Source organism: Rhizobium sp. O111 (assembly GCF_055616315.1).
This window is the reverse complement of record NZ_JBSHXL010000001.1, coordinates 56,253-110,230: the sequence shown is the minus strand read 5'-3', so window position 1 is coordinate 110,230 and position 53,978 is coordinate 56,253. Positions and strand designations below refer to the sequence as shown.

Below are 53,978 nucleotides of genomic sequence, written 5' to 3'. Positions count from 1 at the left end.
GTGCGCACCCTTTTTATGAATAGTTTCAGACATAACTTGATTTGCACCCGGTAAAGCGAATAGTTTCCGCGACCCTCTCGCCCTGCAAAGGAGCCTCCCATGAATGCCATCGTCGACCAACTGAAAAGCACAGCGGCTGCCACCAAGGCCACCGATATCCGTGCTGCCTTCGCGGCCGATCCGAAACGCTTTTCGCGCTTCACCGCCTCGCTCGACGACCTCCTGATGGATTTCTCGAAGACCGCCGTGAACGACGAAGTGCTGGCCCTTCTGGTCAAGCTCGCCGAAACCGGCGGTGTCGAGGCCAAGCGCGACGAGATGTTCTCGGGCAAGGCGATCAACTTTACCGAAAACCGCGCCGTGCTGCACACGGCCCTTCGCAACCGTTCCAACACCCCTGTAATCGTCGACGGCAAGGACGTGATGCCTGACGTCAACGGCGTGCTCGCCGCCATGGGCAAGTTTGCCGACGGCATCCGTTCTGGCGCGCTGAAGGGCGCGACCGGCAAGAAGATCACCGACGTCATCAACATCGGCATCGGTGGCTCCGACCTCGGCCCCGTCATGGCGACGCTGGCGCTGGCACCTTTCCATGACGGCCCGCGCGCGCACTTCGTCTCCAACATCGACGGCGCGCATATCGCCGACATCCTGAAGCTGGTGCAGCCGGAAACGACGCTGTTCATCGTCGCTTCCAAGACCTTCACCACCATCGAGACGATGACGAACGCCCAGACGGCGCGCAAGTTCGTCGCCGATGCGCTCGGCGAGGCAGCCGTCCAGCATCACTTCGCAGCCGTATCGACCGCGCTCGACAAGGTTGCTGCCTTCGGTATCGAGAGCGAGCGCGTGTTCGGCTTCTGGGATTGGGTCGGCGGTCGCTACTCGATCTGGTCGGCCATCGGCCTGCCGCTGATGATTGCCGTTGGGCCTGAGAACTTCGGCAAGTTCCTCGACGGCGCGCATTCGATCGACAACCACTTCCGCACGGCGCCGATTGCCAAGAACCTGCCGATCCTGCTCGGCCTGATCGGTTTCTACAATCGCAACGTTCTCGGCTACGCCACCCGCGCGATCCTGCCCTACGACCAGCGCCTGTCGCGCTTCCCCGCCTATCTGCAGCAGCTCGACATGGAATCGAACGGCAAGGGCGTCACGATCGACGGCACGCCGGTCGAAGGCAATTCCGGTCCTGTCGTCTGGGGCGAGCCCGGCACCAACGGCCAGCACGCCTTCTACCAGCTGATCCACCAGGGCACGAGCGTGATCCCGGCCGAGTTCATGATCGCCGCCAACGGCTTCGAGCCGGAGCTGCGCCACCAGCATCAGCTCTTGATGGCAAACTGCATCGCGCAGTCGGAAGCGCTGATGAAGGGCCGCACCTTCGAGGAAGCCAAGAAGCAGCTGACCGACAAGGGCATGGAGGACAAGCAGGCCGATTTCATCGCGCCGCACCGCGTCTTCACCGGCAACCGTCCGTCGATCACCTTCGTCTATGACAAGCTGACGCCGTTCGCCTTCGGCCGCCTCGTTGCGCTTTACGAACACCGCGTCTTCGTCGAAGGCGTGCTGTTCCGCATCAACTCCTTCGACCAGTGGGGCGTCGAGCTCGGCAAGGAACTGGCGACCGGCCTGCTGCCCGTCATCGAAGGCAAGGAAAGCGCTGCCGGCCACGATTCGTCGACGCAGGGCCTTGTCGCCGAGCTGGCGAAGCTCGCGAAGTAACGAGCGCAACGTTCAAACGACGCTCCCGTGGTGACCGCCGCGGGAGCGTTTTTTATTTGGCTGAGATGACTGCCCTCAGGACCACCCCCTGGTGGCGGTCAGGGCCTGGCGCCCTTGCCTGATGGTACGGTGCTCGCGGCCTGCTTGACCTGCGAGCCCGGCTGCGAGGCGACTGCCGGAGCGGACTTGTCTTTCTTCGGCTTGCGCGCTTCACGCGTGCCGCGGAGTTGACCCTTTGCCATTTCAAGCTCCCTGGTTGGCGTCACATCGAGCGATGTGACGCCAATCAGCAGGCGCGCTTACACGGCAAAATGCAAACGCAATCTCGCCTGCCAGTGCCTACCGAGCGAACTTCTTGGCGCCGGCGACGCAGCCGACGATGGCGATGGTGACGACCAGCATGATGGGGCTCACCTGCTCATGCAGCAGCGTTGCCGCCAGGAGCAAGCCGAAGAAGGGCTGCAATAGCTGCAACTGGCCGACACCGGCGATGCCGCCCTGCGCAAGGCCGCGATACCAGAAAAAGAAGCCGATCAGCATACTGAACAGCGAGACATAGACGAGGCCCGCCCAGGCCGGCGTTTCGATCGCCGCAAAGGACGGCGGCAGATTGAAGAGCGCAAGCGCCAGCATGACGGGCAGCGAGAGAACCAGCGCCCAGGAGATGACCTGCCAGCCGCCGAGCCTGCGCGACAGCTTGGCGCCCTCGGCATAACCCAACCCACAGGCGATGATGGCGGCCAGCATCAGGAGATCGCCGAGCGGGGCCGCGGTCACACCCTGCGACAGGGCGAAACCGGCGACCAGCGCGCTCCCCACGCAGGAGAAGATCCAAAAGGCCGGGTGCGGACGTTCCCCGCCCCTGATGACGCCAAAGATCGCGGTCGAGAGCGGCAGCAGGCCGATGAAGACGATGGAGTGCGCCGAGGTGATGTGGGTGAGCGCCAGCGCCGTCAGCAACGGGAAGCCGATGACGACACCGAAGGCGACGATAACAAGCGACAGAAGATCGCTCGCCGCCGGCCGCTTTTCGCGAAACAGAACGAGCAGTGCCAGCGCAATCAGCCCGGCGATCGCCGCACGGGCGACGGTTAGGAAGACGGGATCGAACCCCATCACCGCCATGCGCGTCGCGGGCAGCGAGCCGCTGAAGATCAGAACACCGACAAAACCATTCAACCAACCGGCCGCCGTGCGGTCCATGGCACACTCCTTCGCGATCAATAGCCATCTTATGATCCCACGCGGCGTGGCCATGCCAGCTACGGTATGGTACGGTTTTTCCAAACTGTTATGCATCGGAGAGCAGTACGGATGGCCGATAACGTGATCGTCGGGACGACCCGCGTGGCGATGGTGATGAACACGATCAAGCAGCGCATCGCCGGTCGCAGCCTGACGGCGGGGGCGAAGCTGCCTTCGGTGCGGGCGCTTGCAGGGTCGCTGAAGATTTCGACCTCGACCGTTGTCGAGGCCTATGAGCGGCTGGTTGCCGAGGGCGCGATCCTGTCGCGGCCGGGCTCCGGCTTTTACGTCGCCAACCAGGCCGCCCCCTTCGCGCTGTCGGAAGTCGGGCCACGGCTCGATCGCGAGATCGATCCCTTCTGGGTGTCGCGGCAATCTCTGGAGGCCGGCGATATCGGGCTGAAGCCGGGCTGCGGCTGGCTGCCGCCGGCATGGCTTCCGGAGGATGGCGTTCGGCGCGCCGTGCGGGCGCTGGCGCGCGCCGATGGGCCGGTGCTGCTTGCCTATGGATCGCCGCTGGGACTACCGCCGCTCAGGCAGCTGATCGCGCGGCGAATGGCCGACAAGGGGATCGGCGCGTCGCCCGACCAGATCATCCTCACAGAATCAGGCATCCAGGCGATCGATCTTCTCTGCCGTTTCCTGATCGAGCCGGGCGATACGGTGATGGTCGACGATCCCTGCTACTTCAATTTCCACGCCCTGCTTCGCGCCCACCGCGCCAAGATCGTCAGCGTGCCCTATACGCCCTCCGGCCCCGATATCGACGCCTTCGCCCGCACGGTCGCCGAGCATCGACCGAAGCTCTACGTCACCAATTCGGCGCTGCATAACCCGACGGGCGCGATCCTTTCGCCGGTGACGGCGCATCGGGTGCTGAAGATCGCCGAACAATTCGACCTGACGATCATCGAGGACGATATCTTCGCCGACTTCGAGCACGTCACGGCGCCGCGCCTTGCCGCCTTCGACGGGCTCGATCGCGTCATCCATATTGGCAGCTTCTCGAAGACGCTGTCCGCCTCGGCTCGCTGCGGCTTCATCGCCGCCAAGCCGGAGTGGATCGGCGGGCTGACGGATCTCAAGATCGCCACCTCGTTCGGCGGCGGGCGGCATGCGGCGCAGCTGGTCTTGAGCGTGCTCAGCGACGGCAGCTACCGCAAGCATATCGAGACGCTGCGCAGCCGACTGTCGAAGACGATGTTCGATGTCTCGGCTAAGCTCAGGAACCTCGGCATCGTGCCCTGGATCGAGCCGCAGGCGGGGATGTTCCTCTGGTGCCGGCTGCCTGACGGGATCGACGCCGCCGATGTGGCGCGTGCTGCGCTGGAGCGCGACGTTGTGCTGGCACCGGGCAACGCCTTCAGCCTGTCGCAGACGGCGACGGATTTCATGCGGTTCAATGTTTCGCAGACGGAAGACCCTAAGGTCTTCGAAGTACTTCGCGAGGCCATGTGGGCGGCGCGAGGGAAAGCTTAGGTCGGGCGGCGCGGTGATTGTTTCGCGGGACGTATCGAGATGAGGCTGCGTCATTCGTCTAGAGAGAATGAAGGATTGGGAGGACTGACATGACAGACGACGAGCTGGAGCGATTTGCAGCGCAGGGCGCGGAGGCCTTGCCTGACGGTGACGACGGCGTGGTCACGCATGATGGCGCCGATATTTGGTACAGCGCCTATGGCTCCGGGCCAACAGTGATCCTGCTGCATGGCGGGCTCGGGAATAGCGGCAACTGGGGCTATCAGGTGCCGGCGCTGCTGCGCTCCGGCCGGCGCGTGGTGGTGATCGACAGCCGGGGGCATGGCCGCAGCACGCGGGACGGCAAGCCCTATACATACGAGCTGATGGCATCGGATGTGCTTGCGGTGATGGATCATCTGGAGATCGAGAAGGCGGCGCTTATCGGCTGGAGCGATGGGGCGTGCACGGCGCTCATTCTCGCCGATAAGCACCCTGAGCGTGTCAACGGCGTGTTCTTCTTTGCCTGCAGCATGGATCCCTCGGGCGTAAAGCCCTTCGTGCCGACGCCTGTCATCGATCGCTGCTTTAGCCGGCACCGGATGGATTACGAGGCGCTGTCACAGACGCCCGATCAGTTCGACCGCTTTGTCGAGGATGTCAGCCTGATGATGTCGACGGAGCCGAATTATTCGGCGGCCGATCTGAACCGCATCCGTGTGCCGGTGGCGGTGGCGCTCGGTGACCGGGACGAGTTCATCAAGCCGGAGCATGCCGCCCATCTGGTGCGCAGCATTCCCGGCGCGACCTTCGTTCCACTGGAGGGCGTGAGCCACTTCGCGCCGCTGCAGCGGCCCGATGACTTCAATCGGACCGTGCTTGGCTTTCTGGATCAGTTGCCGTGATGCTTAGAGACCGATTTCCTTGGCCCATGGCGGGTTGGCGCCGGCGCGGGAGACCGTGACGGCGGCGGCCTTGGCGCCGAGCGAGAGCGCGTTCTGCAGCGCCTTCTCATCGAGCGAGGCGACCTGCGCCTTGGTGAGCAGGCCATCCATCTTCAGCGAAGCGAGAACGCCGGCATCGAAGGTATCGCCGGCGCCGACGGTATCGACCACGGTGACGCGCTGGCTGGGAACGGTGACCTTGCGCTGGCTCGTGTAGCCCGTAGCGCCCTCGGCGCCCTTGGTGATGACGACGAGCTTGGCGCCGTGCTGCAGCCAGTGGGCGGCGAGATCGTCATGGCTGCCGTCCATGCCAAACCATTCCAGATCCTCGTCGGAGAATTTCAGGATGTCGGACTTGGCGGCCATACGCTTGATACGCGCCATGTGCGCCTGCTTGTCCTTGATGAAGCCGGGGCGGATGTTCGGGTCGAGCGAGATGACGCGCTTGGCCGCCTCGCGGTCGAGCAGCGCCTCGTAGGTTTCGCCGCAGGGGCTGGGGATCAGGCTTATGGCGCCGAAGTGCAGCGCCTCGCAATCGTCGCCGAGAACGGGCAGGTCGTCGGTGGTGATCATACGGCCGGCGGTGCCTTCGTCATAGAAGGCGTAGGTCGCCTGGCCGTTGACCAGCTTGACGAAGGCGAGCGTCGAGGGGCGCTGCGCGATGGCGCAGAGGCTGAAGTCGACATTGCTCGCCTTCAGCGTATCGCAGAGGATTTCGCCCAACATGTCGTCGGCGAGACCCGTGAAGAAAGAAGTCTGAATGCCCAGGCGCCCGAGCGCGATCGCCGTGTTGAAGATGGCGCCGCCAGCATAGGGCGCAAAGCCCTTTTCGCCGAGCGTCGTCTCCCGCGGCAGCATGTCGATCAACGCTTCTCCACAGCACAAAATCATGTCCGTCTCCCAAGGGCATTACGATCTGTCGATGCCCAACTGGATTAGATAACTTCGTGGCAAAAGCAAAGCGCCGTGAGCAATTATTCACTCAAAGTGATGAAATACCGCCGTTGCGGCCGGACCATGCGAGCGGCGCGTCGAGGAAGGATTCCACCTCGTTCAAGGTGTTCTGATCGAACAGCTGCTGCTCCTTGGCGACGGCCAGAACATCGCGCCATGTGGCGATATAGTGCAGCTTGACCTTGCCATCGGCAAAGCGCAGCGCGCCTTCATCGAAGATGCCGTAATAGAAGAGCGCGATGCCGTGATCGACGACACCGCCGGCGTCGCGAACCGCATCGATGAACTTGAACATGCTGCCGCCCGCCGTCGTCAGGTCCTCGATGACGAGTACGCGCGAACCCTCGGGCATGTTGCCTTCGATCTGGGCGTTGCGGCCGTGGCCCTTCGGCTGCTTGCGGACATAGATCATCGGCAGGCTGAGGCGATCGGCGAGAAGTGCGGCGAAGGGAATGCCCGCGGTTTCGCCGCCGGCGATGCAATCGAACTTCTCGAAGCCCGCCTCGCGCAGCACGACGCTGGCGGCGAAATCCATCACCGTCGAGCGGATGCGCGGGAAGGAGAGAAGCTTGCGGCAGTCGATATAGACGGGGCTCGCCATGCCGGAAGCGAACTTGTAGGGCTGGGTGGCATTGAAGTGAACGGCCTTGATCTCCCAGAGCATCTTGGCCACCAGTTCGGCCATGACTTTGCGGTCGGTGAATGTTGCCTGGATCATCGTTCTCTCCTTCGCCTCTATCGGGTGCTCAAACTTATGGGCCAATAGCAGCAAGTGGGGCAAGTTTCCAGAACGCGAGCGGGTCAAACGCAAGAATTGCAATTTCACGCGCTTACGTTGCCGTTGCGGCCGCTTCTCGCTCTGTTAATATCGCTGTGTCATCACGCGATGATTCACCAAAAGCGCGAGACGCGCCGGGTCGCAAAAACCCTTGCTGGTATTTCTTTTGCGGACAACTTAAATTTCCACAACCCATTCATAATTTTAGACATTCGTCATACGTATTGTTCGGCAGGCACTTGCACGGAGCGCCATGCTTGATGAGGCCCAGAACGCTCAAATTTGAATGATTTCATTAACAACGGGGTGAAACTTCCCGCGCCATTTTCCCAGCGCCCAAAGACACCATGAAGGAGTCCAGAATGCGCCTCACGAGGTTCACACCGTTCCAGCAGTTCAACCAATCGCTGACCCTCAAGATCTTCTCCATTTGCTTTGTCTCGACGCACGTGCCGCTTTTGGCGCTCGTCGTCTATCTCGTGACCGGCTTTCGGAGCGAGGCGATGCCTGTACTTATCCTGGTGCTGGGAGCGACGCTGATCGGGACTGCCTTTTGCCTGGCCTGTGTCTGGGCGTTCATCCGGCCGCTGCACCAGATCGCCGGCGTGGTCGAGACCTACCGCTCCACCGGCGTCGTGAAGTCGGTGCGCAGCAAGCGCAAGGACGAGGTCGGGATCGTTACCAACGGGATCTCGATCCTGATCAAGGAACTCGACGCGACGCTGGCGCAGTTGCGCCGGCAGGCGACGACAGACGTGCTGACCGGGCTCGGCAACCGCCGCTGGCTGAAGGATATCGGGGCGCTGGAGATTGCCCGCGCCGCCCGCGAGCGCACGCCGATCTCCGTCGTGGTCTTCGATCTCGATCACTTCAAGTCGATCAACGACCAGTTCGGCCACGATGTCGGCGACCAGGTGCTGGTCATGGCCGGCGCCACGATCCAGCACAATCTGCGGCCCTATGATATCGCGGCGCGCATCGGCGGCGAGGAGTTCTGCCTGGTATTGCCACGCACGGATATCGACGTCGCGGTCAACATCGCCAACAGGCTGCGCATGCAGTTCGAAAGCAAGGCCGTCGGCCCGTTGCCGGCCAAGCGCGTGACGGCAAGCTTCGGCGTCTATCGCGGCGACCCCGCAAGCGAAACGCTCAAGTCCATGCTGACGGCGGCGGACCGGGAGCTCTACGCCGCCAAGAACGGTGGCCGCAACATGGTTCGCTCGGCGGTCTCCTTGTCGATCAGGGACGCGAAGATCCGTGCCTGATCACTCCGCTACCAATTCGCCGATATCGGCGGGCAGCATCTTCTTGTAGAGCGCGATTGCTGCCCGTCCCTCATCCTCGCTCAACGCGGCGGCATATCTGACCGCCGCTGCCAGAAGCTGCATGACGAGCCTCGCAAGCGCGAGTAAGGACGGCTTCGGGCGATCCGGATAGACCTGCTCCAGCACCGAGAGCAACGCCTGGGCGTGAAACTCCATATCGTCAGCATCGATTTCCTGCAGCAGCCGATCCGCTTGGGTGGCGAACCATATATCCCGCATGACGGGCTCGCTGCGGAAGAAGGCATGGTACTCGTCAGCGATCCGGCACAGCGCCGCACGCAGCGTGGCTGCATCCGTCGCTTCCGCAAGCGCCGCGACCACACAGGCGCGCCCCTCTTCGTTGAAGCGCTCGGCCAGCGTTGCGAAGATCGAGCTCCTATCCGGGAAATACTGATAGAGCGCGCCGAAGGAGAGATCGGCCTTTTCGACGATTTCGCTCATCTTGAGCGCATCGCTTCCCTTCGCCTCGATCAGTTGCGTGGCAACAGCGAGAATCTTTTCGAAGCGCTCGCGGCCTCTCTGCTGGCGGGGAATGCGCCGGGGCTGCCTGATAGCGCCCGTCCTTACTCGCGATCCCGCCGCCGCCTCGTTCGCCATCCGATACTCCATTCCGGTTGACAGAAGAAATAAGAGAGTTTATCTCATTTTGCAAATGAGAGAGTTTCTCTGTTATTGACTTTTGGCGCCGCCAAAATGGGAGATCATCGGCATGGCAATCATTCTCGTATTGGCGCTTGTCGCCGCCGCGATCGGCAGCGGGCTCGTCGCCGGCACATTCTTCGCGTTCTCGACCTTCGTGATGCCGGCGTTTTCACGCATCCCGACAGAACAGGGGATCGCGGCGATGAACTCGATCAACGTCACGATCCTGCGCTCGCCCTTCATGATGCTGTTTGTGCCGACGGCCATTCTCTGCCTGTTGATCGGCGTGCTCGCGGTAATGAGCTGGCGGGAGGGGGCGAGCCTCTGGATGCTCGCCGGCGCCGTCATCTACATCGTCGCCTCCTTCGCCTCGACAATCATCTTCAACGTGCCGATGAACGATGCGCTGGCGCAGGTTTCTGGCGGCGGCCCGGAGGCATCGGCGCTGTGGCAGAGCTACCTCCGCGACTGGACGTGGTGGAACCATGTGAGGACCATCGCCTCGCTGCTGGCATCGGCCGCGTTCGTCCGGGCACTGATGCTGATCTGATCGCGAAATCGGCGGCTGTATCGCTAATGCGCCAATGGTTTCAGATGTTTGAGCTTGCTTAGCGGCGCAGCGGCGATATCGTGCAGGACATGGAACATATCGAAGTCTTCCGCCGTCTTGGCGTGGCGCTTGCCATCGGTCTGCTCGTCGGCGTCGAGCGGGGCTGGACGGAGCGCGACGTGCGCGTCGGCGGGCGCACCGCCGGGCTGCGGACGTTTGGCTTGACCGGCTTTCTCGGCGGCATTGTCGGCACGTTGCAGCCGCTGACCGGCCCGTTCTTCCCGGCCACGATCGCGGTGCTTCTCGGGGTCGTCTATATCGCCGGCAAGTGGCAGGAGGCGATCGAGGACAAGGACTACGGCATTACCTCGATCATCGCCGCCCTTTGCGTCTTCGCGCTCGGCATGCTCGCGACCCTTGGCGATCTCATCACGGCGGGAGCTGGCGCGGTTGTGGTGACCGTCGTGCTCGCGGCCCGCACCAGTCTGCACGGCTTTTTGCAGGGACTGACCTGGGTGGAGCTTAGGTCGGCGCTGATGCTGCTTGCCATGACCGTGATCGCGCTGCCGCTGCTGCCCGACAAGCCGCTCGATCCCTGGGGCGCGCTCAATCCCTATGCGCTCTGGCTTCTGACGATCACCATCGCTGCGCTCTCCTTTGCCGGCTATGTGGCGATACGACTGATGGGATCGAGCCGCGGGATATTGCTTGCAGGCGCTGCCGGCGGCCTCGTGTCGTCCACCGCGCTGACGCTGTCCTTCGCGCGCTACTCGATGGAGGCCCCGCAAGGGGCGCGGCATCTGGCGGCGGGTGCGGCGATTGCCGGCGCGCTTTCCTTCGCACGCGTTCTCGTCATCGCGAGCGCCCTATCGCTGAGCATGCTGGCACCACTCTCCTCGGCGCTCGTGCCCGCCATCATCGGCTTCCTGGCGACCAGCCTTTTCCTGGCCTGGCGTTCCGGATCGAGCACGCAGGCGCCGGAGATCGGACTGACAAATCCGTTCGAGTTGAAAACAGTGATTTCCTTTGCCCTTCTGCTCGGCCTGATCAGCCTCGTCTCGAAGATGGCGACCGAATATGTCGGCGCCTCGGCGCTCTATGTCGTCGCTGCCATCTCGGGTCTTGTCGATGTCGATGCGATCACGCTCTCGACCGTGCGTCTCGTCGGCTCGGCGATCAGCGCCACGACGGCTGCCGATGTCACGCTGATTGCCGTGTTCGTCAACATGGTCACCAAGGTCGCGCTCGCTTTTACCGCGGGGCGCCGCGAATATGGCGTGACGCTGGGCCTCGCCTCGGCGGTCGCCATCCTTTTCGGCGCCGTCGGATATCTGTCTACGCGCGGGATTTGGGCTGTCTGAGGCGGCAGGCTTGCCCAGCACACCGCCACAGACCTTCCCGCCTTATCCGTCGTTGCGCTCGCAGAAGGTCAGGCGATTGTTGAAGGGATCGATGACCTCCATCTCCAATCCCCATGGCGCTTCCTCAAGTCCCGGCTTCATGTAGCGGTAATGCTTGGCCGTGAGCTCCGCCTGATAGGCGCGAACGCCTTTCACCGGGACGAAGGCTCTGGCGCCAGGGCTGGCGTCTCCCGAGTGCTCACTGAGGTGCAGGATCATGCCGCTTCGCGAGACCTGGCAATAGAGCGGGAAATGTTCGCCGAAGCGGTGCTCCCAATCGAGCGCGAAGCCCAGAAAGCCGCAGTAGAACTCCTTGGCCTTGTCGACGTCGAAGATACGAAAGATCGGGATCGGGGGCTCTATGCCGACCGCAGGCGGCGATGCCGTTGTCTGCTCAAGTTTCGCAGCCAGGATGTTCCATTGTTCAAAGCCGAACTGGCGGGCGACGATCTCCAGCGTCTCGCTGTGAGAGAGATCGACATCGCGGTCGGCAAGTGCCTGGCGCAACGCCTTGGCCATCAGTTTCGCATCGCGAAAATCGCGCATGTTGCATTCCCTTCGTTGGCGGCGAACAGGACGATCAGTGCCCGCGTCTGCTGACCCGTTCGCCATCAATCGCCAAACGGCAAGGGATGTGAAGGATATGCGTGGATGCATTCACCATCGTGCTTTCGCACCGCGGGGCGGCTGGCTGCATCCGGCCAACCCGACCATACGAAGGGAACCGCCGACGATCAAGAGGCGGTGCGGGCGGTGTCCGTGGGGACGGCCTGCAGGTGGCTCGCAAGCTCGACGCGGTTGCGGCCGGCGCGCTTGGCCGCGTAGAGCGCCTTGTCGGCGGCAGTCAGCATGGCGTCGAATGGAAGCGGCTTGGTGCGGCCGGAAGCAACGCCGACGCTGACGGTGCATTTGCAGATCTCGCCGTCGATATCGAGCTCGCGTCCCTCGAAGGCCTTGCGGATGCGCTCGGCGACGACCTCGGCGCGGCCTGGCATGACCTCGTGCAGGACCATCGCAAACTCTTCACCGCCGAGGCGCGCAACCGTGTCGCTCAGCCGGCAGCTCGCGGTCAATTCGGCCGCGAAGACCTTCAGCACGCGGTCACCGACATCGTGACCGAAGTTGTCGTTGATCGATTTGAAGTGGTCGATGTCGAAGACCAGCACGGCCGTGGTCGGGCCCATGACGCCGGCGCCGTGGCGATCGAAAAGGGCTCGGCGGTTGAGCAGGCCGGTCAGCGGATCGGTTGCGGCATCGATGCGGTGGCGGGCGGCCATGCGCCATTGGTGCAGGGCCAGAGACAGCGCGCCGATGCCGGTCATGCTGGCGATGCAGACGGCGAGGCTCAGGTCCTCCGACCAGTTGTCGGGGGCAGCACCCAGCACGAGCTTGCCCTGATAGATCAGGACGGCGGCGCAAAGCACGAAGGAGAAGGCGGTCAGGCAGTAGAGGCTGGTGATCCCCGTCAGCGGGACGATCGCTTCGGCGCGTGCCCGCCAGTATTGATAGGCCGTGGCGAACAGGAAGGAGGCGATGGCGATATTGTCGATGATGAAGGACAGGCCGTCATAGCCGAGCAATATCGGCACCGAGGTCGCCACCACCGCGATGGCGCCAAAGGCCGCGATACGCGCGTGCGGCAATGCCCCTGTCCGGAACTGAAAGCCGGCGCCCCAGACCGTCGCGAAGCCGGGAAAGAGAAGTGCAAAACAGATAGTGCCGACGATCGCATTAGGCGTGTCGACATAGATGCCATAGGCAACAATGCCGCTGACGATCAGGATCAGGCCGACGCCGCAGGCCAGCAGAAATGTTTCGGTCCGCCGGGCAATCCAGCTCGCCAATAAAGTAATGGCGAGACATGTCGCCGAGACCGCCAACGCGGTCAGCAATGAATTATAGTCAAGCGTCATGCTTTGAACTTCGTGGCTTCTGCCGCGCTTTCGTTTTCAGAAAATGGAATTCGCCCGACAGCGAATGTGTTATCAATTTCGTTAAAAAAACATGTATTTAAAGCTTAGATGTTAGCGCAATAACATATCCCCGCGGATATGCATTCTCCTTCCAGTAAAAAATGATGGGTTTACGAGCGCCGTTAGCGCTCGATATCCCAATGAAGCGGGAACATGGGGTCGAATACCGTGACCGGACCGGCGCCGGTCTCGATCTTCGCAGGAAACGACACGGGTTCGGCGCGCTTCACCAGCGTTATTACTTCTTCGTTTATCGGAAGGCCGTACCAGGCCGGACCGTTCAGCGAGGAGAAGGCTTCCAGTCTGTCGAGGGCGTTGTCCTGCTCGAAGACATGCGCAAGGCAGCTCATCGTGTTGATCGAAGTGTAGATGCCGGCGCAGCCGCAGCCGCATTCCTTCAGCGGGTCGACATGCGGCGCGGAATCGGTGCCGAGGAAGAAGCGGGCGTCACCGCTGGTGGCGGCTTGGCGCAGCGCGACACGATGGTGTTCGCGCTTGGCGACCGGCAGGCAGTAATAGTGCGGGCGAATGCCGCCGACGAGGATGGCGTTGCGGTTGATGATCAGATGGTGGGTCGTGATCGAGCCGGCGAGGTTGCGCTCGGCCGACTTGATGTAGTCGATGCCGTCCTTGGTCGTGACGTGTTCCATCGTCACCTTCAGTTCCGGCAGGCGCTTGCGCAACGGATCGAGCACGGTTTCGATGAAGACGGCCTCGCGGTCGAAGATATCGACATCCGATGTCGTGACTTCGCCATGGACGCAAAGCGGAAGGCCGATCTTGGCCATGCGCTCGAGCACCGGCATGGCCTTGTCGATATCGCGTACGCCGCCATGCGAATTGGTGGTGGCGCCGGCGGGGTAGAGCTTGACGGCGGTGATCAGACCGCTGGCCTTGCCCTTCTCCACATCATCCGGATCGGTATGCTCCGTGAGATAAAGCGTCATCAGCGGCTCGAAGCGGTCGCCCTTCGGCAGTGCGGCCATGATGCGGCCGCGATAGGCCTCGGCATCCGCTGTCGTAACGACCGGCGGCACGAGGTTCGGCATGATGATGGCGCGGGCGAAGTCGCGGCTTGAATCGGCGATCACGCCTTCCAGCATGGCGCCATCACGCAGGTGAAGATGCCAATCATCGGGGCGGCGGATGGTGATCGATTGCATGACTGTAACTCCGGCAAGGCTGCGCTTTAGGGCTCAGCCTTGGGAATTACATCCAAGCATGGGGGATGGCAAATGGTTTGCCCGCCGCAGCCAGGCAAATGCGAGATCAGGCGATCTCAAGGGTGACGTCGGCGCGGCGGCGGTTGCCGAGAATGAGGCGGCCGTTCGGAAGATCGTTCTCATAAACCTTGCGCGCCGATTCCTCCTCGCTCAGCTTGTAGCCGCGCCAGCGCGCCCACAGCCGCTCCTCCAGCACCTCGATCGGCGGGGCAAGCATGATCGAGTAATCGAACACGCCTTCGAGCTCCGCCCATTTGCCGAGGCTGAAAAGCAGGTAGTTGCCCTCGACGATGATGAAGCGATGCTCCGGGCCGATGGGCCGTGCCGAGGCGATGGCGAGCTCACGCGAGCGATCGAACACCGGCACCAGCACTTCCTGATCGGCCAAGCGAACGGCGCGGATGATATCGAGGAAGCCGCGCACGTCGAAGGTCTCGGGGATACCCTTGCGGGCAAGCTGGCCGCGCTCGATCAGGATGGCATTGTCCATGTGGAAGCCATCCATCGGCAAGACCGCGGCCGTTTCGCCGCCGGCGCGCAAGGCGTCGGCGATGTGGTCTGCCATGGTAGATTTGCCGGCGCCGGGCGGGCCGGCGATGGCGATAAGAAAGCGCTTCGCGTCGCCGGCGCGGGCAAGGACCTCGCCGGCGATATCCTCGATCGTCATCGTCATGCGGCAACAGGCTCCGTAGGAACAGACTTGGCGCCGGTCATGAAGGCGACGGCATCCGACATTGTGTATTCCTTCGGATTGATCACCGTCAAGCGACGCCCGAGGCGGTGAATATGGATGCGATCCGCCACCTCGAAGACATGCGGCATGTTGTGCGAGATGAGCACGATCGGGATGCCGCGCGAGCGGACGTCGAGGATGAGTTCGAGTACGCGCCGGCTCTCCTTGACGCCCAAGGCCGCCGTGGGCTCGTCGAGGATGATCACCTTGGAGCCGAAGGCCGCCGCGCGGGCAACCGCCACACCCTGGCGCTGGCCGCCGGAAAGCGTCTCGACCGCCTGGTTGATGTTCTGGATGGTCATCAGGCCAAGCTCGGTGAGCTTCTGCCGCGCCATCTTTTCCATTGCCGAATGATCGAGCTTGCGCATGACCTTGCCCATGAAGCCCGGTTTGCGGATTTCGCGGCCGAGGAACATGTTGTCGGCGATCGAGAGCGCCGGCGACAGGGCAAGGTTCTGGTAGACGGTCTCGATGCCGGCCTTTCTGGCTTCCATCGGCGAATGGAAGTTGATCGGCTGGCCCTCGAGGCGGATCTCGCCTTCATCGGGCCGGATGGCGCCGGAGATCGCCTTGATGAGCGAGGACTTGCCGGCGCCGTTATCGCCGATCACGGCCAGGATTTCGCCCGGATAGAGATCGAAGTCGGCATGGTCGAGGGCGGTGACGCGGCCGTAGCGCTTGACGAGACCACGCGCCATGAGAAGGGGTTCGGTAGCCATCAGCCTGCTGCCTTTCTGATCCACTGGTCGATTGCGACGGCGACGATGATGAGCACGCCGATCAAGAGGTAGGTCCATTGCACGTCCGTGCCGAGCAGGCGCAGACCGAGCGAGAAGACGCCGACGATCAGCGCGCCGAACATCATGCCGAGAACGGAGCCGCGGCCGCCGAAGAGCGAGATGCCGCCGATCACCACCGCGGTGATGCTTTCGATGTTGGCGAACTGGCCGGCGGTGGGCGACACCGAGCCGATGCGGCCGATGAGGGCCCAGCCGGCAAGCGCGCAGATGATGCCGGAGAGCACATAGACCGAGATCAGCATGCGCTTGACGTTGACACCCGACAGTTCGGCCGCCTCAGGATCGTCACCCACGGCATAGAGATGGCGGCCCCAGGGCGTGTGGTTGAGCACGTACCAGAGGAAGGCCACGAGCAGCACCATGGCGATGACGCCGTAGGTGAAGACCGCGCCGCCGATGCGGAAGGTATCACCGAAGAGCTGCAGCAGCGGCGCCGTGGTTTCGATTTCCTGGGCGCGGATCGTCTCGTTGGCGGAATAGAGGAAGTTCGTCGCCAGAACAATCTGCCACATGCCGAGCGTGACGATGAAGGGCGGCAGCTTCATGCGGGCGACGAGCCAGCCATTGATGAAGCCGCAGAGCGCGCCGACGGCAAAGCCGCAGAGGATGGCTAGCTCGACCGGAAGGCCGTAGCGGAAGACGAACTGGCCCATGACGACCGAGGACAGCACCATGATGGCGCCGACCGAGAGATCGATGCCCGCCGTCATGATGACCAGCGTCTGCGCGGCGCCGACGATGCCGGTGATCGCCACCTGCTGAAGGATGAGCGTCAGCGAGAAGGCGGAGAAGAACTTGGTGCCCAACAGGGCGCCGAAGATGACCAGCGACAGCACGAGCACGATCAGCGATACCGCCGATGGGCTCGAATGCAGGAAATGCCGGAACTTCTGAAGGAAACTCTTGTCGTCCGTGTCGAACGAGGCGACGTCGGTCGAACTGTCCTTGAGGACTTTTTCGTAATCGTGATGCGGCGATGCCGCGGTTGGCTCACTCATGGATGTTCCTCCCGGAATCCTGTCCGCCGTGCGTGCGCGGGACGATTGCATGTGAGTGGTGGTCTTTCCCCAGGCCTGCCCTTGGGCCGCCTGGGGTCACAGTCGATGCATCGGGAAAGTCCCCCTCTGGCCTGCCGGCCATCCCCCCCACAAGGGGGGAGAAGACTTGCGGCGCCCACCTGCCGCAATTGAGGCTCAGTGGGACGGGCCGGGTTAGCCCTCCCCCTTGTGGGGAGGGTTGGGAGGGGTCTTAGGCCCGATCGCTTAGCCCCAGCACTTGCCAAGGCCTTCCTTGGTGTCGATCGACTTGACGCCGGAGACCGGCTTGTCGGTGACGAGCGTCACGCCGGTGTCGAAGAAGTTCTTGCCTTCGGTCGGCTTCGGCTTTTCGCCGCTGTCGGCGAACTTCTTGATCGCCTCGATGCCAAGCGCTGCCATCTGCAGCGGGTACTGCTGCGAGGTTGCGCCGATGACGCCATCAGCAACGTTCTTGACACCCGGGCAACCGCCGTCGACGGAGACGATCAGCACGTCCTTCTCGCGACCGACAGCCTTCAGCGCTTCATAGGCGCCGGCTGCAGCCGGTTCGTTGATGGTGTGGACGACGTTGATGGTCGGATCCTTCTGGAGAAGGTTTTCCATCGCGGTACGGCCGCCTTCTTCGTTGCCGTTGGTGATGTCGTGGCCGACGATGCGCTTGTCATCCTCGTCGCCGATCTTGTTCGGGTCCTTCGGGTCGATGCCGAAGCCCATCATGAAGCCCTGGTCGCGGAGCACGTCGACCGACGGCTGCGACGGGGTCAGGTCGAGGAAGGCAACCTTGGCGTCGGCGGCCTTGTCGCCCAGCGTTTCCTTGGCCCACTGGCCGATCAGCTTGCCGGCGAGCAGGTTGTCGGTGGCAAAGGTCATGTCGGCGCTGTCGATCGGCTCCAGCGGGGTGTCGAGCGCGATGACAAGCAGGCCGGCGTCGCGGGCCTTCTTGACGTTCGGCACGATGCCCTTGGTGTCGGAAGCGGCAATCAGGATACCCTTGGCGCCATCGGCGATGCAGGTTTCGATCGCGGCTACCTGGCTTTCAGAGTCACCATCGATCTTGCCGGCATAGGACTTCAGGTTGACGCCGAGCTCCTTGGCCTTTGCGGTCGCGCCTTCCTTCATCTTGACGAAGAAGGGGTTGGTGTCGGTCTTGGTGATCAGGCAGGCGGAAACGTCCGCGGCCTTTGCGGGCGCCGAGAAGGCGACGCCGAGGGCCAGCGCGGCGAGCGCTGCGGAAAGCACTGATTTCTTCATTTACTCCTCCCAGAGTGTAGCCGGACCGCCCCATGGCTGGCCGGAATTTTAAAGCACGAACACCGCCTTCGAATACCGCCGATGGCTTCCTCCAAGCCGTTTCGTGCTGTTTACGACGCTAATTAAGGGCGAAAGAATTTGGCTTGTCAATAAATAAATCCAATTGAATTATTAATTCCTTGTGGCATGCTCAGCGAAAATAACGCATAGGCCGATCAAGGGAGGAATGGCCAATGTCGTCGATGAGAGGTCCGGTTCACTTGCCGGCCCAGCTGCCTGGCGTCAGTCCGGCAGGCGGCGCGAACCAGGTTCGGGTTCGCGCTTACAATGAAAGATTGGTGCTATCGCTGGTGCGCCTGCATGGTGCGCAGTCGAAGGCGGATATCGCACGCCGCACGGGCCTTTCGGCGCAAACCGTGTCGGTGATCATGCGCGTATTGGAAAAGGAAGGGCTGCTTTCGCGCGGCGAGCCGATCCGTGGACGCGTGGGCCAGCCGTCAGTTCCGATGCGGCTCAATCCCGACGCTGTCTATTCCTTCGGCGTGAAAATGGGGCGGCGCAGCGCCGATCTGGTGCTGATGGATTTTGTCGGCAAGATCCGCATGCAGTTGCATGTCACCTACGCCTATCCCCTGCCCGACCTGTTTCTCGACTTCATCGTGTCGGGTATCCAGGAGCTGGAAAGCCGGCTGAGCGAGGACGAGCGCAGCCGGATCGCCGGCGTGGGCATCGCGGCACCTTTTGAGCTGTGGAACTGGGAAGAGGAAGTGGGCTCGCCCAAAGGCGCGATGGACGTCTGGCGCGACTACGACCTGCATGCCGAGGTGGCGGCAAGCCTCCCCTACCCTGTCTATCTGCAGAACGACGCGACCAGCGCCTGTGGCGCGGAACTCGTTTTCGGCATCGGCCCGCAGCACCCCGATTTCGTCTATTTCTTCATCGGCTCCTTCATCGGCGGCGGCATCGTCTTGAACTCGGCGATCTTTTCCGGCCGCACCGGCACGGCCGGCGCGATCGGTCCCCTACCTGTGCGCGGCAAGAATGGCGAGACACTGCAGTTGCTTGAGGTCGCCTCGATCTTCGTGCTCGAAAACATGCTGCGCGAGCGCGGCGTCGATCCGGAACCGCTCTGGTATTCGGCCGACGACTGGATCGACTTCGGCGAGCCGCTCGAACTGTGGATCCAGGATACGGCCAAGGCGCTGGCACAGGGCATCGTCGCGGCCGCCTCGATCATCGATTTCAGCGCCGCCGTCATTGATGGCGGCTTTCCGGCCTGGGTACGTGAGCGGATCGTGCAGGCGACGATCTACGAAGCGGACAGGCTCGACCTGCAGGGCGTCGTCATGCCCGATATCATCGAAGGGGCCGTCGGCGCACACGCGCGCGCCATCGGCGGCGCGAGCCTGCCGATCTTCGCCCGCTATCTCACGGACCAGAACGTGCTCTTCAAGGAGGTGGAGAATGCTGAAGGGACTTAACCCGATCCTGAGCCCCGAGTTGCTCTCGACGCTGCGCGCCATGGGCCATGGCGACGAGATCGCCATCGTCGACGGCAATTATCCGGGCCTCGAAGATGCGCGTCGGCTGATCCGGCTCGACGGGCACGGCATCATCCCCGTGCTCGATGCCGTCCTGAGCGTACTGCCGATCGACGAGTTCGTGCCGGAGGCGATCTTCCGCGCCACGGTGAAAGGCGAGCGCGACAAGCTCGACCCCGTGCACGAGGAGATGATCGACTGCTGCGCCCATTACGAGCCGCATCGGCAGGTGGTGCCGCTGGTGGGGCCGGATTTCTACAACAGGGTGAAGGCGGCGCATGCGCTGATCCAGACCAGCGAGCCGCGCCTTTACGGCAACATCATCCTGCGCAAGGGCGTGATCCATCCGGGCAAGCCGGGCGACAAGAGCAAAGCCCAGGTCGACCCGTTTCCCTATTGAGGGATCAGTCGGCGATCAGATTTCGCCGGCGAGCGGTCCCCAGACATCCGTCAGCGCGAAGCCGCCGGGGTGCGGATCGAAGGGATCGAGCGCCACCTGCGACAGGCCGAAGGTGAAGCCGCGACCCGTGATCGTCGGGATGACAGCCGGGCGGCCGGCGACGGTGGTCTCGGCCAGAAGCCCGACCTCGAATTCGGAATCGATGATCGAGCGCGACTTGAAGACATCGCCGACCTTTGCCTTGCCGCGCGCATGCAGCGTCGCGAGGTTGGCGGAATTGCCGGTGCCGCAGGGCGAACGATCAGCGCGGCCGGGCCACATGGTGGTGCAGGTGCGCACCGTGCCATCGGCTTCGAGATCGCGGAACATCACATAGGCGACGCCCGAGATTGCCGGGATCTCCGGGTGCACGACCTTGATCTCGCGGTTGATCTTTTCCTTGATCACCATGCCGGCGCTGACGAGGGCTGCGGCATTGGACTTGGCGATCGTCAGGCCGATCTGGCCGACATCGACAAGCGCATAGAAGATGCCGCCATAGCAGAGGTCGAGCTTGATCGTGCCCCACTGCTCGGTCTCCAAGGACACGTCGAGCTCGTGCACGAAGGACGGCACCATTGTCAGTTTGACCTTTTCGCAGCGACCATCGCGGCAGGTGGCCGTCGCCTTGACGAGGCCGGCCGCCGTTTCCAGCGTGACCACCGTTTCCGGCTCGTGCATCTCGACGATGCCGGATTCGAGCAGCGCCGTGGTGACGCAGATCGAGTTCGAGCCGGAGCTTGCATGCGCCTGATCGGGCTGCAGGATGATGAAGGCGGCATCGGCATCCGGATGCTTGGGCGGCAGCAGAAGATTGACGGAGCCGATCGGCGCGCCGCGCGGCTCGAGGCAAAGGAAGCGGCGAAGCTCCTGGCCCTTGGGATCGGTGTTCAGCCAATGCAGCTGTTGGGCGACCGTATCGCCGGGGATTTTCGGCACGCCGCCGATCGCGACCTTTCCGATCTCACCTTCGGCGTGGACATCCAGAAGCTGGATCGTGCGCTTCCATCTCATCGGCGTCTCCCATCATCCGCCGGCAGGGCGACCCCGTCGCCGCCGGCTGTCTGTTATGTCTCAATAGCGGTTAATACGGAATGGTGTCATGTCGACAGCGGATTTGCCCCCCGTCACCATGTCCGCGATCAGCTGGGCCGTGGTGGCCGAATAGGTGAGGCCGAGATGGCCGTGACCGGTCGCGTACCATACGCCGCGCATTTTCGAAGAGGGCGAGATGATCGGGATCGTATCGGGCAGCGCCGGGCGGTGACCCATCCACTCTGTCGCGTCCTTGACCTCAAGGCCTGGCACGGCGCGCTGGGCATGGCGAACAAGCACGCGGGCACGGCGGAAATCGGGCGCGGCATCCAGCCCCGCCAGCTCGACATTGCCGCCGACGCGGATACCGCCGGCCGTCGGCGTAATCATGAAGGCGCGGTGCGGCCAGATCACCGAATAGCGCATGGAGACGCCGGGCTGCATGATCTGCGTGTGATAGCCACGCTCGGTCTCGAGCGGGATCGGCTCGCCGAGCTTTTCCGCCAGGAAGCGCGTGTGGACGCCCGCCGCCAGCACGACGAAATCGGCCGCGATACGCTCGCCGCTTTCAAGCAGTACGACGGATGTGCCGTCGGCATTCTTTTCAACCGTGCGAACCGCGCCGGACACAAAGGTGGCGCCGCGTTCGCGGGCGGCGTCCGCCAGCTTGACCACCAGGCGGTAGGGATCGCGGATGGTCTTGTTGTCGGGCAGCAGCACCGCCTTGGCGATCGACGGCGAGAGCGAGGGCTCCAGATCGCGGATGGCAGCGCCTTCGAGCACGTCGAAATCGAAGCCATAGCGGCGCATGAAATCGATGTGGCCACGATCACCAGCAAATTCCGCCTCGGTCTCGTAGATCGCCAGGCAGCCTTCGTCGGTCATCAGCTCGGGTGCCGAGATCGTATCCAGCATGGCGCGAAAATCGGCGAGCGCGGGGTTCGACAGGCTCATGCCCGCATCCTCGATGTCACGCAGCCGCGAGGGCCTGCCGGCGGCGATGAAGCGCAGGAACCATGGCGCCATCTTCAACGCATAGGCGGGACGCAGCCAGACGGGACCTTTAGGATCGAGCAGCCAGCGGGGGATCTTGCGCCAGGTATTGGGGCCGGAGCCGGCTGCGAAATCGAGCGCGATGCTGGCCATGTTGCCATAAGAGGTGCCGCGCCCGGGCTCGCCCTTGTCGATCAGCGTGACCTGCAGGCCGCGACGCTGCAATTCGAGCGCGATGGCCGCACCGATGACGCCTGCGCCGACAACCGCGACCGTCTGTTTCTTCTCGTTCATCCCTCACCGCCCATTCGCGCGGCGGACCACACCACCGACCGCACTGTGATATATCAGAACAAGTGCGACTTCCATCTGAATTTTCGAGATCTGCCGACCGCCGCGACATCACATTGCGTTGGACATGACGATGCAGCCGCACAACGAAAAATGCGGGTGAAGGATGCAAAGGAGATGAGGAGGTCCAGAATGGAAAAGAGCCCGGTGCGGGAGGAGGTGCACCGGGCTCTTGATCCTGACTGACAACTGGGAGGAGGAGTGTTGTCAGTCCGATGAAGGAGCGCTGGGAGGAGGAGTGCGCTGCCTTCGAGGGGATAGATAGCCCATCGTTTCGATCAGGAATAGGGAGAATACCGCAACGCAGCAATGCGTCGAACGCATAACACGACCGCTTAGATCGTCATTGGCTGTCGATTTATGCACATCATTTCATCAAAACTGCCAAGATATGAGCAATTCCAGCCACATGGGGCCGAAGGCGGCGGCCTGTGCCGTCGCCTTCGAGACCGACTTACCACTCGTTGCCGCATGGCATTGAGCCGTCGCCATTGGTGCCGCCGAAGGTGCCCTGGCAATAGGCCTGCCTGTGCATTTGCTGCATTGGGGGCTGCATCTGTGGCTGCATCGGGCGTTCGCCGATCGAGCCGGTGGTCTGGCGATCGACGCCGAAGGCGGCATCGGGATACCAGTAGCCGTCGTGGCGGCGGGTACCGGGCCGCTCGGTGCGCGAGCCATGATAGCCGTGCCAATAGCCCGGCTGCGTCTCAGCCACCTGAATCACTTGAGCCGGCTGCGCGGACTGATCGACGGGTGCTGCCTGAACAGGCGCCGCGGCCGAGAGTGCGGCGATGACGCCAAGCGACAGGACGGACGGGATGTAACGGGAGATTTTCATGATAAACCCTCCTTCAGGATTCACATGAAGAAAATGCCGTCTCAGCTTGCAAAGTTCCGCGCTTGCACGCGCGCTCCAACAGTCGTGATCACAGGCGATTGCGCGTGATCCCGATCATGCACGACTGCGTGATATCAGGCCGCTCCTACTGGTCGTAGACGGCGCGGTAGCCCTGGCTGGAGATGCAGGTCACATATTGGCGGCGCGCGGCCGCCCTCGCCTGCGCTTCCTCGTTGGCGGGGTCGATCGCATAGCGCGACATCTGCGCCCGCGCCTCGTACTGCTTGCGCGCCTCGTTATACATGACGTTGCCGTCGGCGACGCAGATGTTGTGGGCGATGCCGGGCGGATTGAGCGGCGGGTCGAGCGTGTTGACAGGCGTCAGCATCGGGCCGTTGGCATGATCGACGCAACCGGCCAAGGCCGCCACCGACGCCAGAAACACCATTCCACGAACCATATTGCTCAGCATTCAATCTCTCCGGCCCACGGCCACGGCATGTCCTGCCCCAAAGGCATCTTGCCGAGACAATCGTCTGGCAACATTGTGCCAAGCTAGCGCCACGCCCGCATCGCGCAGGCGCCAACATCAACAAGGAGGATTTGGAAGTGTCAGCTCTTCAGGACGAACACGCACAAGACATCCCCTCCCACCCGGAGGAAATGAAATCGGTCTTCGACCTACGCGTCGGAAAGCACATCACGCTGCAAGGCAGCGCCAGGATCACGCCCGCCGGCGTCATCAGCACCGGGATCGCGGTGGCCGCGATGACGTTTGCCGTGGGGTATTTGATTTCGTCGGTCGGTCGGCGGCGGTAGGACGATTAGTTAGGCGCTTTCGTACGCTCGGCGTGGCGATCGCGAACGGATGCGAACGCGCTGAGTGCTTGATGCTCCCTGAGTTCCGCACGCAGTTGGCCGACCTACCAAATCAAGGGAACTCCTTCTCTGCTGTCGTAAGAAAGACCAGCGTCGAAGCAGTCATATGAAGCATGTAGGCTGTAAGGTGATCGGGGACAGTCTGAGGCGTAGCTCCCTGCCCATGACCACTCAGCTTATTCCTGCCAGTGGGAACACTGCTTTCAAGAAGGCTCCTCAGCGAGGCAAATTGTGTCTGCCAAAATTGAGGAATGAGACCGTTATCAAACAGGATATCAATCAGCTTCTTGGCCGTGTCTTTCGTGGGATCATATGCCCAACGTCGCTTGTCACAAATCGCCTTCATCGTGGATTCAAACGCCTTAAGGCCGTCAGTCAGGGCCTCTTTGTTGTTTCCTAGGCGATAATGCTCATAAGCCGACAGGAACTCTTCATGCGGCCCCTTGTAGTCCTCGGTGTTCAAGAGAAGCAACGCGGGCTTTACGGCCTCAGCGTGCAACAGTTGGGAATCGATTCTGATCAGTTCACCATCGACAAACTCATAGCCAAGGCCGTCTTCCTTAAAACGTCGGTTCATTTCCTCGATCGCGTCATCCGCAACCGTTTCGCCACCTCGGCCATTGCGATAATAAAAATTGTCGCGGACGATTGTATCGATGAGCTTGAGAGCAAGCTCGATAGCATCTAGGCACTCTTCTGTCTCATGAGCCCGAGAGATGAAGTCAACAAACTCAGCATGCATTGAGTAGGTCTTCGTGAAGCTCCTCGCGTCAAGACTGAAGATTCCGTATTCACGCCGGAGTATGCCAACCACCGTATCGTACGCTTCGTGCACCTCGGAACTTCTCTGGCATTCAGCTTCGGTGCCGATTGCGTCATTGATTATGTGGATTACCTGCGTCCTGAGTTTTCCTGAGATTTCATCGTATTGATATACGTCAGGAACCTCGCCTCTCAACCGCTTCTGTCGTTTGGAAAAAATATCAAAAACTGCCATTTGAGACCCGGAATCACCTCGGTTGTAGCGGAATTACCCCATACACAACCGACAGAGTCGAGAGGCCAGACAATGCCTTTCACCAAATTCAATAAAAATTTTAAGAAATTTCGGTGGGAGCTATGCGCTGCTGCCTATCCTCTCTGCCACCTTAGAAGCTTGCAGAGAGCGATTCGAACCAATTAAGGAAAGCGCACAGAGAAGCAAGGCTCGCCTGTAAAAGCCTCAGAGGCCGATAGTCTTTAGCTAAGGCAGAAATTAACTACAGCCAGTCCCGTCCAATCAGAAAGGAATATCAATGGCTACAAAGTGATTGAAAAGAGAAGTGGCGCACCCGAAGAGATTCGAACTCCTGACCCCCAGATTCGTAGTCTGGTGCTCTATCCAGCTGAGCTACGGGTGCGTCTGCAGCGGTGTGTCCCGCTGGCGTGAGCGGTTCTCTAAAGGGTCATCTGGATGAATGCAATAGGGTTTGTAAAAAAAGTGACGTCTTTCTTCGCGAGCTGCCGGGATCGCGGGATTGCATCACTTTTCCAAGAGGCTGCGGCCGCGGTAATCGTCCAGCGACACAGGGCGATCGGGGATTTCGATGCGGAACTGGGTGCCGATCGATGGTTTTTCCACAAGCGCGATGGTGCCGCCATGGGCGAGCACCAGTTCGCGGGCGATGGCCAGACCAAGCCCCGTGCCGCCGGATCGAGCGGAGCCACGGAAGGCGGTGAAGAGGTTCTGGCGGGCTTTCTGCGGCATGCCGGGGCCGGTGTCGTCGACGGTGATGCTGACGACGCTGCCGATGCGGTGGGCCGACACGGTAATGCGCCGTGGGCTTGCGCCCGCGTTGTTTGACGTCAGCGCCTGCAGGGCGTTGCGGCAGAGATTGTGGATGACGCGGAACAGCTGTTCGTTATCCGCATCCACTTCGAGATCGGCATTGATCTGCTCGACGAACTCCACATCGCTCTGCGGATCGATCGCCAGCATGTCCCTGACATCCTCGACCAGCGTCGTCACCCTGACAAGGCGGCGGCGGGGCGCCGATTCGCTGGCCTGGCCGTAAGAAAGAACTTCGGTGGTGTAGCCGACGGCGCGGTCGATGGTGCGCAGCAGCTTCGGGGCGAAGCGCTTCACCATGGGGTCGTCGACATCGACCAGGCGGTCGGACATCAGCTGCGCGGAGGCGAGGATGTTGCGCATGTCGTGATTGATCTTGGAGACGGCCAGGCCGAGGGCCGCGAGGTTGCTCTGCTGCTTCAGCGTCTTTTGGAGCTGCAGCTGCATGGCGGTCAGGTGGCGGCCGGCGATCGCCAGCTCGTCGCGCCCGCCATCGCCGACAAAGACATGCTGCGGATTTTCAGGATCGGCGGAAAATTGCTGCATGCTGCCCGTCAATCTACGGATCGGCCGGATGAGAATGCGGTTGATCGCGAAGAAGACGAGTGTGGCGGTAAAGAGCGAGATCAGGATCGACAGCAGGAAGACGTTGCGGGAATAGAGCAGCATCGCATTGCGCAGATGCTTGTCCTTCATCAGCACCTCGACACCGATATTGGTGTCCTGCACCGGACCGTAGACGCGGATCATCCGGTCGCCGCCGAAGACGAGCGTGTCGAGCGCATCGCGCATGGCGGTAACGGCCGGCACGCTGGTCAGATCATATTGTGCATCGACGGACGCCGGCATGTCCCAGGTGGCGAGCAATCGCGAGGTGCCGTCCTTGCGCAGCACGATCGCCTTCGTGCCCGTCGCTTCCAATGTCTGCCGCTGCAGGTCGCGCGGCAGTTCCACCGGCTGCAGGCCATCGATGGCGATGGCGGCGGCGGCGGCGGCGTTCAGCCGCTCATCCAGCCAGCGAAGGCGCATCGACGCCACCGAGGGAAAGAAGATCAGCACTTCGGCGAGCATGATGCAGACAACGGTCAGCCACAGGAGCTTGCCGGAGATACCGCCGAACATGCCAGCGGGCCGCGCGGCGTCGGTCGCCGTCGTGAGTGCTTCGGGAACAGTTTGGCCTTGATCAGGGGCGGGCATCGCTTCTCGTCCAACCGGCGCCACGCGCCACGGATTCAATCTCTATATTAGACGAAACCGCGTCGCTTTCAAATCTTTGCGAGCGGTGCGACATAATGCCGAAACGCGAACGCCGCCCGAAGGCGGCGCTCTTGTTCAGTTTGCGACCGAGAAATCAGAATTCTTCCCAGCTCTGGTCGACCGCGGCGTTGCCGTTGAAGGCGCGGGCAACGCTGCCGATCGCGCGGCGGGCGGGCGAGGCAACCGGGCGGTGCTCCTCGTAACGCGCGACGGCCACGGGCGCCGCATGCTGCGCGTTCGACACCTTGAAGCGCGAGATCAGGCGCACGAGGCTGTCTGCTTCCGACGACAGCTTGTGGGTCGCCGCCGAGGTTTCCTCGACCATGGCGGCGTTCTGCTGTGTCACCTGGTCCATCTGGTTGACGGCGGTATTGACCTCCTTGAGGCCGGTCGACTGCTCCTTGGCGGCCGTGGCGATCGAGTGGATATGGTCGTTGATGGCGTTGACGCGGCGCTCGATCTGCGAGAGCGCCTCGCCGGTTTCCTGCACCAGCTTGACGCCGATCTGGACTTCGCCGCCGGACTTGGTGATCAGGCCCTTGATGTCCTTGGCGGCCGTTGCCGAGCGCTGCGCGAGTTCGCGGACTTCCTGGGCGACGACGGCAAAGCCCTTGCCCGCTTCGCCGGCACGCGCGGCCTCGACACCGGCGTTGAGCGCAAGCAGGTTGGTCTGGAAGGCGATCTCGTCGATGACGTTGATGATCTGGCTGATTTCGCGCGAGGCCTGCTCGATGCGGCCCATGGCATCGACGGCGTTGCGGACGACAACGCCCGATTTGCCAGCATCGTCCTTGGCCTCGGAGACCATCACACTGGCTTCCTGGGCGCGATCGGTCGAGTTGTTGACGACGGCGGTGATTTCGTCCAGCGCAGCCGAGGTCTCCTCGAGAGCCGCCGCCTGCTGTTCGGTGCGCTTGGAGAGGTCGTCACTGGCGGCGCGCAGCTCGTTGGTGTTGCCGTGGAAGCCCTCGGCGGTCTCGCGCACTTCGCGCATGGTCGATTGCAGCGTGGCGAAGGTGCTGTTGACGTTCTTCTGCAGCTCGGCGAAGGCGCCCTGGAAATTGCCGCGCATGGTCTGGGTCAGATCGCCTTCAGACAGGCTCGCGATAACGCGGCGGGTTTCGCCGACGCCGCCATCGACACCCGAGAGCAGCTGGTTGATGTTGCTGGCGAACTGGTTGAGGTTGTCGTCCTGGTAGTCCTTGTCGATCCGGCGCGAGAAATCGCCGGCGGCAGCGGCGGCCACGACGACGGACATGCTCGACTGCAGGTCGTCGCTCTTGGCGCGCATGGCGGCTTCCTGGGCGTTCATGCGGCGAACGGCCAGACCATTCTCCTTGAACACCGCGACGGCAGCGGCCATTTCGCCGATCTCGTCGTTGCGGCCGGGGAAAGGAACATCGATGTCGAAGTTGCCGTCGGCGACGTTCTTGATCGCCTCGGTGACTTTCTTGATCGGGCGCGAGAGATGGATGGTGCCGACATAAAGGCCCATGCCGATGCCGGCCGCGATGCCGAAGCCGGTGATGCCGAGAACCAGCCAGAGAACCGAGGTGCGGAAGCTTTCGACTTCCATATTGACGGCGTCGAGCGTCGCCTTGTCGGTGGCGACAATCGCGTCGATCTCGGCCTGGAAGGCCTTGCGGTTGGCGCGGTTGGCGTCGTTATTGCCCTGCTCGTTGGCCGCCTGCGGGCTGACCTCGGTGCCGAGGCGCGCGGTTTCGGCGCGGAAGGTGCGGAATTCGGCCGAACGGGCCTTGAGCTTGTTGAACGCATCCATCTGGTTGTCGGGAACCAGCGGCGTCCAGGATGTGATGGTGGCGTCGATCTGGTCGAGTGCTGCGAGCAGACCCTTGGCGAAGCTTGCGGCGTCCTTTGTCGAGGCAGCGCCATAGATGCCGCGCGCTTCCATCACGGTCGCGGTCACGTAGCGGTTCAGGCGCTCGCCGGAATAGGCGCGGCTGGCGGCATCCTCATAGGCGGAGAGATTATTGTTGTAGCGCTGCACGGCCCAGAGAGCGGTCGCGCCGATAACCAGCGCGACACAGGACATGGCGCATACGAGTATGTTGATCTTGCCTCGGATTTTCAAAGGATCCCCCCAATAAGACATGAGGCCGAAAACTGGATGCCCGGCCGTTAGATCAAATTGCGCTAAAACAATTAATGTTGAATTTCCGATATTTTCGCCGGCTACTATAAAAAATCATCCATGAACGATGGTTGCCGGCGCGATTTTTTGCGCGAAAAACGCACAGAGGCTTGATAGGCGCACGTTTGAGCTGCGGAAACGGAATAAAATGATAGCGCCCGCGATGTGGGCCCGATGCCGCAATCATTAACAGCATCTGCTAATTTTCACACCCAAAAGGCGAGCAGAGCGGATTCTCCCTGCGATAATTGACTTTCGCGACCTTCGTCCGTATAAGCCGCCGCACGTCCGGTCATATAAGGCTTTTTGAGCCTCCCGCCGTTCGAAAAACAACGCTCCTTGCATTATGCAAATTCAAGAAGGGCCGCACTCCGCGGTGATTAAAATAAATGAAGCGTACTTACCAACCTTCCAAGCTTGTTCGCAAGCGTCGTCACGGTTTCCGTGCACGTATGGCTACCAAGGGCGGCCGTAAGGTCATCGTTGCTCGTCGCGGCCGCGGCCGCAAGCGTCTTTCGGCCTAAGGCCGGAAGTGCCCGATCAGATGACGGGCGATCCGACGACCAAAGATCCCAAAATAACTGCCGGGCGGCTGAAAAGCCGCCCGCAGTTTCTTGCTGTTCGCAATGGCGAAAAACGCAGGGGTGGATTCTTCCTTCTCGAGGTACTCGACAGGACGGAACCCGATACCGAAGCCCGTGTCGGCTTCACCGTCACCAAGAAGCATGGCAACGCGGTTGAAAGAAACCGCATGCGTCGGCGCCTGAAAGAGGCGGTACGGCTGCATGCAGGGTTTGCAATGAAGCCCGGACACGACTATGTGGTTGTCGCGCGAAGGGACGTGCTCCAAGCATCCTTCCATCAATTAGCCGCTGAGCTTACGGCTCGCGTCGAGACGAAGCCGAAACACAAGCGGTCCGGAGACGGCCGCCCCAGGAACGTATGATGCAAAACAACCGCAACTACTTCATTGCGATCGCTCTCTCCGTGTTGATCGTTCTCGGGTGGCAATTCCTTTACATGAATCCGCGCATCGAAGCGCAGCGTAAGGCCGAGCTTGCCCAGAAGGCACAGCAGACGACCCAGCAGACGCAGACACCGGCCGCCAATGGCGCAGCCGGTGGCGCGCAGACGAACGGCGCTGCTCCGACCGGCCAGGCGCCGGCGACCACGTCGCTCGCCGACGCTCTTGCCAAGAACCCGCGCGTCATCATCGACACGGCAGCGCTGTCCGGCTCGATCAACCTTGCCGGCGGCCGCCTCGACGACTTGAAGCTCAAGGGCTACCACGAGACCGTGGATGACTCGAGCCCGATCATCACGCTGTTCAGCCCGTCGGAAACCAAGGACGGCTACTTCGCCGAACTCGGCTATATCGGCGACGCCGCGACCGGCAACGTCCCCGGCCCCTCGACGCTCTGGACGGCTCCCGAAGGCGCGAAGCTGACCGAAAAGACCCCGGTTACGCTGACCTACACCAATGACAAGGGCATCACCTTCGCCCGCACGATCTCGGTCGACGAACGCTACATGTTCACGATCACCGACAAGATCACCAATGCCGGCCAGGCGCCAGCTGCACTCTCCTCCTACGGCCGCGTGACGCGCTACAACAAGCCTGCTGTCGCCTCGACCTACGTGCTGCACGAAGGCTTCATCGGCGTGATCGGCGAAGACGGCCTGATCGAGAGCAAGTACGCTTCCGTCGAGAAGGAAGCCGTGACGCCGGCAACGGCGACCGGCGGCTGGCTCGGGATCACCGACAAGTACTGGGCCGCGACGATCATTCCGCCGCAGACGACCGCCTACGACGCCCGCTTCAGCCACTTCACGGATGGCCAGCCGCGCTTCCAGGCCGATTACAAGCAGAACGCCGTCACCGTCGCACCTGGCCAGTCGCTCGAACTGAAGAACCTCGTGTTCGCCGGCGCCAAGGAAGTTCCCGTCATCGACGGCTACGAGGCTACCTACCAGATCCCGCGCTTCGACCGCCTGATCGACTGGGGCTGGTTCTACTTCCTGACGAAGCCGATGTTCAAACTGATGGACTTCTTCTTCCGTTACTTCGGCAATTTCGGCGTCGCGATCCTGATGACCACGATCGTCGTCAAGGCGCTGTTCTTCCCGCTCGCCAGCAAGCAGTACGCTTCGATGGCGAACATGAAGCGCGTTCAGCCGAAGATGGAAGAGCTGAAGGCGAAGTTCGGCGACGACCGCATGGGCCTGCAGCAGGCGACCATGGCGCTCTACAAGGAAGAGAAGATCAACCCGATCGCCGGTTGCTGGCCGATCGCGCTGCAGATCCCGATCTTCTTCTCGCTCTACAAGGTGATCTACATCACCATCGAGATGCGCCACGCGCCGTTCTTCGGCTGGATCCAGGACCTTTCGGCGCCCGATCCGACCTCGTTCATCAACCTGTTCGGCCTGCTGCCGTTCGCCGCTCCGACCTTCCTGCATCTCGGCGTCTGGCCGCTGATCATGGGCGTCACCATGTTCCTGCAGATGCGCATGAACCCGACACCGCCGGATCCGACGCAGGCGATGATCTTCAACTGGATGCCGCTGGTCTTCACCTTCATGCTGGCAAGCTTCCCGGCCGGTCTGGTCATCTACTGGGCCTGGAACAACACGCTGTCAGTCATCCAGCAGGGCGTCATCATGCGCCGCCACGGCGTGAAGATCGAGCTCTTCGACAATCTGAAGGGGCTGTTCAAGCGAAAGCCGGCGCCCACGGAGAAATAGCAAAAGCCCCGGTTCGCCGGGGCTTTTTCTTTTGTGGCACCGGGATGCTTCTCGCGACATTCAGGGCTGCCGGTTGACAAAATCGCCCGAAACCTGAATGCCATAGGTTCACTGGAATTGGACGCGCTGGAAAAGGCCGAATGACCGACAATAAAGACAAGCCGCTCTTCGGCCGCCCCTGGATCTTCATCCGCGGCGTGCCCTCCCTGAAGTTCCTGCCGCCGGAAGGGCCGGCCGAGGTGGCTTTTGCCGGCCGCTCGAATGTCGGAAAGTCGTCGCTGATCAATGCGCTCGTCGGCCAGCATGGCTTGGCACGCACCTCGAACACGCCGGGGCGTACGCAGGAACTGAACTATTTCGTGCCCGAGGGTTATTCCGGCGAGGCCGGCGATCTGCCGCCGATGGCGCTGGTCGACATGCCGGGCTACGGCTACGCCAAGGCGCCGAAGGAGCATGTCGATGCCTGGACCAAACTGGTGTTCGATTATCTGCGCGGCCGCGCGACGCTGAAGCGGGTCTATGTGCTGATCGACAGCCGCCACGGCATCAAGAAGAACGACGACGAGGTTCTCGACCTGCTCGACAAGGCCGCCGTCTCCTATCAGGTGGTGCTGACCAAGACCGACAAGATCAAGCCGCCGGCCGTTGTGAAGCTGCTCGCCGAGACGGCCGAAAAGATCAAGAAGCGCCCCGCCGCCTATCCCGGGATCATCGCTACCTCGTCCGAAAAGAGCGAGGGACTGGACGATCTGCGTGAGGCGATCGCGCTCACCGTGGGCGCCGATCACTGGAAGTGAGGTGGAGGCGCCCCAGTGGTGTTGACAGGGCGCCCCCGTTTGCTGCCTGAACTCAAGATTACATCTTCGGCAGCAAGACCTTGTCGATGACGTGAATGACGCCGTTCGACTGCTTGACGTCGGCGATCGTGACATGGGCAACGCCACCGCTTTCGTCGGTCAGCGTGATCTTGCCCATGTCTTCCTTGGCCTTCAGCACGCAGCCGCCGACCGTCTTGATGTCATGCTCACCGCCATCGTCCTTGATCATCTTGGCGACGGTCTTGGCCATGGCGTCGGCAGCCACCACGTGGCAGGTCAGAATCTTGGTGAGCTTGGCCTTGTTCTCCGGCTTCAGCAGCGTGTCGACGGTGCCGGCGGGGAGTGCCGCGAAGGCTTCGTTGGTCGGCGCAAAGACCGTGAACGGGCCCTTGCCTTCGAGCGTCGAGACCAGGCCGGCCGCCTTGACGGCAGCGACCAGCGTCGTGTGATCCTTCGACTTCATGGCATTTTGGACGATGTTCTTGGTCGGATACATGGCAGCGCCACCGACCATCGGGTTCTTGGCCTGCGCGGCAAAGGCAATTGCGGATACGGCGACTGCAAGGGCTGTCGTGCGCAGTGCGGACTTGATCATGACTGGTTCTCCTCATCCGTCCGCTCGCGGGTCGCCGGCTGAATGCATCAGCGTCGCTGGGACATGAGGATCTACGGAAGGTTGCCAGAAAAAGTTTCAGCCGATCTTACGGCCGATGCGCGGCACCGCTTGCAACGACGGGGCCGGTCGGCGCGCCCGTCGGCGAGCCGCCGAAGGGTTCGAGGCTGACCGCGAAGCTCGTGCCCTCGCCGATGGCAGAGCGCATGTCCACGGGGATCACGAGTTCGCCATCGCCGCCCTCTCCCGCCGCGAAGATGCCGAGCGATTTCGGCGTACCGCCTTCGGGCAACAGCCACAGCTCGAGCGACTTCTCCTCCGGCTTGCCTGCGGCGACCGGAATGATCCGCATCCGGCCGGTCTGGGCCTCATAAGAGGCCAGCAGATTGACCTGGCTCGCGGGTCCCGACAATTGCGCGACCAGCGGCGGAACGGTCGGCTTCAGCGGCGATACCGTCGCGACCGTCAGCGACAGGGCAGCCGAAGTGATGACGAGAGAGACGGCGGCAAGACAGCGCCAGAAGAAAAGGGAATTCCAGACGCCCCTGGCCGGCACGGCTGCCTGCTGCGGGGTACCGAACAAGCGGGCCTCGACCTGCTTGAAGGTTTCCTGGCCGGGGGTGACGGCGTCATAGTCGTCATTGAAGGTGGAGAGGTTCGCCTCCCAGCGGCTGACGATCGCCGCGAACTGCCGGTCGACCCGCATGCGGTCTTCGACGACACGCCGATCCTGGAAAGAGAGAACACCGAGAACATACTCACCGGCGAGTACCTCATCGCGGGAGCGGCCTCCCTTGCTCTGATCGGACGACGTCATCGTTCCAGGCACTCTCTCAGCTTCAATAGGCTGCGCCGCAGCCATGTGCGCATCGTGTTCAGGGGCACGCCGAACTCACCGGCCAGTTCCTGATAGCTCAGCCCTTCGACATAAGCCCGTCTGACCGCCACCGCACGATCAGCTTCCAACTGTTCCATGCAGGTGTCAATCCGCCTTCCTTCATCGCGGATCACAGTTGTCGCTTCCGGATCAAGTTGGCTGTCTGCGAGATCATAGGCACTGTCCAATTCGTCGGCTACCGGCTTGCGGCTTCTCAGGGTGTCTATCGCCTGGTTGCGCGCGATCGCCGCAAGCCAGGACGAGGGCGTTCCCGAGGAGATCGCGAAGGCGGAAGCGCGTTGCCAGACCTTGATATAGACCTCTTGCAATACTTCCTCCCCCTCCGTCTTGTCCTTCAAGATACGCAGGCAGATGGCAAAAAGTTTCGGGCTTGTTTCATGATACAGAGCCACGAAAGCCTTTCGGTCGCGCATTGCAACCCGGCCGATCAGTTCGGCGATTTCCTCGCTCGTCATGCCGTGTCTCTTCCCCAATGTCCTTCCCTAACTATGGGTGTTCGGTCACGCTTGGCAAGACGGCGGGGTGTGGGCAAATTGCGCGAACTATCGGGCCATTGATTATTCCATCTGTCAAAAACTTGGGATAAAAGGCCGCAACCATTTTTCTGCGGGGTATCCGATGACCGAGACCGAAAGCGAAATCCAGGCACGGCTGCTGGCACAGGCGCTGCCCTTCATGCAGCGTTACGAAAACAAGACGATCGTCGTGAAATACGGCGGCCACGCCATGGGCAATCCCGAGCTCGGCAAGGCGTTTGCCAGCGATATCGCGCTGTTGAAGCAGTCGGGCGTCAACCCGATCGTCGTGCACGGCGGCGGACCGCAGATCGGCGCCATGCTGACGAAGATGGGCATCGAATCGAAATTCGAAGGCGGCCTGCGCGTCACCGACGCCAAGACGGTCGAGATCGTCGAAATGGTTCTCGCCGGCTCGATCAACAAGGAAATCGTCGCCCTGATCAACCAGACGGGCGAATGGGCGATCGGCCTTTGCGGCAAGGACGGCAACATGGTCTTCGCCGAAAAGGCGCAGAAGAAGATCAAGGATCCCGACAGCAACATCGAGCGCGTTCTCGACCTCGGCTTCGTCGGCGAAGTCGTTGAAGTCGACCGCACGCTGATCGACCTTCTGGCCCGCTCCGAGATGATCCCCGTCATCGCCCCGGTCGCTCCGGGCCGCGACGGCGCGACCTACAACATCAACGCCGACACGTTCGCCGGCGCGATTGCCGGCGCGCTCAACGCGACGCGCCTCTTGTTCCTCACGGACGTCCCCGGTGTCCTCGACAAGCAGGGCAACCTGATCAAGGAACTCTCGGTCTCGCAGGCCCACCAACTGATCGCCGATGGCACGATCTCCGGCGGCATGATCCCGAAGGTCGAGACCTGCATCGACGCGATCAAGGCCGGCGTGCAGGGTGTTGTCATCCTCAACGGCAAGACCGCGCATTCCGTGCTGCTCGAGATCTTCACCGAGCGTGGCGCGGGTACGCTGATCGTTCCGTAAGGGCGGTCGTTTTTCTTCTCGGACGGAATGAAGTCCCCTCCCCAACCCCTCCACACAAGGGAGGGGCTTGCTGGGCGCAACCTCTCCACGAGACCGAAACCTCTCAACAGACTTTAGTGACGCGACTTTGCGCGGACATTGCCACGACTTAGCCCCTCCCCCTTGTGGGGAGGGGTCTACCTCACAGCGCTCCGTAAACCGCCGCGGCAGCCTCCTTCAGCTTCTCCATCATCGCCCGATAGGGCCCCGGCCCATAGCTGACACGGCTGACACCAAGCTTCGCCAGCGTCTTCACATCAGGCGCGCCCGGCCGCATCATGATATTGACAGGTAGCGGTGACGCCGCGCAGACCTTTTCGATCAAGGCTTCATCGATCAGCCACGGCACAAAGAACCCATCGGCGCCCGCAGCTGCATAGGCCCTGCCGCGCTCCAACGCCTCCTCGACCAGACCGGCATGCTTGGCAAGATCACCCTCGCGCAAGAAGAGGTCGGTGCGCGCGTTGATGAAGAACGCAATGCCACGACGATCCGCCATCTCGCGGATGGCGCGGATGCGGGCGGCCTGTTTCTCCACCGGGTGCAGCCCGTCGCCATCAACCACCTGATCCTCGAAATTGATGCCGATCGCGCCGGCATCGATCAGCTGTTCGACATTGGCGGCAGCGCCCAAGGGATCGGTGGAATAGGCGCCCTCGAAATCGACGGAGAGCGGCAAGTCGTTGACCGCGGTGATCTGGCGGGTCGTTGCAACCAGCGCCTCCATCGGAATCTTCTCGCCATCGCCATAGCCTTGTGCTGCCGCGACCGACCAGCTGCCCGTCGCCAGCGCCTTGGCGCCTGCCTCGGTCACGGCCTTTGCCGTTCCGGCATCCCATACATTGTAGAGAACGACAGGATTGCCCTTCTGGTGCAGCGCGCCGAACGTCTTTGCCTTCTCAGCCTGATTCATCATCGCCTCCTCATTTCTTGTGCCGGAAAACTAGTGCGATCACGTGAGGCGATCAATCGGCCGGCGTGAATGGTCGCATTCCGGATTTCAATCGAAGGCAACGCGTGGCATAAGGCAAGGATGAGCAAGATCGATCGCACGCCCACCCATTCCGACTTCTCGCATGTGACAGAGTGGGTCTTCGACCTCGACAACACACTCTACCCGCACCACGTCAATCTGTTCGCGCAGATCGACAAGAACATGACGGCCTATGTCTCGACGCTGCTGCAGATGGAGCGGGAAGAGGCGCGCAAGCTGCAGAAGCAGTATTACTATGATCACGGCACGACGCTGCAGGGGCTGATGATCCACCACGGCGTCGATCCCAACGACTTCCTCGAGAAGGCGCACGCGATCGATTATTCCAGCCTGACGGCGCAGCCGGAACTGGGCGCCGCGATCAAGGCGCTCCCCGGCCGCAAGTTCATATTCACCAACGGCAGCGTCAAGCATGCGGAAATGGCGGCCGGCGCGCTTGGGATTCTCGACCATTTCGACGATATCTTCGACATCGTCGCCGCCGAGTTCGTGCCGAAGCCAGCGCAGCAGACCTACGACAAATTCACCCAGCTGAAGCGCGTCGAGACGCAGAAGGCTGCGATGTTCGAGGACCTGCCGCGCAACCTGATCGCGCCCAAGGCGCTTGGCATGCAGACCGTTCTCCTCGTGCCCAACAATCTCGAGGACACAGTTGTCGAGTGGTGGGAAAAGACCAGCGGCGAGGACGATCACATCGACTTCGTGACCGACGATCTCACTGATTTTCTTGGGAAGATTACCGGCTAAGTTACGAAAGTTTCATCCAGCTTACCGATGTTTAACTGGGTAATCGGGCTTGTCCGCCCTACCTTTTCGTCTGTGATCCCCAATGAGATTGCACACTGAAAGGAACCCAAATGTCTCGGAACAAGCTGATACTGGCCGCACTTTCCTCCGTCTTGATCGTCGGTGCCGCAGCCGGCAGCAGTTTTGCCGCGCCCGGCGACAAGCACAAGCATCCGCCAAGGCCACACCACGCGATGATGGGCGGCGGGATGCGCGGTCCCCTGATGCGGGAAGTCGTCTTCGTGCGCATGCTGCAGCAGTTCGACACGAACAAGGACGGCCAGATCTCCAAGGACGAAGCCCAGAAGGGCATGGAAACGATCTTCGCGGCGATCGACACCAACAATGACGGCTCGCTGACACCGGGCGAGATCCGCAAGTATCACGAAGCGCAGATGGCCAAGATGAAGGCACCTGCCGAAGACATGGCGGCCGATGACGAAGCCCCGCCATCCCCGCCGCCGGCTGACGCGGACGCAGGCCAGCCCGCACCGCCGCAGGACGAAGCCGGACGCGGCCCAGGCCGACACGGCATGCGCGGCCCAGGCATGATCCGCGAGCTCCTTCTGATGCAGCGGATCGACACCGACGAGAACGGCCAGATTTCCAAGCAGGAAGCCGAAGCCGCCTTCGACAAGTTCTTCTCGCGGATGGACACCAACAAGGACGGCGTCATCTCGATCGCCGATATGCCGCAGCGTCCATTCCTGTAAAAACGGGAAACACCGACAACCGAGCCCGCCGCGACGATCGCGGCGGGCTTTTTCGTCTGATTGAAATACCCAAGTTGTTGGGTTATTTTTCCACATGGTCACGAACAAGGTCACCGACGCCGAACTCGCGCAGGCAAAGCAACGCTGGGAAACGGAGCATCCCGAGCGGCCGATCCCCGCATCGGTTCGCTTCGATGTCGCTTCGGAGCGCGTCATCCTGGATTTCACCAATAAGGCCGCCGCCAGCCGGGCGAACGGCGCCAAGGGCGGCCGGCCGAAGAAGGCCGGCGACGCCCACTGAGCGCACCCTACTCCGGGTGTTCGTAGAATTCCTGGATGATCTTCCAGGCGGCGTCGGCGGTGTCGACGAAGCTGATCAGGTCGACGTCATCTGGCGCGATGGTGCCAAATTCGGCGAGTGCCTTGAAATTGATGATGCTCTTCCAGAATTTTTCGCCGAAGAGGATGAGCGGCATCTTTTCCATGCGGCCGGTCTGGATCAGCGTCAGGCATTCGAAGAACTCGTCCAGCGTGCCGAAGCCGCCGGGGAAGACGGCGATCGCCTTGGCGCGCACCATGAAATGCATCTTGCGGATGGCGAAGTAGTGGAAGTTGAAGCTGAGCTCCGGCGTCACGTAGACATTCGGCGCCTGCTCATGCGGCAACACGATGTTGAGGCCGATCGAGGGTGCGCCCTCGTCTGCGGCACCCCGGTTGCCGGCTTCCATCACGCCCGGGCCACCGCCGGTGACGACGACATATTCGTGGAAATCGAAGCCGGCCGCGTATTTCGAGCAGAGGCGGGCAAACTTGCGCGCCTCGTCGTAATAGACGGATGCAGCTTCCAGATTGGCGCGCTGCGTGTCGTTGCGGGCCGCCCAGGCGCTCTGGCCGGGTGCGGGAATGCGGGCGCCGCCGAACATCACGACTGTCGATTTGATGCCGCGTTCCGTCAGCAGCATTTCCGGCTTCATCAGCTCCAGCTGCAGGCGGATCGGCCTGAGCTCTTCGCGGCACAGGAAGTCCTCGTCGGCATAGGCAAGGCGATAGGCTGGCGACAGGGTCTGCGGGGTTTTCGGCACGGCTTCAGCGCGCTGCTTGTCGGTCTCGCTTGATTTCAAAGGATCCCAGACGCCGTCCTTGCGCCGCAGTCTGCCGTTTTTCGCCTTTGCCATTCCAATGCCTTTCAGTCCTGCCGGCAGTACAGCCGGTATGTCGTTTTGTAGCAGTGATCGGGAGTTAGCCGGTCCCGAAAAATCATTCCATTTTAGCCCTGCATGCGATAGAGCAGATCGCATCCCGCCAATCACAATTCCCGGAGGCCTCCGCCTCCACGATTCGCCTCCAACGATAAAGATCGAAGTTTAAGGAATTCTCATGAGCGCCACCGACCTCTCCGCCCTCGAAAAGACACTCGAAGCCGCCTTCGACAACCGCGACAGCGTCAACACCTCGACCAAGGGCGAAGTACGCGACGCGGTCGAAACCGCGCTCGAGCTTCTCGACGGCGGCAAGGTGCGCGTTGCCGAACGCGGCGCCGATGGCGCGTGGAAGGTGAACCAGTGGCTGAAGAAGGCCGTTCTCCTCTCCTTCCGCCTGAACGACATGGAAGTCGTCAAGGGCGGCTCGGGCAACTCGACCTGGTGGGACAAGGTGCCGTCGAAGTTCGAGAACTGGGGTGAGAACGAGTATCGCTCCGCCGGCTTCCGCGCCGTGCCGAACTGCGTCGTGCGCCGCTCGGCCCATATCGGCAAGAACGTCGTGCTGATGCCGTCCTTCGTCAACCTCGGCGCCTTCGTCGACGAGGGCACGATGGTCGATACCTGGGCCACCGTCGGCTCCTGCGCGCAGATCGGCAAGCACGTGCATCTCTCGGGCGGCGTCGGCATCGGCGGCGTGCTGGAGCCGATGCAGGCCGGCCCGACGATCATCGAGGACAATTGCTTCATCGGCGCCCGCTCGGAAGTCGTCGAAGGCTGCATCATCCGCGAGGGCTCGGTTCTCGGCATGGGCGTCTACATCGGCAAGTCGACCAAGATCGTCAACCGCGCCACCGGCGAAGTGTTCTACGGCGAAGTACCGCCCTACTCGGTCGTCGTCGCGGGCTCGATGCCGTCGGGCAACGCCACCATGCCGAACGGCCTTGCCGCACCGCACCTCTACTGCGCCGTGATCGTCAAGACGGTCGATGAGAAGACCCGCTCGAAGACCGGCATCAACGAACTGCTGCGCGACTAATTCAGCTTCTATTCGGTGCCGCGCGTGACAGAATTCGTGCGCGGCATCGGACCACTCCCTGCCCGATATCAGGCTGCCGCAAGCGAACGGCGCATTTCGCCTGATGCAACTCTCCCTTGCCTTTTCTTTGCCATTACCGCCGGATAGTTCCACTGTCATGACCGCTACCGATCCCGTTGCCAATCTCCAGACCCTGATCCGCTGCCCATCCGTTACGCCCGCCGAAGGCGGCGCGCTTTCGGCGCTGGAGGCGATGCTGTCGCCGCTCGGCTTTGCGGTGGACAAGGTGAAGGCGACGGAGCCTGGAACGCCCGATATCGAGAACCTTTACGCCCGGCTCGGCAATGACGGCCCGCACTTGATGTTTGCCGGCCATACCGATGTCGTGCCCGTCGGCGACGAAGGCGCGTGGACGCATCCACCCTTTGCCGCCGAGATCGCGAATGGCGAGATGTTCGGTCGCGGCGCTGTCGACATGAAGGGCGGCGTCGCCTGCTTCGTGGCCGCCATCGCCCGGCATATCGAAAAGCATGGGCTACCGAAGGGCTCCGTCTCGTTCCTGATCACCGGCGACGAGGAAGGTCCCGCCGTCAACGGCACGATCAAGCTTCTGCAATGGGCTGCCGAGCGCGGCGAGCGCTGGGACGCCTGCCTTGTCGGCGAGCCGACCAACCCGAACACGCTGGGCGAGATGATCAAGATCGGTCGCCGCGGCTCGCTGTCGGGCAAGATCACCGCCCATGGCGTGCAGGGCCATGCCGCCTACCCGCATCTGGCCGACAACGCCGTGCGCGGGATCCTGCAGCTGACGCAGGCGCTGATGGATCCGCCCTTCGATGCCGGCACCGAAAACTTCCAGCCTTCCAATCTCGAAGTGACGACCGTCGACGTCGGCAATCCGGCGACCAATGTCGTGCCGGCCAAGGCGACGGCGAGCTTCAACATTCGCTTCAACGACACCTGGACGGCCGAGACGCTGCAGCAGGAGATCATCCGCCGGCTTGACGCCGCCGCCAGCGAGGGTGTGCTCCGGCCCGGCCGGGCACCGTTCAAGTACGATATCGTCTGGGCGGAGCGCCCGAGCCACGTCTTCCTCACCCGCAACAACGCCCTGATCGCCTCGCTGTCCTCGGCCATCGAGAGCGTGACCGGCCAGTCGCCGGCGCTGTCGACCACCGGCGGCACCTCGGACGCGCGCTTCATCAAGGATTACTGCCCCGTCGTCGAGTTTGGCCTCGTCGGGCAGACCATGCACATGGTCGACGAACGCGTCGCCGTGGATGACCTCGAGCGGCTGACGGTCGTCTATGAAACCTTTATCGCGCGCTGGTTCGAGAATGCCGGGGTTTAGGGAAGTCCAGTATTACCTGGCCGGCCTCTGGTTGCTGATCCGAATGGATCCGGCCGGTTTCCGGTTTCTCGACATGTCGGATCGCGGCGTCAACCGCTCCTTCTGGGCCTTCGTCTGGTGCCTGCCGCCAATGGGGATTTCCTGGCTCTGGTGGCGCGAATCCTTCCTGCGCACCATGCCGCCGCACACCGATGTCGGCCTGGTCTTCTATGTTCGCTTAGGCCTGGTCGAGGCGGCGAACTGGTTCGTGCCGCTGGTGTTGGCGGGGCTGCTGCTGCTCGCCATGAAGAAAGGCGAGCGCTTCTCGGCCGTCGTCGTCAGCGTCAACTGGCTGGGCGTGCCACTCTCCTATATCAACGGCTTGCTGCTGGCGCTGGTATTCTTTGTCCCCGGCACGATCGGCATCGTCTCACTGCTGCTGCTTGCCTTCATGCTGGCCCAGGTCTTCGCCATCGCGCGGATCCTCCGAATGATCTTCAACGGCAACGGCCTGTTGATCGGCGCGATGACGCTGGTGCTTTTCGTGCCGGCGCTGATGCTGTCGGAATTCATGCAGCGGTTTTTGGGGATTTATCCGGTTTAGCTGATGCCGACGACCTCGCCGTCTTCCTTGGTGAAGACTGCGATCGGCTTCTCCAGTATCTCCAGAACGACTTCCGACGGGCGGCAGAGGCGGGTGCCTTTGGTGGTCTGGACGATCAGGCGGTTGATGAGGATCGGGTGGGTGAGCATGGCGTCGAGGAGGTGTTCGTCGCTGAGATCAGGGTCGGCGAGGCCGAGGTCGTGGTAGGGCGTGCCCTTCTCTCGAAGCAGCGCGCGGACGGGGATGCCCATTTCGGTGATCAGCGCGACCGGCGTCTCGCGGCTTGGCGGGATCTTCAGATATTCGATGACGACGGGTTCCTCGCCCGACTGGCGGATCATGGCCAGCGTGTTGCGCGAGGTACCGCAAGCGGGGTTATGATAGATCGTCGTCGACATCAGCTGTTTCCGTTTCTTGTCTGCGGTCGACGATCACGTCGGGATAATCGACCTGCATGAAATAAAGACCGTCGGGCGGGGCGACGGGGCCACAGGCCTTGCGATCTCTCGCCTCCAACGCCGCGCGGACATCATCCGGCGTCCAGCGCCCCTCGCCCGCGAGCTTCAGCGTGCCCGCGAAGGAGCGGATCTGGTTGTGCAGGAAGCTCTGGGCGGTGGCGCGGATTTCGATGAGATCGCCTGATCGCGTCACATCCAGACGATCGAGCGTGCGGATGGGGCTGTTTGCCTGGCAATGGGCGGAGCGGAAGGTCGTGAAATCGTGCTTGCCGACCAGCGTCTGTGCGGCGGCGTGCATGACCTCGTGATCGAGCGTCTTCGCCACGAACCAGGCCTTGCCGGCCTCCAGCGCCAAGGGCGCGCGGCGGCTGATGATGCGATAGAGATAATGCCGGCGCAGCGCCGAGAAGCGTGCATCGAAGAACTCGCTGGCACTCTCAACCTCGAGGATCGCGACGCGTTCGCCTGATAGCCTCAGATGCGCGTTGAGCGCGTTCTGCAGCTTGAAGGGCGACCACTCCTTGGAGAGATCGGCGTGGACGACCTGGCCCATGGCATGCACGCCGGAATCGGTGCGGCCGGCGCCGCGGATAGAGACGACCTCCCCGCTGGCCGACAGGATGGCCTTTTCTATCGCGCCTTGCACCGAGGGGCCATTGTCCTGCCGCTGCCAGCCGACATATTGCGAGCCGTCATATTCGACGATCATGCGGTAGCGGAACATCAAGCGAGCCTCGTGCCCTTGGCAAGCGGCGTGCCGCGCAGGAAGTCGGCGGCTACCAACGGCTTGCCGCCGGCCTTCTGCAGCTTCGTCAATCGCACGGCGCCGGTGCCGCAGGCAACGACGAGATCGTCGCTCAGCAATTCTCCGGCAACACCCGATCCCTCGGCGCGCTCGGAGCCCAGCACCTTGACGCGCTCCGGCTTGCCAGAGATTTCGAGCTCGAACCAGGCGCCGGGGAACGGTGCCAGGCCGCGAATGTGGTTGTGAACGTCAGTGGCATCGCGGGAGAAATCGATCCGCGTCTCGGCCTTGTCGATCTTCGATGCGTAGAGCACGCCGTCCTCGGGCTGCGGCGTCAGCGGCAGGTCGCCCATCTCAAGCTTGACCATGGCCTCGGCCATCGCCTTGGCGCCAGCAAGCATCAGCCTGTCGTGAAGCTCGCCAGCCGTCATGTTTTCGCCGATCGCCACTTCGCTGGTGATGGCCACGGCGCCGGTGTCCAGCCCCTTGTCCATCTTCATCACCATCATGCCGGTCTTTTCGTCTCCGGCCATGATCGCGCGCTGAATGGGCGCGGCACCGCGCCAGCGTGGCAGCAGCGAGGCGTGGCCGTTGTAGCAGCCATAGCGCGTGCCATTGAGGATCGCTTCGGGGAGCAAGAGCCCGTAGGCGACGACGACGGCGACATCGGCCTTGTGGGCTGCGAAGCGTTCGCGCTCTTCCGGATCCTTGAAATTGACGGGCGTGAAGACGGGCAGGCCCAGGAGTTCGGCTGCCTGATGCACCGGCGACTTCTGCAGATCAAGCCCCCGACGCCCGCCGGGACGCGGCGGCTGGGTGTAGACGGCCAGGATCGTGTGACCGGCGTCGACCAACGCGCGCAGCGTCGGAACGGAGAAGTCGGGCGTACCCATGAAGATGATGCGAAGAGACATTCTATGCCGCCAATTCCTGGCTCGAGGCCAATCTTGAAGATCAGCCGCCTTCAAACGGGTTTACGAGCTTGAGATCAAGCCCTTCGAAGTCTTTTGTGTTGCGCGTCGCAAGCGTGGCGCCGTGGATCAGGCAGATCGCGGCGATCATGGCGTCCTGTACAGAGATTGGCCGACCGACGGATTCACGGCGGGCGAGGAGCTTGCCTGTTTCGATTGCCGCAGAGCGGTCGCATGAAAGTATCCTACCGCTATAGGCGACCAGCAGCCTGTCGAGGGAGTCATAGTAGCGGCGGGATTTGTCACGGAGCCAAACGCGCTCGGCTCCGTATGATTGTTCCATCAGCACCGTATCACAGAGATACAGCCGATCTTCGGCCTGAACGGCAGTCCACGCGAGCACCCGTGGATCGCATCCCGGCTTTATAACTTCCGAAATTACGTTGGTGTCGAGAACGATCAATCGAAGCCCTCGAGCGGCCGGCCAAAATCCTTCTTCCGCTCTGCCTCGATGTCATCCATGATCTTCGCAAATTCTTCCCGCTCGTCATCGGTCAGTGGCGAAAATATCTCGCGAAATACATCGAGAGCCGACCGCGTCGGCGTATCGGCGCCCGGGACATCGATTATGGCCTTCTGCAAGAGGTTCTTCGCCTCATCGGAAAGGCTGTTGCCGTTCTTCTCGGCGCGCGCGGAGATATCGCGCTTCAACGCGTCGGAAATATTGCGGATCAGAAGATCACCCATATCGGCACCTCCTATTTGATATCACTGATATCATAGAAGGGCCGGGCACTGTTTTCAAGCAGCCGCTCAGAGCGCCTTGGTGGTCTTGGCGGCCTTGGTGAACTTCTTGATGACCATCTCACGCTTCAGGCGGGAGATGTGGTCGATGAAGAGCACGCCGTTCAGGTGGTCAATCTCGTGCTGCAGGCAGGTGGCGAGCAGGCTGTCTGCCTCCATCGTCTGCTCCTTGCCGTCGCGGTCGAGATACTTGACGCCGACGGTCGCCGGGCGTTCGACTTCGGCATAGTAATCCGGGATGGAGAGGCAGCCTTCTTCATAGACCGAGCGCTCATCGGAGGACGAGACGATTTCGGGATTGATGAAGACGAGCGGCTGCTTTTCCTCCCCCTCGCGCGCAACGTCGATGACGAGCATGCGGCGGGCAACGCCGATCTGAATGGCGGCCAGTCCGATGCCAGGAGCATCGTACATGGTCTCCAGCATGTCGTCGGCGAGACGCTGCAGATCGCTGTCGACGCGCTCGATCGGCTTGGAAACCTGACGGAGCAGCGGATCGGGAAGAATGATGAGTGGCTTGATGGTCATGGCGTTCCCATAACCCATCTTTTTGCGGGATGGAATTATCCGATGGCCGGAGGCGGCGCTTTTTTACGCCGCCTTCGCAATTTCGACGCTTTTGCCTCAGGCGGCGCGGCGCGAGGCCTGATAGCCGGCGTGGCTGGCGCTGTCTGTGCGGAAGCGCTCAAGCAGGCCGACCAGGCCTTCCACCTCGTTGCGCAGGCGCCGGGTTTCAGACGAGGTGCGCTCCACCATGCCCGAATTCTGCTGGGTAATGGTGTCCATGTTGCGGATGGCGACGCTGACCTCGTTAACGCCGGTCGCCTGATCGCGCGCGGCGGCGGCGATATCGGCAACGAAGCTGCTGATGTTGTCAATGCGGTTGATCATATCGCTCAGCGACTCGCCGGTGCTGCTGACGATGTCGACACCCTGGTTGACCTGCGCGGAGCTCTCGGAGATCAGCTTCTTGATCTCCTTGGCGGCATCCGCCGAGCGCTGCGCCAGTTGGCGGACTTCCTGGGCGACGACGGCAAAGCCCTTGCCGGCTTCGCCTGCGCGCGCGGCTTCAACGCCGGCGTTCAGCGCGAGAAGGTTGGTCTGGAAAGCGATGTCGTCGATGACGCCGATGATCTTGGTGATCTCGCTCGACGACCGTTCGATGCCGGCCATGGCGGAGACGGCGCTGGTGACCAGCTCGCCGGAATTCTTCGCCTTCTGCTGCGTTTCGCGGACGGCTGCGGACGCCTTTTCGGCATTGGATGCCGTCTGGCCGACGCTGACGGAGAGCTGCTGCAGGGCGGCCGAGCTTTCCTCGACCCCGGCTGCCTGCTGGGCGGTGCGCAGCGCCAGATCGTCGGAACCCTTGGCGATCACATCGGTGCCGCGCAGGATCTCGCCGGATGTGGCGCGAACGGATGCGAAGGAGGCGCGAAGGGCGGCCACTGCGCGGTTGTAGTCGTCGCCCATATCCTTGAAGTTGCCCGGCAGGTCAGCCGGCAAGGTGGCTTCGAGATCGCCGCGCGACAGCGCTTCGAGACCGCGGCGGAGATGGCTCAGCGCCATTGCCTGATCGGCTTCCGCCTTTTGGCGTTCCTCCTCAAGCTTCAGGCGCTTCTCTTCCAGCGCTTCCAGATAGACCGAGATCGAGTAATCCATATCCAGCATCGCCGCCTTGACGACGGCGGTGAGCTTTTCGCCGAGCAGCTTGCCCTGGCCGCGACCGAAGCGCGACGGCCATTCCTTGGCCATCAGGCCCTTGATCAGGTCGCTCATCAACAGCGCGTAGCCGCCGATGTACCAGCGTGGCTCGAGGCCGATGCGCGCGTGGGTCTTGCCGACGGCGACCACGCCCTTGACGTAGGCTTCGTCGAAATTGCCGCCGGCGAGGTTGGCCCAATGGGCTTCCTGCCGGGTCTTGGCGCTATTCATGTGCGACTTGTCGGAGAAGAAGCTCGCGACCGAGGGTGTGCGCGCCAGCTTTCCGTAAAATCGTTCGAGCGCGCCGCTCAGCAGCTCCGAAATCGCCGGGCGCATCTGGCGCAGCGACTGGCGTGCGCTGTCATCCAGCTCGATGAAATCGAGGCGTTGCTTAAGACCGTTCTCAGGCTGCTGGCTGCTCATAATATATTTCTGCTTTTTCATTTGATGAAGGGCAATTTTCGCGCAGCTTTTCCCTAATATAGTTTCTTAAGCGTTAAATTATCGGGTTATTTGTTAGCTAGCGCTCGAATGCCGCACCACGCATCGTCGGAAAGACCATTTACGATGTTCACGTTTTGATCTGGAAATGCCACGCGACTTTGCTATGGTGCAATCATGACAACAAGCACCGACTCGCTTTCCGCCACCCTTTCCGGTCTCAGCCCCATGTCGCTCGCGCTTGCCGGCGCGGCGCTGGCCATCGTGATCGTCTTGATGCTTGCCTTGCTCGTTCGTGGCGGCCAGGCGCGGCGCGAGCAGGCCGAGGAGGCGCTGGAGCGTGCCGCCGAGGCGGATGCGCGGATGATGGAGCTGTTGCGGATCCAGTCGGAAATGCAGGGCCGCATGGCGGCGATGGCCGAGGTGTTCGGCTCGCGCCAATCGGAACTCAACCAGGCGATCAGCCAGAGGCTGGACGGCATGTCGCAGCGGGTCAGCACCACGATTACCGAGCAGACCAAGTCCACGCATGAGAACCTCAGGAGGCTGCAGGAGCGGCTGGCGGTGATCGATGCGGCACAGAACAATATCCAGACGCTCGCCAAGGACGTGGTCGGGCTGCAGGCGATCCTGTCCAACAAGCAGACGCGCGGCGCCTTCGGCCAATCGCGGATGGAAACGATCGTTGCCGATGGCCTGCCGATCGGTGCCTATGGCTTCCAGCAGACGCTGAGCAACGGCTCACGCCCGGATTGCACCATCCGCATGCCCAACGGCGCGCCGCCGCTGGTCATCGACGCGAAGTTTCCGCTGGAAGCATGGAACGCCATTCGCGACGCCGGCGGGCCGGAGCTTGCCAAGGCCGCGTCGCAGCAGTTTCGGCGCGATATGGAGATCCATATCCGCGATATCGCGGAGAAGTATCTGATCCAGGGGGAGACGCAGGATACCGCGTTTCTGTTCGTGCCGTCGGAATCGATCTTCGCGGAAATTCACGAGAATTTCGAAGCGATCGTGCAGAAGGCGCATCGCGCCCGCGTGGTCATCGTTTCACCATCGCTGCTGATGCTGTCGATCCAGGTTATCCAGGCTGTCTTGAAGGATCAGCGGATGCAGGCGCAGGCGCATGTCATTCAGGGCGAAGTCGCCAGTCTGATGGATGATCTCGGCCGCCTCGACGATCGCGTGCGCAAGCTGCAGGGGCATTTCGCCATGGCGCAGAAGGATGTCGACATGATCGTCACCTCGGCCGACAAGCTGACCAAGCGCGGCGCCAAGATCGAGGCGCTGGAATTCGAGGGTGCGGATGCAGGTCGCGTCCCGGATGAAAGTGCGCCCACATCGAAATCCGTGGAGAGCAGAACAGGACTTCTCAAGCTAAGGGTAGTTGACGACGAGTGACGGCTTCGGCAGTGTCGCGCCCGACAAAAGCACTGGGAAGGACACCTCGCATGATCACCGTTTTCGGCTCCATCAACATGGACCTCATCGCCACGACGCAACGGCTTCCGAAGCCGGGCGAGACGGTGGCCGGCAACGGCTTTTCGACGGCCGCCGGCGGCAAGGGCGCCAACCAGGCGCTGGCCGCACGTCGCGCCGGGCGTAGCGTGACCATGGCGGGCGCCGTCGGCCATGATGGCTTTTCGGACGAGGCGCTGGCGCTCCTAAAGGACGCCGGCACCGATCTCCAGTCCGTCAAGCGCGCCGACCAGCCGACCGGGACCGCGATCATCCTCGTGGGCGGAGACGGCGAGAACATGATCGCCGTCGTGCCGGGCGCCAACGGCACGGTCACGGCGCAGGATGCGGATCAGGCCGTCGGCGCGATGAGCAAGGGCGACACGCTGATGCTGCAGCTCGAAATCCCGGTTGCCGCCGTCGAGCAGGCTCTGGCTGCCGCGCGCGCCAAGGGCGTCACCACCGTTCTCAATCTCGCGCCGCTGATTGCGGATGCGGCGCGCCTCGGGCGCCTGGCCGATATCGTCATTGCCAACGAGACCGAGTTCGAGCTTCTGGCCGGGCAGGAAAACATGAGCGCGGAAGACCGCGAAGCCGCGCTGAAGCGCCTCAACGCCGAGACGGGGCAGACGCTGATCGTGACGCTTGGCGGCGATGGCGTGGTGGCGATCCGCGACGGCGTGATATCGCGGGCGAAGGGGTTGAAGATCGAGCCGGTGGATACGGTCGGCGCGGGCGATACCTTCTGCGGTTACTTCGCGGCCAGCCTCGATGAAGGGCTCGATTTCGAGCCGGCGCTTCGTCGCGCAGCCGTTGCCGGCTCGCTCGCATGCCTCAAGGCAGGCGCCCAGCCGTCCATTCCCTCGCGCGAAGACGTCGCAAACAAACTATAAGCGTTATCCGCCGACGACATCGGCGATGCGTTTGCTTGCGATCGGTCGAAACATCATCGCATTTCACTTAAATTTAATAGGTTTCCGGCGATCTTCCGCGTGATCGCCGGCTCCTTTCTCCAAGGGGATACGGCATTCGCCACGGCGGCTCCATGATGTAGTCGCCCTCGCTTCTTGTGCCGGCGGATGCTTCGCCCGGCCCATCCTTGATCCCCCCGAGGAATGCATGTTCATCTTTCGCATGAAATCGCTTGCGGCCAAACTCATTGTGATTACCGGCAGCGCGATCGCGCTGGTTCTCCTGATCTCCAATTTCTTCCTCATCGGCGAGACCCGTGATCGCGTGGAAACGCTGACCATGGACCAGGCAAATCTCGAGGCGAAATCAATCGCCAACGAAGTCGCGTCCTCGGTCGGCGAACTGGCGGGCGCCGCGCGCTCCATGGCCGGCGTCATCGGCCGCGGCCACGAAGGCAAGTATCTCGATCGCAAGGCGATCGTCGATATGCTGAAGGCCAATGTCGAGCGCAACCAGTTCGCCTTCGGCAGCTGGTTCGGCGAAGAGCCGAACGCATTCGATGGCCAGTCGCCGTCGCTCGCCGGCCGCACGGATCTCGGATCGGACAAGACCGGTGCCTTCAACGCCTATTGGACCAAGAAGCGGGACGGCGGCTTTACCTTCTCCGTGTTCGCATCGGACTACAAGGCCGAATGGTACAGCCTGGCCGCCGCCAGCAAGAAGGGCGCGATCTCCTCGCCCTACGCTGAAACCACCACCGGCGAGAATACCGCGATGACCTCCATCGGCTACCCGGTCATGTCCGGCGGCAAGATGATCGGCGTCAGCGGCGTCGACATTTCGCTGAAGTCGCTCGCCGACAAGCTCGGCGGACTGCATCCCTTCGGCACCGGCCGCGTGACACTGCTCTCGCAGGGCGGCAACTGGATCGTCGCGCCGTCCAAGGATCTGGCGATGAAGCCCTACGAGGGTGAAGGTGCCGATGCGGTCAAGACCGGCCTCGCGACGCTTGCGCCTGCTGTCGTCAAGAATCTCTCGATCGATGGCGGCGAGCAGTTCGACCGCGTGGTCTATCCCTTTGCGCTCCCCGACGTGAACACCAACTGGGTCATCCTCGTCGACGTGCCGCACAGCGCGATCAACGCGCCGGTGCAGGATCAGACCTTCATGATGATCGTTGCAGGCATCGTCGTTCTGGCAGCCGTCATGCTGGCGCTCTACTTCGCCGTCCGCGCCTTCGTGCAGAAGCCGCTCGGTGATCTCGTCGCCAGCGTCAAGATGCTGAGCGAAGGTCGCTACGAGCAGCCGGTCGTTGGCCAGGATCGCTCGGACGAAACCGGTTCCGTCGCCAAGGCGCTCGAAGGCTTCCGCCATGCGCTCGCCGACAGCCGCCGTCTCGAAGCAGAAGCCAAGAGCCAGCGCCAGGAAGCGGAAGACGAGCGCGGTCGTTCGGAAAGCGAACGCCAGCAGTCGGTTTCGCTACAGCGCCACATCGTGTCCATCGTCGGCGCCGGTCTGTCCGAGCTGTCGCAGGGCAATCTCAGCCACCGCATCACCGATGAATTCCCGGGCGAATACGGCAAGCTGAAGCAGGACTTCAACGCGGCGCTGGCCGCCCTTGAAGAGACGATCACGACGATGAACCTCAGCGTCGTCAACATCGGCTCCGGCACCAGCGAGATCAGCGGCAGCGCGTCTGATCTGGCCAAGCGCACGGAACAGCAGGCGGCGAGCCTGGAAGAAACCGCAGCAGCCCTGAACGAGCTGACCGCGCAGGTCAATTCCAGCGCCGACAATGCGCGCACGGCCGCCGACAACGTCAACCACGCCTGCGAGGATGCGGAACGCTCCGGCGATGTCGTGCGCAAGGCGATCGCCTCGATGCACGGGATCGAGCAGTCCTCCACCGAGGTTTCGCGCATCATCGGCGTCATCGACGAGATCGCGTTCCAGACCAATCTGCTTGCGCTGAATGCCGGTGTCGAAGCCGCGCGTGCCGGTGAAGCCGGCAAGGGCTTCGCGGTGGTTGCCCAGGAAGTGCGCGAACTGGCCCAGCGTTCGGCGAATGCCGCCAAGGAGATCAAGACGCTCATTAATACCTCGGCCGTCCAGGTCAAGGAAGGCGTCGATCTCGTCGGCCGTGCCGGCGACACGCTGCACAACATCTCCGAGCAGGTGATGCGCATCAATGGCCTGATCCGGGAAATCTCGGCATCGGCCAGCGAGCAGGCGATCGGCCTCAAGGAGGTCAGCCAGGCGATGAACCAGATGGACCAGGTGACGCAGCAGAACGCCGCCATGGTCGAGGAGACCACCGCGGCCAGCGTCACGCTGAACGAAGAGGCACAGACGCTGCAGCACCTCGTCGCCCGCTTCCGCGTCAGCAACGCCAACCACGGCGCACCGCTGCGCTCCACCGCACAGCAGATGCGGGCACCGGCAGCGGCACCGAGCTATCGCCCGTCGTCGCAGCCGAGCTATCGCCAGGCAGCCGCCCCTGCCCCGCGCCGCGCTGTCGCGCAGTCGCATGGATCGGCAGCTGTGGCACAGGACAATTGGGAAGAGTTCTGAGCCGATCGGCTGAGCCAAAACAAAAAGAGGCGCCGGAGCAATCCGGCGCCTCTTTTCATTTGAATTGAATAGGATCAGGCCGCGTTGGAGGTCTGCTCTTCATTGAGGAAAGCATAGATCGCAGAGGCGCTGTCGGTGGCGCGCAGCTTGGCGACGAGATCGTGGTCGCGCAGCACGCGGGCGATGCGCGACAGGGCCTTCAGATGATCGGCGCCGGCGCCCTCGGGCGCCAGAAGCAGGAAGACGAGATCGACCGGCTGATCGTCCAGCGCTTCGAAATCGACCGGCTGGTCGAGACGCGCGAAGATGCCGACGATGGAATTGACGCTTGCCAGCTTGCCGTGCGGAATGGCGATGCCATTGCCGACGCCGGTGGAACCAAGCCGCTCGCGCTGCAGGACAACGTCAAAAATCTCGCGCTCGGACAGCCCGGTGACTTTCGACGCCTTGGCCGACAATTCCTGCAGGAGCTGTTTCTTGGAGTTGACCCTGAGAGCGGGAATGATCGCATTCTGCTGCAGCAAATCTGCCAAAGCCATTTCTTTTTCCTTTTGTGCCAAGCCGGGGGAGCGGCAGATGCCTGCCGCTCCGCTCCGTTTTCTCAGCTTTTGATGTTGGCTGCGTCTATCCAGCCAATGTTGCCGTCGTGCCGACGGTAAACGATGTTCAACTGTTCGTTACCCGGGCTGCGGAAGAGCAACAGGGGCTCGTCCGTCATGTCGAGCGCCATCACGGCGGTCGCGACGGACATGGTCTTCATCTGCTTGGTGCTTTCGGCAACGATCGCTGGTGCGAAATCATCGGCGATCTCGTCGTCATGATCCGGCATGCCATCCATGACGGTATAGGCGACTTCTGCAAAACCATTCAGATGATTCCCGGCATGGTGATCCTTGAGCTTGCGCTTGTAACGGCGAAGTCGCTTCTCGATACGCTCGGAAGCGGCGTCGAATGCCAATTGTGGATCCATTGCCTCGCCGGCCGCGTGCAAAATCACGCCACTGTCGAGATGAACCTTGCAATCGGCGGCGAAACGGGCGTTGGCCTTTTGTACGATCACTTGACCAGAATACCCTCCGTCGAAGTATTTCGTGACGGCCACGGCAATTTGGTCCTCTATCCGCTGACGGAACGAGTCACCAATTTCCATATGTTTACCGGATACACGCACACTCATGGAGTTTCCCTTCTTATGTGGTTTGCGAGTACCAGTTTACGCCAAGCCTGACTCTCATCCAAGCACTTCGCGCAATCTCAAGCAAGATCGGCCGAAGTTCTCGGCAGTGGGCGCCCTTAGGATTGATGGGGATAACCTCAGACACCATTCACAGCGTCAATTTGG

Annotated in this window: 56 protein-coding genes and 1 tRNA gene; 23 read left to right on the top strand and 34 right to left on the bottom strand. The window is 62.2% G+C overall.

Going from position 1 to position 53,978, the window contains the following annotated elements:
- Positions 1-99: 99 nt before the first annotated feature.
- Positions 100-1,725, top strand: coding sequence for a glucose-6-phosphate isomerase (gene pgi, locus ACVTFQ_RS00565; RefSeq protein ID WP_111561629.1), 1,626 nt, complete (start codon positions 100-102; stop codon positions 1,723-1,725).
- A 98-nt stretch (positions 1,726-1,823) separates the two neighbouring features.
- Here pgi and ACVTFQ_RS00560 read toward each other — a convergent pair whose 3' ends face one another.
- Entirely contained in the window at positions 1,824-1,967 is a 144-nt protein-coding gene (locus tag ACVTFQ_RS00560; RefSeq protein ID WP_181459210.1) for a hypothetical protein, read from the bottom strand.
- Between the two features lie 97 nt (positions 1,968-2,064).
- The gene (locus tag ACVTFQ_RS00555; RefSeq protein ID WP_111561628.1) at positions 2,065-2,928 is read right to left on the bottom strand and encodes a DMT family transporter; all 864 of its coding nucleotides are present in this window, start codon (positions 2,926-2,928) and stop codon (positions 2,065-2,067) included.
- A gap of 90 nt (positions 2,929-3,018) precedes the next feature.
- On the opposite strand from ACVTFQ_RS00555, the gene ACVTFQ_RS00550 reads away from it, so the two are divergent.
- Together ACVTFQ_RS00550 and ACVTFQ_RS00545 are read left to right on the top strand one after the other, a co-directional pair.
- The gene (locus ACVTFQ_RS00550; protein ID WP_111561627.1) at positions 3,019-4,449 is read left to right on the top strand and encodes an aminotransferase-like domain-containing protein; all 1,431 of its coding nucleotides are present in this window, start codon (positions 3,019-3,021) and stop codon (positions 4,447-4,449) included.
- 89 nt (positions 4,450-4,538) lie between these two features.
- A complete protein-coding gene (locus ACVTFQ_RS00545; RefSeq protein ID WP_111561626.1) occupies positions 4,539-5,333 on the top strand; it encodes an alpha/beta fold hydrolase in 795 nt (264 codons plus the stop codon).
- A 3-nt stretch (positions 5,334-5,336) separates the two neighbouring features.
- Here the strand turns inward: ACVTFQ_RS00545 and ACVTFQ_RS00540 are convergent, their stop codons facing one another.
- Both ACVTFQ_RS00540 and ACVTFQ_RS00535 read right to left on the bottom strand, forming a co-directional pair.
- The gene (locus tag ACVTFQ_RS00540) at positions 5,337-6,263 is read right to left on the bottom strand and encodes a carbohydrate kinase family protein (protein WP_111561625.1); all 927 of its coding nucleotides are present in this window, start codon (positions 6,261-6,263) and stop codon (positions 5,337-5,339) included.
- A gap of 91 nt (positions 6,264-6,354) precedes the next feature.
- Positions 6,355-7,044: an orotate phosphoribosyltransferase gene (locus tag ACVTFQ_RS00535; RefSeq protein WP_111561624.1), complete on the bottom strand. Its 690-nt coding sequence runs from the start codon at positions 7,042-7,044 to the stop codon at positions 6,355-6,357.
- Between the two features lie 422 nt (positions 7,045-7,466).
- Between ACVTFQ_RS00535 and ACVTFQ_RS00530 the strand changes: the two genes are divergently transcribed.
- Positions 7,467-8,369 carry a GGDEF domain-containing protein gene (locus tag ACVTFQ_RS00530; protein ID WP_018898270.1) on the top strand — a complete coding sequence of 301 codons (903 nt, stop codon included), beginning with the start codon at positions 7,467-7,469 and terminating at the stop codon, positions 8,367-8,369.
- On the opposite strand, the gene ACVTFQ_RS00525 is transcribed toward ACVTFQ_RS00530, so the two are convergent.
- Complete coding sequence (locus tag ACVTFQ_RS00525) at positions 8,370-9,026, bottom strand: TetR/AcrR family transcriptional regulator (RefSeq protein ID WP_111561623.1); 657 nt, start codon at positions 9,024-9,026, stop codon at positions 8,370-8,372. It lies immediately after the preceding gene.
- Between the two features lie 112 nt (positions 9,027-9,138).
- Between ACVTFQ_RS00525 and ACVTFQ_RS00520 the strand changes: the two genes are divergently transcribed.
- Together ACVTFQ_RS00520 and ACVTFQ_RS00515 are read left to right on the top strand one after the other, a co-directional pair.
- Entirely contained in the window at positions 9,139-9,621 is a 483-nt protein-coding gene (locus ACVTFQ_RS00520; RefSeq protein ID WP_111561622.1) for an anthrone oxygenase family protein, read from the top strand.
- A gap of 89 nt (positions 9,622-9,710) precedes the next feature.
- Positions 9,711-10,982, top strand: coding sequence for an MgtC/SapB family protein (locus ACVTFQ_RS00515; RefSeq protein ID WP_111561621.1), 1,272 nt, complete (start codon positions 9,711-9,713; stop codon positions 10,980-10,982).
- Between the two features lie 42 nt (positions 10,983-11,024).
- Here the strand turns inward: ACVTFQ_RS00515 and ACVTFQ_RS00510 are convergent, their stop codons facing one another.
- The 7 genes from ACVTFQ_RS00510 to ACVTFQ_RS00480 all read right to left on the bottom strand — a co-directional run bounded on the left by ACVTFQ_RS00510 (position 11,025) and on the right by ACVTFQ_RS00480 (position 18,038).
- Positions 11,025-11,567: a glyoxalase superfamily protein gene (locus tag ACVTFQ_RS00510; protein ID WP_111561620.1), complete on the bottom strand. Its 543-nt coding sequence runs from the start codon at positions 11,565-11,567 to the stop codon at positions 11,025-11,027.
- Between the two features lie 188 nt (positions 11,568-11,755).
- Positions 11,756-12,934 (bottom strand): GGDEF domain-containing protein, encoded by a 1,179-nt coding sequence (locus tag ACVTFQ_RS00505; RefSeq protein ID WP_111561619.1) that lies wholly within the window; start codon positions 12,932-12,934, stop codon positions 11,756-11,758.
- A gap of 182 nt (positions 12,935-13,116) precedes the next feature.
- Positions 13,117-14,157, bottom strand: a complete 1,041-nt coding sequence (gene pyrC / locus ACVTFQ_RS00500; RefSeq protein ID WP_111561618.1) for a dihydroorotase — start codon at positions 14,155-14,157, stop codon at positions 13,117-13,119.
- Between the two features lie 106 nt (positions 14,158-14,263).
- On the bottom strand, positions 14,264-14,890 hold the full coding sequence (locus ACVTFQ_RS00495) for a nucleoside triphosphate hydrolase (RefSeq protein ID WP_111561617.1): 627 nt from the start codon (positions 14,888-14,890) through the stop codon (positions 14,264-14,266).
- Complete coding sequence (locus ACVTFQ_RS00490) at positions 14,887-15,669, bottom strand: ATP-binding cassette domain-containing protein (protein ID WP_111561616.1); 783 nt, start codon at positions 15,667-15,669, stop codon at positions 14,887-14,889. Before ACVTFQ_RS00490 ends, ACVTFQ_RS00495 begins: the two co-directional genes overlap by 4 nt.
- Positions 15,669-16,748 carry an ABC transporter permease gene (locus ACVTFQ_RS00485; protein ID WP_018898261.1) on the bottom strand — a complete coding sequence of 360 codons (1,080 nt, stop codon included), beginning with the start codon at positions 16,746-16,748 and terminating at the stop codon, positions 15,669-15,671. Before ACVTFQ_RS00485 ends, ACVTFQ_RS00490 begins: the two co-directional genes overlap by 1 nt.
- A gap of 264 nt (positions 16,749-17,012) precedes the next feature.
- Positions 17,013-18,038 (bottom strand): sugar ABC transporter substrate-binding protein, encoded by a 1,026-nt coding sequence (locus ACVTFQ_RS00480; RefSeq protein WP_018898260.1) that lies wholly within the window; start codon positions 18,036-18,038, stop codon positions 17,013-17,015.
- 233 nt (positions 18,039-18,271) lie between these two features.
- On the opposite strand from ACVTFQ_RS00480, the gene ACVTFQ_RS00475 reads away from it, so the two are divergent.
- The gene (locus tag ACVTFQ_RS00475) at positions 18,272-19,519 is read left to right on the top strand and encodes an ROK family transcriptional regulator (RefSeq protein WP_111561615.1); all 1,248 of its coding nucleotides are present in this window, start codon (positions 18,272-18,274) and stop codon (positions 19,517-19,519) included.
- Positions 19,503-19,979, top strand: a complete 477-nt coding sequence (locus tag ACVTFQ_RS00470) for an RbsD/FucU family protein (RefSeq protein ID WP_018898258.1) — start codon at positions 19,503-19,505, stop codon at positions 19,977-19,979. Before ACVTFQ_RS00475 ends, ACVTFQ_RS00470 begins: the two co-directional genes overlap by 17 nt.
- Before the next feature lie 15 nt (positions 19,980-19,994).
- On the opposite strand, the gene ACVTFQ_RS00465 is transcribed toward ACVTFQ_RS00470, so the two are convergent.
- The 4 genes from ACVTFQ_RS00465 to ACVTFQ_RS00450 form a co-directional block, all read right to left on the bottom strand.
- Positions 19,995-21,032 carry a 4-hydroxyproline epimerase gene (locus tag ACVTFQ_RS00465; protein ID WP_111561614.1) on the bottom strand — a complete coding sequence of 346 codons (1,038 nt, stop codon included), beginning with the start codon at positions 21,030-21,032 and terminating at the stop codon, positions 19,995-19,997.
- Between the two features lie 60 nt (positions 21,033-21,092).
- Positions 21,093-22,340 carry an NAD(P)/FAD-dependent oxidoreductase gene (locus ACVTFQ_RS00460; RefSeq protein ID WP_111561613.1) on the bottom strand — a complete coding sequence of 416 codons (1,248 nt, stop codon included), beginning with the start codon at positions 22,338-22,340 and terminating at the stop codon, positions 21,093-21,095.
- 511 nt (positions 22,341-22,851) lie between these two features.
- The gene (locus ACVTFQ_RS00455; RefSeq protein ID WP_111561612.1) at positions 22,852-23,235 is read right to left on the bottom strand and encodes a surface protein; all 384 of its coding nucleotides are present in this window, start codon (positions 23,233-23,235) and stop codon (positions 22,852-22,854) included.
- Positions 23,236-23,380: 145 nt separating this feature from the next.
- Positions 23,381-23,707, bottom strand: a complete 327-nt coding sequence (locus tag ACVTFQ_RS00450) for a hypothetical protein (RefSeq protein WP_018898253.1) — start codon at positions 23,705-23,707, stop codon at positions 23,381-23,383.
- Between the two features lie 137 nt (positions 23,708-23,844).
- On the opposite strand from ACVTFQ_RS00450, the gene ACVTFQ_RS00445 reads away from it, so the two are divergent.
- Positions 23,845-24,054, top strand: coding sequence for a hypothetical protein (locus tag ACVTFQ_RS00445; protein ID WP_112991071.1), 210 nt, complete (start codon positions 23,845-23,847; stop codon positions 24,052-24,054).
- A gap of 112 nt (positions 24,055-24,166) precedes the next feature.
- On the opposite strand, the gene ACVTFQ_RS00440 is transcribed toward ACVTFQ_RS00445, so the two are convergent.
- The 4 genes from ACVTFQ_RS00440 to ACVTFQ_RS00425 form a co-directional block, all read right to left on the bottom strand.
- On the bottom strand, positions 24,167-25,111 hold the full coding sequence (locus tag ACVTFQ_RS00440; RefSeq protein ID WP_111561611.1) for an STM4504/CBY_0614 family protein: 945 nt from the start codon (positions 25,109-25,111) through the stop codon (positions 24,167-24,169).
- A gap of 326 nt (positions 25,112-25,437) precedes the next feature.
- A tRNA-Arg gene (locus tag ACVTFQ_RS00435) sits at positions 25,438-25,514 on the bottom strand.
- Between the two features lie 122 nt (positions 25,515-25,636).
- Entirely contained in the window at positions 25,637-27,139 is a 1,503-nt protein-coding gene (locus ACVTFQ_RS00430) for an ATP-binding protein (protein ID WP_047507136.1), read from the bottom strand.
- Between the two features lie 154 nt (positions 27,140-27,293).
- A complete protein-coding gene (locus ACVTFQ_RS00425; protein WP_181459209.1) occupies positions 27,294-29,291 on the bottom strand; it encodes a methyl-accepting chemotaxis protein in 1,998 nt (665 codons plus the stop codon).
- A gap of 449 nt (positions 29,292-29,740) precedes the next feature.
- Between ACVTFQ_RS00425 and rpmH the strand changes: the two genes are divergently transcribed.
- From rpmH to yihA, 4 genes are all read left to right on the top strand, one after another.
- Positions 29,741-29,875 carry a 50S ribosomal protein L34 gene (gene rpmH, locus ACVTFQ_RS00420; RefSeq protein ID WP_065689331.1) on the top strand — a complete coding sequence of 45 codons (135 nt, stop codon included), beginning with the start codon at positions 29,741-29,743 and terminating at the stop codon, positions 29,873-29,875.
- 20 nt (positions 29,876-29,895) lie between these two features.
- Complete coding sequence (gene rnpA / locus ACVTFQ_RS00415; RefSeq protein ID WP_470423659.1) at positions 29,896-30,297, top strand: ribonuclease P protein component; 402 nt, start codon at positions 29,896-29,898, stop codon at positions 30,295-30,297.
- Positions 30,297-32,096, top strand: coding sequence for a membrane protein insertase YidC (gene yidC, locus ACVTFQ_RS00410; protein ID WP_111561923.1), 1,800 nt, complete (start codon positions 30,297-30,299; stop codon positions 32,094-32,096). The genes rnpA and yidC overlap by 1 nt, the downstream gene beginning before the upstream one ends.
- 140 nt (positions 32,097-32,236) lie before the next feature.
- Positions 32,237-32,893, top strand: a complete 657-nt coding sequence (gene yihA / locus ACVTFQ_RS00405) for a ribosome biogenesis GTP-binding protein YihA/YsxC (RefSeq protein WP_018898245.1) — start codon at positions 32,237-32,239, stop codon at positions 32,891-32,893.
- A gap of 58 nt (positions 32,894-32,951) precedes the next feature.
- On the opposite strand, the gene ACVTFQ_RS00400 is transcribed toward yihA, so the two are convergent.
- From ACVTFQ_RS00400 to ACVTFQ_RS00390, 3 genes are all read right to left on the bottom strand, one after another.
- On the bottom strand, positions 32,952-33,509 hold the full coding sequence (locus ACVTFQ_RS00400) for a fasciclin domain-containing protein (RefSeq protein WP_111561609.1): 558 nt from the start codon (positions 33,507-33,509) through the stop codon (positions 32,952-32,954).
- Positions 33,510-33,615: 106 nt separating this feature from the next.
- Entirely contained in the window at positions 33,616-34,344 is a 729-nt protein-coding gene (locus tag ACVTFQ_RS00395; protein WP_111561608.1) for an anti-sigma factor, read from the bottom strand.
- A complete protein-coding gene (locus ACVTFQ_RS00390) occupies positions 34,341-34,880 on the bottom strand; it encodes a sigma-70 family RNA polymerase sigma factor (protein WP_111561607.1) in 540 nt (179 codons plus the stop codon). Before ACVTFQ_RS00390 ends, ACVTFQ_RS00395 begins: the two co-directional genes overlap by 4 nt.
- 163 nt (positions 34,881-35,043) lie before the next feature.
- On the opposite strand from ACVTFQ_RS00390, the gene argB reads away from it, so the two are divergent.
- The gene (gene argB / locus ACVTFQ_RS00385; protein ID WP_111561606.1) at positions 35,044-35,931 is read left to right on the top strand and encodes an acetylglutamate kinase; all 888 of its coding nucleotides are present in this window, start codon (positions 35,044-35,046) and stop codon (positions 35,929-35,931) included.
- Between the two features lie 181 nt (positions 35,932-36,112).
- On the opposite strand, the gene ACVTFQ_RS00380 is transcribed toward argB, so the two are convergent.
- Positions 36,113-36,883: an isocitrate lyase/PEP mutase family protein gene (locus ACVTFQ_RS00380; protein ID WP_111561922.1), complete on the bottom strand. Its 771-nt coding sequence runs from the start codon at positions 36,881-36,883 to the stop codon at positions 36,113-36,115.
- Between the two features lie 120 nt (positions 36,884-37,003).
- Here ACVTFQ_RS00380 and ACVTFQ_RS00375 point away from each other — a divergent pair, with 120 nt between their 5' ends.
- From ACVTFQ_RS00375 to ACVTFQ_RS00365, 3 genes are all read left to right on the top strand, one after another.
- Positions 37,004-37,711, top strand: coding sequence for a pyrimidine 5'-nucleotidase (locus tag ACVTFQ_RS00375; protein ID WP_047507529.1), 708 nt, complete (start codon positions 37,004-37,006; stop codon positions 37,709-37,711).
- A gap of 110 nt (positions 37,712-37,821) precedes the next feature.
- Positions 37,822-38,463: an EF-hand domain-containing protein gene (locus ACVTFQ_RS00370; RefSeq protein WP_111561605.1), complete on the top strand. Its 642-nt coding sequence runs from the start codon at positions 37,822-37,824 to the stop codon at positions 38,461-38,463.
- Positions 38,464-38,557: 94 nt separating this feature from the next.
- Positions 38,558-38,764, top strand: a complete 207-nt coding sequence (locus tag ACVTFQ_RS00365) for a hypothetical protein (protein ID WP_111561604.1) — start codon at positions 38,558-38,560, stop codon at positions 38,762-38,764.
- A 7-nt stretch (positions 38,765-38,771) separates the two neighbouring features.
- On the opposite strand, the gene ACVTFQ_RS00360 is transcribed toward ACVTFQ_RS00365, so the two are convergent.
- Complete coding sequence (locus tag ACVTFQ_RS00360; protein WP_112436910.1) at positions 38,772-39,638, bottom strand: LOG family protein; 867 nt, start codon at positions 39,636-39,638, stop codon at positions 38,772-38,774.
- A gap of 202 nt (positions 39,639-39,840) precedes the next feature.
- Here ACVTFQ_RS00360 and dapD point away from each other — a divergent pair, with 202 nt between their 5' ends.
- The 3 genes from dapD (at position 39,841) to ACVTFQ_RS00345 (ending at position 42,635) form a co-directional block, all read left to right on the top strand.
- Positions 39,841-40,701, top strand: coding sequence for a 2,3,4,5-tetrahydropyridine-2,6-dicarboxylate N-succinyltransferase (dapD, locus tag ACVTFQ_RS00355; protein WP_111561602.1), 861 nt, complete (start codon positions 39,841-39,843; stop codon positions 40,699-40,701).
- Positions 40,702-40,858: 157 nt separating this feature from the next.
- Entirely contained in the window at positions 40,859-42,052 is a 1,194-nt protein-coding gene (dapE, locus tag ACVTFQ_RS00350) for a succinyl-diaminopimelate desuccinylase (protein WP_111561601.1), read from the top strand.
- Positions 42,039-42,635 (top strand): hypothetical protein, encoded by a 597-nt coding sequence (locus tag ACVTFQ_RS00345; protein WP_047507113.1) that lies wholly within the window; start codon positions 42,039-42,041, stop codon positions 42,633-42,635. Before dapE ends, ACVTFQ_RS00345 begins: the two co-directional genes overlap by 14 nt.
- Here the strand turns inward: ACVTFQ_RS00345 and arsC are convergent.
- From arsC to ACVTFQ_RS00310, 7 genes are all read right to left on the bottom strand, one after another.
- Entirely contained in the window at positions 42,632-43,033 is a 402-nt protein-coding gene (gene arsC, locus ACVTFQ_RS00340; RefSeq protein WP_111561600.1) for an arsenate reductase (glutaredoxin), read from the bottom strand. The genes ACVTFQ_RS00345 and arsC overlap by 4 nt on opposite strands.
- Positions 43,011-43,817, bottom strand: a complete 807-nt coding sequence (gene truA, locus ACVTFQ_RS00335; protein ID WP_112436909.1) for a tRNA pseudouridine(38-40) synthase TruA — start codon at positions 43,815-43,817, stop codon at positions 43,011-43,013. The genes arsC and truA overlap by 23 nt, the downstream gene beginning before the upstream one ends.
- Complete coding sequence (gene fmt / locus ACVTFQ_RS00330) at positions 43,817-44,752, bottom strand: methionyl-tRNA formyltransferase (protein WP_111561598.1); 936 nt, start codon at positions 44,750-44,752, stop codon at positions 43,817-43,819. The genes truA and fmt overlap by 1 nt, the downstream gene beginning before the upstream one ends.
- A 40-nt stretch (positions 44,753-44,792) precedes the next feature.
- Positions 44,793-45,212, bottom strand: coding sequence for a type II toxin-antitoxin system VapC family toxin (locus ACVTFQ_RS00325; RefSeq protein WP_111561597.1), 420 nt, complete (start codon positions 45,210-45,212; stop codon positions 44,793-44,795).
- Positions 45,209-45,496: a FitA-like ribbon-helix-helix domain-containing protein gene (locus tag ACVTFQ_RS00320; RefSeq protein ID WP_111561596.1), complete on the bottom strand. Its 288-nt coding sequence runs from the start codon at positions 45,494-45,496 to the stop codon at positions 45,209-45,211. Before ACVTFQ_RS00320 ends, ACVTFQ_RS00325 begins: the two co-directional genes overlap by 4 nt.
- A 66-nt stretch (positions 45,497-45,562) precedes the next feature.
- Positions 45,563-46,081, bottom strand: coding sequence for a peptide deformylase (def, locus tag ACVTFQ_RS00315; protein WP_026282951.1), 519 nt, complete (start codon positions 46,079-46,081; stop codon positions 45,563-45,565).
- A gap of 96 nt (positions 46,082-46,177) precedes the next feature.
- Positions 46,178-47,677, bottom strand: coding sequence for a globin-coupled sensor protein (locus ACVTFQ_RS00310; protein ID WP_111561921.1), 1,500 nt, complete (start codon positions 47,675-47,677; stop codon positions 46,178-46,180).
- Between the two features lie 195 nt (positions 47,678-47,872).
- Here ACVTFQ_RS00310 and ACVTFQ_RS00305 point away from each other — a divergent pair, with 195 nt between their 5' ends.
- The 3 genes from ACVTFQ_RS00305 to ACVTFQ_RS00295 all read left to right on the top strand — a co-directional run bounded on the left by ACVTFQ_RS00305 (position 47,873) and on the right by ACVTFQ_RS00295 (position 52,636).
- Positions 47,873-49,096, top strand: a complete 1,224-nt coding sequence (locus ACVTFQ_RS00305) for a DNA recombination protein RmuC (RefSeq protein ID WP_112436908.1) — start codon at positions 47,873-47,875, stop codon at positions 49,094-49,096.
- A 50-nt stretch (positions 49,097-49,146) separates the two neighbouring features.
- Complete coding sequence (locus tag ACVTFQ_RS00300) at positions 49,147-50,046, top strand: ribokinase (protein ID WP_111561594.1); 900 nt, start codon at positions 49,147-49,149, stop codon at positions 50,044-50,046.
- 226 nt (positions 50,047-50,272) lie between these two features.
- Entirely contained in the window at positions 50,273-52,636 is a 2,364-nt protein-coding gene (locus tag ACVTFQ_RS00295; protein WP_111561593.1) for a methyl-accepting chemotaxis protein, read from the top strand.
- A 74-nt stretch (positions 52,637-52,710) separates the two neighbouring features.
- On the opposite strand, the gene ptsN is transcribed toward ACVTFQ_RS00295, so the two are convergent.
- Both ptsN and hpf read right to left on the bottom strand, forming a co-directional pair.
- On the bottom strand, positions 52,711-53,175 hold the full coding sequence (ptsN, locus tag ACVTFQ_RS00290) for a PTS IIA-like nitrogen regulatory protein PtsN (protein WP_018898220.1): 465 nt from the start codon (positions 53,173-53,175) through the stop codon (positions 52,711-52,713).
- Between the two features lie 62 nt (positions 53,176-53,237).
- Positions 53,238-53,813, bottom strand: coding sequence for a ribosome hibernation-promoting factor, HPF/YfiA family (gene hpf, locus ACVTFQ_RS00285; protein WP_026282950.1), 576 nt, complete (start codon positions 53,811-53,813; stop codon positions 53,238-53,240).
- Positions 53,814-53,978: the final 165 nt, after the last annotated feature.

What these genes read in the sequence shown, in the direction of transcription:
- pgi (WP_111561629.1), top strand. Translation starts at nt 100, where the DNA reads ATGAATGCCATCGTCGACCAACTGAAAAGCACAGCGGCTGCCACCAAG.
- ACVTFQ_RS00560 (WP_181459210.1), bottom strand. Translation starts at nt 1,967, where the DNA reads ATGGCAAAGGGTCAACTCCGCGGCACGCGTGAAGCGCGCAAGCCGAAG.
- ACVTFQ_RS00555 (WP_111561628.1), bottom strand. Translation starts at nt 2,928, where the DNA reads ATGGACCGCACGGCGGCCGGTTGGTTGAATGGTTTTGTCGGTGTTCTG.
- ACVTFQ_RS00550 (WP_111561627.1), top strand. Translation starts at nt 3,019, where the DNA reads ATGCATCGGAGAGCAGTACGGATGGCCGATAACGTGATCGTCGGGACG.
- ACVTFQ_RS00545 (WP_111561626.1), top strand. Translation starts at nt 4,539, where the DNA reads ATGACAGACGACGAGCTGGAGCGATTTGCAGCGCAGGGCGCGGAGGCC.
- ACVTFQ_RS00540 (WP_111561625.1), bottom strand. Translation starts at nt 6,263, where the DNA reads ATGATTTTGTGCTGTGGAGAAGCGTTGATCGACATGCTGCCGCGGGAG.
- ACVTFQ_RS00535 (WP_111561624.1), bottom strand. Translation starts at nt 7,044, where the DNA reads ATGATCCAGGCAACATTCACCGACCGCAAAGTCATGGCCGAACTGGTG.
- ACVTFQ_RS00530 (WP_018898270.1), top strand. Translation starts at nt 7,467, where the DNA reads ATGCGCCTCACGAGGTTCACACCGTTCCAGCAGTTCAACCAATCGCTG.
- ACVTFQ_RS00525 (WP_111561623.1), bottom strand. Translation starts at nt 9,026, where the DNA reads ATGGCGAACGAGGCGGCGGCGGGATCGCGAGTAAGGACGGGCGCTATC.
- ACVTFQ_RS00520 (WP_111561622.1), top strand. Translation starts at nt 9,139, where the DNA reads ATGGCAATCATTCTCGTATTGGCGCTTGTCGCCGCCGCGATCGGCAGC.
- ACVTFQ_RS00515 (WP_111561621.1), top strand. Translation starts at nt 9,711, where the DNA reads ATGGAACATATCGAAGTCTTCCGCCGTCTTGGCGTGGCGCTTGCCATC.
- ACVTFQ_RS00510 (WP_111561620.1), bottom strand. Translation starts at nt 11,567, where the DNA reads ATGCGCGATTTTCGCGATGCGAAACTGATGGCCAAGGCGTTGCGCCAG.
- ACVTFQ_RS00505 (WP_111561619.1), bottom strand. Translation starts at nt 12,934, where the DNA reads ATGACGCTTGACTATAATTCATTGCTGACCGCGTTGGCGGTCTCGGCG.
- pyrC (WP_111561618.1), bottom strand. Translation starts at nt 14,157, where the DNA reads ATGCAATCGATCACCATCCGCCGCCCCGATGATTGGCATCTTCACCTG.
- ACVTFQ_RS00495 (WP_111561617.1), bottom strand. Translation starts at nt 14,890, where the DNA reads ATGACGATGACGATCGAGGATATCGCCGGCGAGGTCCTTGCCCGCGCC.
- ACVTFQ_RS00490 (WP_111561616.1), bottom strand. Translation starts at nt 15,669, where the DNA reads ATGGCTACCGAACCCCTTCTCATGGCGCGTGGTCTCGTCAAGCGCTAC.
- ACVTFQ_RS00485 (WP_018898261.1), bottom strand. Translation starts at nt 16,748, where the DNA reads ATGAGTGAGCCAACCGCGGCATCGCCGCATCACGATTACGAAAAAGTC.
- ACVTFQ_RS00480 (WP_018898260.1), bottom strand. Translation starts at nt 18,038, where the DNA reads ATGAAGAAATCAGTGCTTTCCGCAGCGCTCGCCGCGCTGGCCCTCGGC.
- ACVTFQ_RS00475 (WP_111561615.1), top strand. Translation starts at nt 18,272, where the DNA reads ATGTCGTCGATGAGAGGTCCGGTTCACTTGCCGGCCCAGCTGCCTGGC.
- ACVTFQ_RS00470 (WP_018898258.1), top strand. Translation starts at nt 19,503, where the DNA reads ATGCTGAAGGGACTTAACCCGATCCTGAGCCCCGAGTTGCTCTCGACG.
- ACVTFQ_RS00465 (WP_111561614.1), bottom strand. Translation starts at nt 21,032, where the DNA reads ATGAGATGGAAGCGCACGATCCAGCTTCTGGATGTCCACGCCGAAGGT.
- ACVTFQ_RS00460 (WP_111561613.1), bottom strand. Translation starts at nt 22,340, where the DNA reads ATGAACGAGAAGAAACAGACGGTCGCGGTTGTCGGCGCAGGCGTCATC.
- ACVTFQ_RS00455 (WP_111561612.1), bottom strand. Translation starts at nt 23,235, where the DNA reads ATGAAAATCTCCCGTTACATCCCGTCCGTCCTGTCGCTTGGCGTCATC.
- ACVTFQ_RS00450 (WP_018898253.1), bottom strand. Translation starts at nt 23,707, where the DNA reads ATGCTGAGCAATATGGTTCGTGGAATGGTGTTTCTGGCGTCGGTGGCG.
- ACVTFQ_RS00440 (WP_111561611.1), bottom strand. Translation starts at nt 25,111, where the DNA reads ATGGCAGTTTTTGATATTTTTTCCAAACGACAGAAGCGGTTGAGAGGC.
- ACVTFQ_RS00430 (WP_047507136.1), bottom strand. Translation starts at nt 27,139, where the DNA reads ATGCCCGCCCCTGATCAAGGCCAAACTGTTCCCGAAGCACTCACGACG.
- rpmH (WP_065689331.1), top strand. Translation starts at nt 29,741, where the DNA reads ATGAAGCGTACTTACCAACCTTCCAAGCTTGTTCGCAAGCGTCGTCAC.
- rnpA (WP_470423659.1), top strand. Translation starts at nt 29,896, where the DNA reads ATGACGGGCGATCCGACGACCAAAGATCCCAAAATAACTGCCGGGCGG.
- yidC (WP_111561923.1), top strand. Translation starts at nt 30,297, where the DNA reads ATGCAAAACAACCGCAACTACTTCATTGCGATCGCTCTCTCCGTGTTG.
- yihA (WP_018898245.1), top strand. Translation starts at nt 32,237, where the DNA reads ATGACCGACAATAAAGACAAGCCGCTCTTCGGCCGCCCCTGGATCTTC.
- ACVTFQ_RS00400 (WP_111561609.1), bottom strand. Translation starts at nt 33,509, where the DNA reads ATGATCAAGTCCGCACTGCGCACGACAGCCCTTGCAGTCGCCGTATCC.
- ACVTFQ_RS00395 (WP_111561608.1), bottom strand. Translation starts at nt 34,344, where the DNA reads ATGACGTCGTCCGATCAGAGCAAGGGAGGCCGCTCCCGCGATGAGGTA.
- ACVTFQ_RS00390 (WP_111561607.1), bottom strand. Translation starts at nt 34,880, where the DNA reads ATGACGAGCGAGGAAATCGCCGAACTGATCGGCCGGGTTGCAATGCGC.
- argB (WP_111561606.1), top strand. Translation starts at nt 35,044, where the DNA reads ATGACCGAGACCGAAAGCGAAATCCAGGCACGGCTGCTGGCACAGGCG.
- ACVTFQ_RS00380 (WP_111561922.1), bottom strand. Translation starts at nt 36,883, where the DNA reads ATGAATCAGGCTGAGAAGGCAAAGACGTTCGGCGCGCTGCACCAGAAG.
- ACVTFQ_RS00375 (WP_047507529.1), top strand. Translation starts at nt 37,004, where the DNA reads ATGAGCAAGATCGATCGCACGCCCACCCATTCCGACTTCTCGCATGTG.
- ACVTFQ_RS00370 (WP_111561605.1), top strand. Translation starts at nt 37,822, where the DNA reads ATGTCTCGGAACAAGCTGATACTGGCCGCACTTTCCTCCGTCTTGATC.
- ACVTFQ_RS00365 (WP_111561604.1), top strand. Translation starts at nt 38,558, where the DNA reads ATGGTCACGAACAAGGTCACCGACGCCGAACTCGCGCAGGCAAAGCAA.
- ACVTFQ_RS00360 (WP_112436910.1), bottom strand. Translation starts at nt 39,638, where the DNA reads ATGGCAAAGGCGAAAAACGGCAGACTGCGGCGCAAGGACGGCGTCTGG.
- dapD (WP_111561602.1), top strand. Translation starts at nt 39,841, where the DNA reads ATGAGCGCCACCGACCTCTCCGCCCTCGAAAAGACACTCGAAGCCGCC.
- dapE (WP_111561601.1), top strand. Translation starts at nt 40,859, where the DNA reads ATGACCGCTACCGATCCCGTTGCCAATCTCCAGACCCTGATCCGCTGC.
- ACVTFQ_RS00345 (WP_047507113.1), top strand. Translation starts at nt 42,039, where the DNA reads ATGCCGGGGTTTAGGGAAGTCCAGTATTACCTGGCCGGCCTCTGGTTG.
- arsC (WP_111561600.1), bottom strand. Translation starts at nt 43,033, where the DNA reads ATGTCGACGACGATCTATCATAACCCCGCTTGCGGTACCTCGCGCAAC.
- truA (WP_112436909.1), bottom strand. Translation starts at nt 43,817, where the DNA reads ATGTTCCGCTACCGCATGATCGTCGAATATGACGGCTCGCAATATGTC.
- fmt (WP_111561598.1), bottom strand. Translation starts at nt 44,752, where the DNA reads ATGTCTCTTCGCATCATCTTCATGGGTACGCCCGACTTCTCCGTTCCG.
- ACVTFQ_RS00320 (WP_111561596.1), bottom strand. Translation starts at nt 45,496, where the DNA reads ATGGGTGATCTTCTGATCCGCAATATTTCCGACGCGTTGAAGCGCGAT.
- def (WP_026282951.1), bottom strand. Translation starts at nt 46,081, where the DNA reads ATGACCATCAAGCCACTCATCATTCTTCCCGATCCGCTGCTCCGTCAG.
- ACVTFQ_RS00310 (WP_111561921.1), bottom strand. Translation starts at nt 47,677, where the DNA reads ATGAGCAGCCAGCAGCCTGAGAACGGTCTTAAGCAACGCCTCGATTTC.
- ACVTFQ_RS00305 (WP_112436908.1), top strand. Translation starts at nt 47,873, where the DNA reads ATGACAACAAGCACCGACTCGCTTTCCGCCACCCTTTCCGGTCTCAGC.
- ACVTFQ_RS00300 (WP_111561594.1), top strand. Translation starts at nt 49,147, where the DNA reads ATGATCACCGTTTTCGGCTCCATCAACATGGACCTCATCGCCACGACG.
- ACVTFQ_RS00295 (WP_111561593.1), top strand. Translation starts at nt 50,273, where the DNA reads ATGTTCATCTTTCGCATGAAATCGCTTGCGGCCAAACTCATTGTGATT.
- ptsN (WP_018898220.1), bottom strand. Translation starts at nt 53,175, where the DNA reads ATGGCTTTGGCAGATTTGCTGCAGCAGAATGCGATCATTCCCGCTCTC.
- hpf (WP_026282950.1), bottom strand. Translation starts at nt 53,813, where the DNA reads ATGAGTGTGCGTGTATCCGGTAAACATATGGAAATTGGTGACTCGTTC.